General features: G+C 60.7%; 46 protein-coding genes (1 of these 46 running past the window's edge). 26 read left to right on the top strand and 20 right to left on the bottom strand.

Annotated features, from left to right (window positions below; genetic code table 11):
- Positions 1-165: 165 nt before the first annotated feature.
- The 5 genes from AC2A1F_RS15145 to AC2A1F_RS15125 form a co-directional block, all read right to left on the bottom strand.
- Positions 166-1,233 (bottom strand): CaiB/BaiF CoA transferase family protein, encoded by a 1,068-nt coding sequence (locus AC2A1F_RS15145; protein ID WP_484209584.1) that lies wholly within the window; start codon positions 1,231-1,233, stop codon positions 166-168.
- A 90-nt stretch (positions 1,234-1,323) separates the two neighbouring features.
- Positions 1,324-2,838 carry a tetratricopeptide repeat protein gene (locus AC2A1F_RS15140; RefSeq protein WP_484209583.1) on the bottom strand — a complete coding sequence of 505 codons (1,515 nt, stop codon included), beginning with the start codon at positions 2,836-2,838 and terminating at the stop codon, positions 1,324-1,326.
- Positions 2,839-2,884: 46 nt separating this feature from the next.
- Positions 2,885-4,261 carry a PEP-CTERM-box response regulator transcription factor gene (prsR, locus tag AC2A1F_RS15135; protein ID WP_484209582.1) on the bottom strand — a complete coding sequence of 459 codons (1,377 nt, stop codon included), beginning with the start codon at positions 4,259-4,261 and terminating at the stop codon, positions 2,885-2,887.
- Positions 4,261-6,453, bottom strand: coding sequence for an XrtA/PEP-CTERM system histidine kinase PrsK (gene prsK, locus AC2A1F_RS15130; RefSeq protein WP_484209581.1), 2,193 nt, complete (start codon positions 6,451-6,453; stop codon positions 4,261-4,263). The genes prsR and prsK overlap by 1 nt, the downstream gene beginning before the upstream one ends.
- Before the next feature lie 9 nt (positions 6,454-6,462).
- On the bottom strand, positions 6,463-7,848 hold the full coding sequence (locus AC2A1F_RS15125; RefSeq protein WP_484209616.1) for a TIGR03013 family XrtA/PEP-CTERM system glycosyltransferase: 1,386 nt from the start codon (positions 7,846-7,848) through the stop codon (positions 6,463-6,465).
- A gap of 238 nt (positions 7,849-8,086) precedes the next feature.
- Here AC2A1F_RS15125 and AC2A1F_RS15120 point away from each other — a divergent pair, with 238 nt between their 5' ends.
- Complete coding sequence (locus tag AC2A1F_RS15120) at positions 8,087-10,396, top strand: patatin-like protein (RefSeq protein WP_484209580.1); 2,310 nt, start codon at positions 8,087-8,089, stop codon at positions 10,394-10,396.
- Positions 10,397-10,510: 114 nt separating this feature from the next.
- Here AC2A1F_RS15120 and dnaJ read toward each other — a convergent pair whose 3' ends face one another.
- Both dnaJ and dnaK read right to left on the bottom strand, forming a co-directional pair.
- Complete coding sequence (gene dnaJ / locus AC2A1F_RS15115; RefSeq protein ID WP_484209579.1) at positions 10,511-11,641, bottom strand: molecular chaperone DnaJ; 1,131 nt, start codon at positions 11,639-11,641, stop codon at positions 10,511-10,513.
- 70 nt (positions 11,642-11,711) lie between these two features.
- Positions 11,712-13,619, bottom strand: coding sequence for a molecular chaperone DnaK (gene dnaK / locus AC2A1F_RS15110; RefSeq protein WP_484209578.1), 1,908 nt, complete (start codon positions 13,617-13,619; stop codon positions 11,712-11,714).
- A 169-nt stretch (positions 13,620-13,788) separates the two neighbouring features.
- Here dnaK and AC2A1F_RS15105 point away from each other — a divergent pair, with 169 nt between their 5' ends.
- From AC2A1F_RS15105 to AC2A1F_RS15095, 3 genes are read left to right on the top strand one after another with little or no spacing between them, the layout of a single operon-like run.
- Positions 13,789-14,328, top strand: a complete 540-nt coding sequence (locus AC2A1F_RS15105) for a copper chaperone PCu(A)C (protein ID WP_484209577.1) — start codon at positions 13,789-13,791, stop codon at positions 14,326-14,328.
- Positions 14,325-14,819: a vgr related protein gene (locus AC2A1F_RS15100; RefSeq protein ID WP_484209576.1), complete on the top strand. Its 495-nt coding sequence runs from the start codon at positions 14,325-14,327 to the stop codon at positions 14,817-14,819. Before AC2A1F_RS15105 ends, AC2A1F_RS15100 begins: the two co-directional genes overlap by 4 nt.
- A gap of 23 nt (positions 14,820-14,842) precedes the next feature.
- Positions 14,843-15,298: a hypothetical protein gene (locus tag AC2A1F_RS15095; RefSeq protein ID WP_484209575.1), complete on the top strand. Its 456-nt coding sequence runs from the start codon at positions 14,843-14,845 to the stop codon at positions 15,296-15,298.
- On the opposite strand, the gene AC2A1F_RS15090 is transcribed toward AC2A1F_RS15095, so the two are convergent.
- Positions 15,299-15,559: a YMGG-like glycine zipper-containing protein gene (locus AC2A1F_RS15090; RefSeq protein ID WP_484209574.1), complete on the bottom strand. Its 261-nt coding sequence runs from the start codon at positions 15,557-15,559 to the stop codon at positions 15,299-15,301. It lies immediately after the preceding gene.
- A gap of 162 nt (positions 15,560-15,721) precedes the next feature.
- On the opposite strand from AC2A1F_RS15090, the gene AC2A1F_RS15085 reads away from it, so the two are divergent.
- Entirely contained in the window at positions 15,722-16,405 is a 684-nt protein-coding gene (locus AC2A1F_RS15085) for a cysteine hydrolase family protein (protein WP_484209573.1), read from the top strand.
- Positions 16,406-16,587: 182 nt separating this feature from the next.
- Here AC2A1F_RS15085 and AC2A1F_RS15080 read toward each other — a convergent pair whose 3' ends face one another.
- Together AC2A1F_RS15080 and hrcA are read right to left on the bottom strand one after the other, a co-directional pair.
- The gene (locus AC2A1F_RS15080; RefSeq protein WP_484209571.1) at positions 16,588-17,148 is read right to left on the bottom strand and encodes a nucleotide exchange factor GrpE; all 561 of its coding nucleotides are present in this window, start codon (positions 17,146-17,148) and stop codon (positions 16,588-16,590) included.
- A complete protein-coding gene (hrcA, locus tag AC2A1F_RS15075) occupies positions 17,145-18,209 on the bottom strand; it encodes a heat-inducible transcriptional repressor HrcA (RefSeq protein WP_484209570.1) in 1,065 nt (354 codons plus the stop codon). The genes AC2A1F_RS15080 and hrcA overlap by 4 nt, the downstream gene beginning before the upstream one ends.
- An 81-nt stretch (positions 18,210-18,290) precedes the next feature.
- On the opposite strand from hrcA, the gene rph reads away from it, so the two are divergent.
- The 4 genes from rph (at position 18,291) to AC2A1F_RS15055 (ending at position 22,065) form a co-directional block, all read left to right on the top strand.
- The gene (gene rph / locus AC2A1F_RS15070) at positions 18,291-19,007 is read left to right on the top strand and encodes a ribonuclease PH (protein ID WP_484209569.1); all 717 of its coding nucleotides are present in this window, start codon (positions 18,291-18,293) and stop codon (positions 19,005-19,007) included.
- A gap of 162 nt (positions 19,008-19,169) precedes the next feature.
- The gene (rdgB, locus tag AC2A1F_RS15065) at positions 19,170-19,793 is read left to right on the top strand and encodes an RdgB/HAM1 family non-canonical purine NTP pyrophosphatase (protein ID WP_484209568.1); all 624 of its coding nucleotides are present in this window, start codon (positions 19,170-19,172) and stop codon (positions 19,791-19,793) included.
- Between the two features lie 227 nt (positions 19,794-20,020).
- The gene (hemW, locus tag AC2A1F_RS15060) at positions 20,021-21,175 is read left to right on the top strand and encodes a radical SAM family heme chaperone HemW (RefSeq protein ID WP_484209567.1); all 1,155 of its coding nucleotides are present in this window, start codon (positions 20,021-20,023) and stop codon (positions 21,173-21,175) included.
- A complete protein-coding gene (locus AC2A1F_RS15055; protein WP_484209566.1) occupies positions 21,172-22,065 on the top strand; it encodes a tyrosine recombinase XerC in 894 nt (297 codons plus the stop codon). The genes hemW and AC2A1F_RS15055 overlap by 4 nt, the downstream gene beginning before the upstream one ends.
- Positions 22,066-22,067: 2 nt before the next feature.
- Here the strand turns inward: AC2A1F_RS15055 and AC2A1F_RS15050 are convergent, their stop codons facing one another.
- From AC2A1F_RS15050 to AC2A1F_RS15040, 3 genes are all read right to left on the bottom strand, one after another.
- A complete protein-coding gene (locus tag AC2A1F_RS15050; RefSeq protein ID WP_484209615.1) occupies positions 22,068-23,396 on the bottom strand; it encodes a sensor histidine kinase in 1,329 nt (442 codons plus the stop codon).
- A gap of 231 nt (positions 23,397-23,627) precedes the next feature.
- Complete coding sequence (locus AC2A1F_RS15045) at positions 23,628-24,305, bottom strand: response regulator transcription factor (RefSeq protein ID WP_196274488.1); 678 nt, start codon at positions 24,303-24,305, stop codon at positions 23,628-23,630.
- Between the two features lie 223 nt (positions 24,306-24,528).
- A complete protein-coding gene (locus AC2A1F_RS15040; RefSeq protein WP_484209565.1) occupies positions 24,529-27,447 on the bottom strand; it encodes a TonB-dependent receptor in 2,919 nt (972 codons plus the stop codon).
- 366 nt (positions 27,448-27,813) lie between these two features.
- On the opposite strand from AC2A1F_RS15040, the gene ribH reads away from it, so the two are divergent.
- The 3 genes from ribH (at position 27,814) to AC2A1F_RS15025 (ending at position 29,735) form a co-directional block, all read left to right on the top strand.
- A complete protein-coding gene (ribH, locus tag AC2A1F_RS15035; protein WP_484209564.1) occupies positions 27,814-28,233 on the top strand; it encodes a 6,7-dimethyl-8-ribityllumazine synthase in 420 nt (139 codons plus the stop codon).
- 495 nt (positions 28,234-28,728) lie between these two features.
- Positions 28,729-28,992 carry a hypothetical protein gene (locus AC2A1F_RS15030; protein WP_484209563.1) on the top strand — a complete coding sequence of 88 codons (264 nt, stop codon included), beginning with the start codon at positions 28,729-28,731 and terminating at the stop codon, positions 28,990-28,992.
- Between the two features lie 215 nt (positions 28,993-29,207).
- A complete protein-coding gene (locus AC2A1F_RS15025) occupies positions 29,208-29,735 on the top strand; it encodes a MarR family transcriptional regulator (RefSeq protein ID WP_484209562.1) in 528 nt (175 codons plus the stop codon).
- 89 nt (positions 29,736-29,824) lie between these two features.
- On the opposite strand, the gene eno is transcribed toward AC2A1F_RS15025, so the two are convergent.
- A complete protein-coding gene (gene eno / locus AC2A1F_RS15020) occupies positions 29,825-31,111 on the bottom strand; it encodes a phosphopyruvate hydratase (protein WP_484209561.1) in 1,287 nt (428 codons plus the stop codon).
- Between the two features lie 255 nt (positions 31,112-31,366).
- Here eno and AC2A1F_RS15015 point away from each other — a divergent pair, with 255 nt between their 5' ends.
- From AC2A1F_RS15015 to AC2A1F_RS14990, 6 genes are all read left to right on the top strand, one after another.
- Entirely contained in the window at positions 31,367-31,960 is a 594-nt protein-coding gene (locus AC2A1F_RS15015) for a hypothetical protein (RefSeq protein ID WP_484209560.1), read from the top strand.
- 33 nt (positions 31,961-31,993) lie between these two features.
- Positions 31,994-32,398 (top strand): phage holin family protein, encoded by a 405-nt coding sequence (locus tag AC2A1F_RS15010; protein WP_484209558.1) that lies wholly within the window; start codon positions 31,994-31,996, stop codon positions 32,396-32,398.
- Entirely contained in the window at positions 32,395-32,679 is a 285-nt protein-coding gene (locus tag AC2A1F_RS15005; protein WP_484209557.1) for a hypothetical protein, read from the top strand. The genes AC2A1F_RS15010 and AC2A1F_RS15005 overlap by 4 nt, the downstream gene beginning before the upstream one ends.
- 1 nt (position 32,680) lies before the next feature.
- On the top strand, positions 32,681-33,175 hold the full coding sequence (locus AC2A1F_RS15000; protein ID WP_484209556.1) for a hypothetical protein: 495 nt from the start codon (positions 32,681-32,683) through the stop codon (positions 33,173-33,175).
- A 109-nt stretch (positions 33,176-33,284) separates the two neighbouring features.
- Positions 33,285-33,506 carry a DUF4170 domain-containing protein gene (locus AC2A1F_RS14995; RefSeq protein ID WP_484209555.1) on the top strand — a complete coding sequence of 74 codons (222 nt, stop codon included), beginning with the start codon at positions 33,285-33,287 and terminating at the stop codon, positions 33,504-33,506.
- A gap of 108 nt (positions 33,507-33,614) precedes the next feature.
- Positions 33,615-35,117, top strand: coding sequence for a hypothetical protein (locus AC2A1F_RS14990; RefSeq protein ID WP_484209554.1), 1,503 nt, complete (start codon positions 33,615-33,617; stop codon positions 35,115-35,117).
- 28 nt (positions 35,118-35,145) lie between these two features.
- On the opposite strand, the gene greA is transcribed toward AC2A1F_RS14990, so the two are convergent.
- The 4 genes from greA to carA form a co-directional block, all read right to left on the bottom strand.
- On the bottom strand, positions 35,146-35,622 hold the full coding sequence (greA, locus tag AC2A1F_RS14985; RefSeq protein ID WP_484209553.1) for a transcription elongation factor GreA: 477 nt from the start codon (positions 35,620-35,622) through the stop codon (positions 35,146-35,148).
- A gap of 127 nt (positions 35,623-35,749) precedes the next feature.
- Positions 35,750-39,073, bottom strand: coding sequence for a carbamoyl-phosphate synthase large subunit (carB, locus tag AC2A1F_RS14980; protein WP_484209552.1), 3,324 nt, complete (start codon positions 39,071-39,073; stop codon positions 35,750-35,752).
- Positions 39,074-39,076: 3 nt separating this feature from the next.
- A complete protein-coding gene (locus tag AC2A1F_RS14975; protein WP_484209551.1) occupies positions 39,077-39,562 on the bottom strand; it encodes a hypothetical protein in 486 nt (161 codons plus the stop codon).
- The gene (gene carA, locus AC2A1F_RS14970; RefSeq protein WP_484209550.1) at positions 39,562-40,731 is read right to left on the bottom strand and encodes a glutamine-hydrolyzing carbamoyl-phosphate synthase small subunit; all 1,170 of its coding nucleotides are present in this window, start codon (positions 40,729-40,731) and stop codon (positions 39,562-39,564) included. Before carA ends, AC2A1F_RS14975 begins: the two co-directional genes overlap by 1 nt.
- Before the next feature lie 161 nt (positions 40,732-40,892).
- On the opposite strand from carA, the gene AC2A1F_RS14965 reads away from it, so the two are divergent.
- The 4 genes from AC2A1F_RS14965 to AC2A1F_RS14950 all read left to right on the top strand — a co-directional run bounded on the left by AC2A1F_RS14965 (position 40,893) and on the right by AC2A1F_RS14950 (position 45,903).
- Entirely contained in the window at positions 40,893-41,348 is a 456-nt protein-coding gene (locus AC2A1F_RS14965) for a GatB/YqeY domain-containing protein (RefSeq protein WP_484209549.1), read from the top strand.
- A gap of 7 nt (positions 41,349-41,355) precedes the next feature.
- On the top strand, positions 41,356-43,221 hold the full coding sequence (dnaG, locus tag AC2A1F_RS14960) for a DNA primase (RefSeq protein WP_484209548.1): 1,866 nt from the start codon (positions 41,356-41,358) through the stop codon (positions 43,219-43,221).
- A gap of 64 nt (positions 43,222-43,285) precedes the next feature.
- Entirely contained in the window at positions 43,286-45,292 is a 2,007-nt protein-coding gene (gene rpoD / locus AC2A1F_RS14955; RefSeq protein WP_484209547.1) for an RNA polymerase sigma factor RpoD, read from the top strand.
- Positions 45,289-45,903 (top strand): DUF2059 domain-containing protein, encoded by a 615-nt coding sequence (locus AC2A1F_RS14950; protein ID WP_484209546.1) that lies wholly within the window; start codon positions 45,289-45,291, stop codon positions 45,901-45,903. The genes rpoD and AC2A1F_RS14950 overlap by 4 nt, the downstream gene beginning before the upstream one ends.
- 13 nt (positions 45,904-45,916) lie before the next feature.
- Here AC2A1F_RS14950 and AC2A1F_RS14945 read toward each other — a convergent pair whose 3' ends face one another.
- Together AC2A1F_RS14945 and AC2A1F_RS14940 are read right to left on the bottom strand one after the other, a co-directional pair.
- A complete protein-coding gene (locus tag AC2A1F_RS14945) occupies positions 45,917-46,372 on the bottom strand; it encodes a DUF3237 domain-containing protein (RefSeq protein ID WP_484209545.1) in 456 nt (151 codons plus the stop codon).
- Complete coding sequence (locus tag AC2A1F_RS14940; protein WP_484209544.1) at positions 46,369-47,661, bottom strand: flavin-dependent oxidoreductase; 1,293 nt, start codon at positions 47,659-47,661, stop codon at positions 46,369-46,371. Before AC2A1F_RS14940 ends, AC2A1F_RS14945 begins: the two co-directional genes overlap by 4 nt.
- 200 nt (positions 47,662-47,861) lie before the next feature.
- Here AC2A1F_RS14940 and rpiB point away from each other — a divergent pair, with 200 nt between their 5' ends.
- The 4 genes in view from rpiB to AC2A1F_RS14920 are tightly spaced (at most 14 nt apart) and all read left to right on the top strand, a layout consistent with a single transcriptional unit that may run on beyond the window.
- The gene (gene rpiB / locus AC2A1F_RS14935) at positions 47,862-48,299 is read left to right on the top strand and encodes a ribose 5-phosphate isomerase B (RefSeq protein ID WP_484209614.1); all 438 of its coding nucleotides are present in this window, start codon (positions 47,862-47,864) and stop codon (positions 48,297-48,299) included.
- 14 nt (positions 48,300-48,313) lie between these two features.
- Positions 48,314-49,624 (top strand): serine hydroxymethyltransferase, encoded by a 1,311-nt coding sequence (gene glyA, locus AC2A1F_RS14930; RefSeq protein ID WP_484209543.1) that lies wholly within the window; start codon positions 48,314-48,316, stop codon positions 49,622-49,624.
- A 3-nt stretch (positions 49,625-49,627) separates the two neighbouring features.
- Complete coding sequence (gene nrdR / locus AC2A1F_RS14925; protein WP_484209542.1) at positions 49,628-50,089, top strand: transcriptional regulator NrdR; 462 nt, start codon at positions 49,628-49,630, stop codon at positions 50,087-50,089.
- A protein-coding gene (locus AC2A1F_RS14920) for an RNA methyltransferase (RefSeq protein ID WP_484209541.1) crosses the window boundary here: on the top strand, positions 50,086-50,825 show its 5' portion. It continues 16 nt past the right edge of the window; the window shows 740 of its 756 coding nt (coding positions 1-740); the start codon lies at positions 50,086-50,088; its stop codon lies beyond the right edge, outside the window. Before nrdR ends, AC2A1F_RS14920 begins: the two co-directional genes overlap by 4 nt.

Raw genomic sequence — 50,825 nt, 5'->3', positions numbered from 1 at the left:
TGATACGGCGACCACCGAGATCTACACTCCTGACCGTTCGTCGGCAGCGTCATCTGACTATCCCCTGCGAGATGTGTATAAGAGACAGGTCGAGACACCAGTGCACGGTGTCTCGACTTCGCTCGACACGAACGGGTGATTAGGTTTGCGACCACCTTTTCGAAATTAGTCTAGCACGCGCCCAGCTAGTGAAGGCTTGGGCGCTGGCGTTCCCAGGAAGCGCGGCGCGGGCGCGGGCATGACCATGCCCTGATCCTCAACGAAAGTGCCCCGTGCCGCGTTGTGCGGATGGTTCGGAGCTTCGCGCAAGCTCAGCACCGGGGCAAAGCAGATGTCGGTGCCATCCATGATCGCGCACCATTCATCGCGGGTTTTGGTGTGGAACAGCGCGGTCAGTCGCTCCTTGAGTTTTGGCCAGACACGCGGGTCCATTTGCGGAGCGAAATCGGGGTCATCGGCAAGGCCGGTCTTCTCCAGCAGCAGAGCATAGAACTGCGGTTCGATGGAGCCGATGGAGACGTATTTTCCATCGAGCGTCTGATACGTATCGTAGAAATGCGCGCCGCCATCGAGCAGGTTGACCCCGCGCTCGTCGCGCCAGCGACCGTTGCCAAGGAAGGTGTAGGTCATGGCCGAAAGGATCGCCGCACCATCGACCATCGCGCAATCGACGACCTGCCCCTTGCCAGTGCGCTGTGCGGAAAACACCGCCGCTATCACGCCAAACGCCATCAGCATGCCCCCACCGCCAAAATCACCGACAAGGTTGACCGGAAACTGCGGCTTTCCTCCCGCCTGTCCAAAGCTGTGCAGCGCGCCCGCCAGCGCGATATAATTGATATCGTGCCCGGCCAGCGGGGCCATCGGGCCATCCTGTCCCCAGCCAGTCATACGTCCGAAAACCAGCTTCGGATTATCGGCCAGCAGCACATCAGGGCCAAGGCCGAGCCGCTCCATCACACCGGGGCGATAGCCTTCGATGATCGCGTCAGCCTGCTTTACCATGGCACGAATCTGCGCGATGGCGGCGCGGTCTTTCAGATCCAGTTCGATGCGTTCGCGGTTGCGATTCAGAATGTCGCGCTGACCTTCATCGCCGACCCGCGCGCCTTTGGCTGGGCGGTCTATGCGGATGACATGTGCGCCATGATCGGCCAGCATCATACAGGCAAATGGCCCCGGCCCGATCCCTGCAAATTCGAGTACAGTCAGCCCTTCCAGCGCGCCTGCCATCATTCTCTCCCAATTTAATCGTTCGGTTGAATTGGGAGTAATCCCGCGATCAGGCACTGTCGAGAGCCGAATTCAGGATGGGTTGAACACTCAAGGATTTCTAAGGCCACGGGCAGAAAGCACGGCTTCTATGCGCTGCGCTCCGTCTGTGTCACCAAGGGCTGCGCGCCCGTTGGACAGGAGCTTGAGCGCTTGCGGGCTTCCGGGGTTCTGGCGCAGATAGCGGGCGAGCATGGCATTGGCATCAGCATCGCGGCCCAGCAGGCGCATCGCATGGTCAATCCGCTGAAGCGTGGGCAGATTGAACCGGATCAGCGCCGCACGGCCATATTGGTCCAGCGCGCCCATGGCATCATTGGCGATCAGGCGGGCATCGCCTGCCAGCAGCCAAGCTTCGGCAGTTCCCGGATTGGCCAGCTTCAACCGGTCTGCCACAGCAATGGCTTGCTGGCTCTCTCCCTCTTCAATCAGCGCGCGGATATAGGGCACGGCATTGCTCGCCAGGTTGGGAGCTTCCTGATACCCAATGGCCCAGACACCCAAGGGCTGGCCAGTCGGAAGAAACTCCGATGGCCGCTGGTCTTCATTCTGCGCCCGATCAAGCAAGGCTGCAGCCTCTGCCTTACGGCCCAGACCCTGATAGGCTTCGCCCATCAATTGTAGCAGATAGGGTGGGGCAAGTTCGAGATTGGCCCACACGCCCGCCGCATCCACCGCTTGCCGGTCAAGCTTGCGCGCGCGCAAGGCCCGTACCAACATCATACGCGCCTGCAGATTGTCTGGCTGCATACGCACCAACCGGTCAAAGTATTCGACGGCCAGATTAGCGTTGCCCGCACGATACTCCAGAATGCCGTTCAGCATGATTGTCGAAGGCATGTCGCGCAACGGGGCACCTGCTTTTTGCAGGATCGTGCGTGCCAGCGTAGTCTGCCCGGCGCGCGCTGCCAGAACAGCTTGCAGATAGAGCGCGCGCACATTGCCGGGATCGACCTTGGCAAGCTTGCGGCAAACGATCAGCATGGCTCGATACTGGCCCAGATCGCCCAGCGTAGCGGCGTATTCGCCCAGCAAGCCGACATCGTTGGGCGCAACCTGCAAGCCAGCTTCGAACCAGGGCAATGCAGATTGCAAGCCGAACTGTTCGCGAATCAGCAACCCGCGCAGTTCGAGCGCGCGGGGGTCGTTAGGATCGAGCTTTACCGCGCGTTCTGCTGCTTCGATGGCCTGCGCATGTTCGCCCCCGATAAATCGCAAGCGGCCGATATCAGTCCAGAGCGATGCCTTTTCAGGATCAAACCGATAGGATTGGTCAAAGGCCTGTCCGGCCTGTGCCAGCCGCCCTTCGGCCAGTTCCAGTCGCCCGCGCAACTGCCAGCCGCGCGCCACGCTATCAGCCATGAAATCGCCGCCATAGAGCACTTCGCGCGCTTCACGCCGATTGCCTTGCAGCAGCAACGCCTCCCCCAGTTCTGCTCTTGCAGAATCGGGCGAAAGGCCATTGCGCAGGGCCAGCCTCAACGGGACTTCGGCTGCAATGCCATCGCCTTTGGCAAGGGCCGCGCGCGCTCTTGCCACCGCATCGGGCGGCGCATCACCACGCACCGGCCCAGCCGCCAGTAAGGCAAGGGCGCAAATCGCGGTAAAGGCCTTAAGTCTGGAGATCGTACTGCTTGAGCAGGTCATAGAGCGTTGGGCGGCTGATGCCGAGCAGGCGGGCGGTGCTGGAGATATTTCCTTCACTGCGGGCAAGTGCATGGCGGATGACCTTGCGGTCGGTCACCTCGCGTGCGGTCTTGAGGTTCAGCGGCGCGCTGTCCTCGCTATCACCGCCCGGCAGATCAAGATCGGCGGCTGTCACCAGCTTGCCATCGGCCATGATCACGGCGCGCTTCACGCGATTTTCCAACTCACGCACATTGCCCGGCCAGTTCCAGCCATCAATGGCTGCCAGCGCATCGGGCGCAAGGCCTTTGACATGCGGGTTCATCTCCTTGGCAAAGCGCATCAGGAATGTCTTGGCGAGCAGCGTGGCATCGCCCGGACGTTCGGCCAGACTGGGAATGCGCACGACGATTTCGGCCAGACGATAATAGAGGTCTTCGCGGAAGCGCCCGTCGCCGATCATCGCTTCAAGGTTCTGGTGCGTGGCGCAGACGATACGCGTATCGACCGAGATCGACTTGCGGCCGCCGATGCGTTCGATCGTGCGCTCCTGCAGAAAGCGCAGTAGCTTAACCTGCAGTTGCAGCGGAATGTCACCCACTTCATCAAGGAACAGCGTGCCGCCGCTGGCCAATTCGATCTTGCCCTCGATGGTCTTTACCGCGCCGGTAAACGCGCCTTTTTCATGACCAAACAGTTCGCTTTCCAAGAGGTTTTCAGGGATCGCAGCACAGTTGATCGCGATGAACGATCCACCTGCGCGCCCTGATGCATCGTGCAAGCCCCGCGCCAGCAATTCCTTGCCCGTGCCGCTGGCCCCCAGCAGCATGACCGAAACGTTGGTATTGGCCACACGCTCGATCGTGCGCGCCACTTTGATCATCTCGGGCGCGGCAGTGATCATCCGGCCGAGCACTTTGTTGTCGGTCGACGCGCGCGTGGCTAGATTGCGGTTTTCGGCTTCGATCCGCGACAAGTGCAACGCGCGCCGCACGATCAGGCCCAGCGCATCGATATCCACCGGCTTCTGGTAGAAATCATAGGCGCCCTTCTCAATGGCCTTCAGCGCAGATTCGCGCGCGCCGTGGCCACTGGCAACAATCACTTTGGTCTGCGGACGCAGCGCCATGATTTCGTCCAGCACGGCAAAGCCTTCGGTCGTGCCATCGGGATCAGGCGGCAGCCCTAGATCAAGCGTGACAACCGCAGGCTCTTCCGCACGCAAAAGCGTGAGCGCGCTCGCCCTGTCACCGGCAATCACCACGTCGAAATCTTCGTAGGCCCACTTCAGCTGCGCCTGCAATCCGGGATCATCCTCGACAATCAGCAGCACAGGTCGCTGTCCGGGCTTCAACTCACTCATCATGCCACCTTCTTGCCTTGGGGCTTGCTTTCGGACGGAGACGGTGTCGTGGCCGTCCGTTCCATCGCTTCAATCAGGGGTTGTGCTGCGGCAAGCGGCAGCCGCACGGTAAAGCGGCTGCCCAGCCCTTCACGGCTTTCAACTTCAAGCTTGCCACGCATCGCCCGCACAAGTTCGCGCGCCTCGAATGCCCCAATGCCGAAGCCTCCCGGCTTGGTCGAAACGAACGGCTTAAACAGGCGATTGCGTATGAACTCGGCGCTCATGCCGCACCCTGTATCGATCACTTCGATTGAGCCGGTGATACCCTCCACGTTGCATTGAACGAACACCGCCATGCCTTCTGGACTGGCATCGATGGCGTTTTGAACAAGATGCAGCAGCACTTGCTCCAAAGCCTCGCGGTTAGCCAGCACCCGACACGGCGCATCGTGGGTAACATGCACGCGGATCACGCCTGGACCGTTGTAGCGATCGGCCACTGCCCGGATCACTTGGGCTGCATCAACATCATCGACCTGTTCACGGTTGCTTCCGCCATAGCGCGAAAGCCGCGCCAACAGGGCATTTAGCTTTTCTGCCGAATTGCGCAGTGTGATCAGCATATCGGCCCTGAACGCAGGGTTCTCGGCATGCTTTTCCGCATTGCGGGACAGCAGGCTGAGCTGGCTCGCCAGATTTTTGATATCGTGCATGACAAACGCCATACGCCGGTTGAATTCGTCAAAGCGGCTCGCTTCGAGCAGGGCTGTCTGTCCCGCATGCTCTGCCAGATAACTGGCAAGCTGCATGCCGACGACACGCAAAAGGTCAAAGTCCTCCCAATCGAGCTTGCGCGCCAAAGGCGGACGACCGAGCACAACCAGACCCACCAACCGATCAAAATGCAGCAGCGGAACCAGAGCCCAGGCGGCCTGTTCATCGCGCAGCCATTCCGGCACGACGGCCCGTTCGCCCTGAAAATCAATCCCGGCGCGCACTTCGTCCAGATCAACGATAAAGCTGCGCTGTTCGAAAAATGGCACCTGCTCTCCGGTAATCGCCACCGCCGGAACATCAGCTGTTGGCCACTGCCAGCGCGAGGCCAGTACCAGATCACCTGTTTCAGTAGGGACCAACAGCAGCCCGGCTGCACTGTCGGTAATGTCGGCAAGTGCTTGGACGACCCGCTCATGCAGGGGCGGTGTCTGCGCACCAGCGCGTCCGATCGTGCGGGTAAACCGCAGCCATTCTGCGCGATAATCGTAGCGGTGCTGGAAAAAGTGCTTGGCCAGCATGACCTTGAGCCAGCCTCGCACCCGGCTTGATGGCATAATCGCCACGATCAGCACACTGGTGACGAACACAAAGCCCAATTGCGCCAGTTGGCTGGCATTGCCACCCAGCCACGCCAGCGATTGCGCCGCGCCCACCATAATGAGCATGTAAGCCCCGATCACCAGCAGCGAGAGCGACTGAAAAGCGACTGCACGCGATGGTGAAAAGCGCAGCGCCGATCTTCCGCGCACGGCTCCGATCACCATCAACCCTGCTGCCGCGATAAGCGCGACACCTCGCAAAGCAGCAAGTTCTTGTGGCACGCTGCGCGCCAAGTAGGCAATGGTATAGAGATTGAGATCGTAACCCCAGATCATTGCCATCGCCGCGCAGGTCCAGCGCAGAGCAACGCGCTGTTGCGTCATCGCACCGGCATAGAGGTTGTGCACGAGGACCAGTGCCCCGGTAGCCACCAATAGGCGGAACATCACCGTGGTGTGCAAGACCATGCCCGGTACCGCAGGGCCAGGATTGTTGGCCGCCACCAGCAACAGCACTGGCTGCAGCAATTCAACAAAGACCAGCGCCGCCAGCACAGGCCGGATTGGCCCGACGCTGGAATGCCTGCCATCGCGTGAAAACAGCACGAACACCAGCCCGAGCCAAACCAGACTGCGCAGCGTTTCGAACAACTGCCCAATCGGCGTCTGCAATCCGGTGCCCGCCACCACCAGCGCCCATGCTGCTGTGGCCACATAGGCTGCTATCTCGGCCTTACCGGTTCCAGCGCTCGTTCCCGATCCGGCAATGGCACCCGTATCCGCAAGCTCACGCCGCCGCCTGTCCCAGCGCCAGCCGACGAGCAGCATGAACGCCACCGCTGATGCAGCGAACGCCCATTGCCCAAAGCCGGCCCAGGTGAAGGGGTTCAGCATCGCGCGCGTCTACCTCGCCCCTTCCGACCAAAGCACCACGCGAAGCGTCTGGAGCAGGATCAGCAGGTCAAGGAACGGGGTGTAATTCTTGGCATAGTAAAGATCGTATTCCAGCTTCTGGCGGGAATCGTCGAGCGACGCGCCATAGGGATAGTTGATTTGTGCCCAGCCGGTAATGCCGGGCTTTACCATGTGGCGCTCGGCATAATAGGGCAGCAATTCTTCAAGCTCAGCCACGAATTCGGGCCGCTCGGGACGCGGGCCTACAAAGCTCATTTCGCCCTTCAGCACACTCCACGTCTGCGGCAATTCGTCGATCCGCACTTTGCGGATGAAGCGGCCGATGCGCGTGACGCGGGGATCGTTTTCCTGCGCAAACTGTGCCCCACCCACTTCGGCATCGGTTCGCATCGACCGTAGCTTGATCACGTTGAACGTCTGGCCATAGAGGCCCACGCGGCGCTGGCGATAAAAAGCCGGTCCCTTGCTGTCCAGCTTCACCAGCAGCGCAAACAATACGACCACCGGCAATGTCAGCGAAAGTAAAAGCAGGCTCGCCGCAATATCGAAAATCCGCTTTGCCGCGCTCGACAGAGCACGTCCCGAGGAGAATCCATCGGAAAAGATAAGCCAGCTGGGGTTGACCGTATCGAGATCCACCCTGCCAGTTTCGCGTTCAAGGAACGTCGAGAAATCGTTAACGTGGACTCCGGTGGTCTTGATCCGCAGCAGATCTTTAAGCGGCAGCGCATTGCGCCGCTCTTCAAGCGCCAATACCACTTCGCTTACGCCAAGGTTTTCGACATAGCGGGTCATATTGTTGATCGCATCGCGGTGGATCGCTTCGACCACCACCGGCGCGGCGCTGCTCATCCCGATATAGCCCACGATGGCAAAGCCTGCCTCTGGCCGCTCGCCCAACTGGCGCAGCCGCTCTGCCCGCGCACCGGCGCCGAGCACCAGAACACGCCGCCGGAATGCTGCCGTCCCCAGCAATCCGCCCAGCAACAGGCGGATCATCACCAGCAACCCCATGCCAAAGAACATCGCGTAGAGCAGATTGGAGCGCCACAACGTTCGCCCCGGTAGCAGGAAATAGACCACCGATAGCGCAATGATGCCAAGGCTGACCGCGACCAGCAGTCGCGCTGTGGCATAACGCATTGATCGCAGCGCATCCGAACCATAGACGCCAACCGCGATCATCGCCATCTGCACCATCCCGGCAAACAGCAGCAATGGCGTGGTCCGCAATGCGACTGCACCCGGGTCCATGCCAATCTGATGCGCGCGCACCTGCCAGCTGATCTCGCCCGCAACAATCAGCAGCACGAAATCCAGCAGGCCCAGAAGCAGGACCGAATGCGGGATATAGTGTTTGAACAGGCGGATCATCAGATCGGCGCTCGTCACCCTTTTGGGGCACGGACTGGCCCCTTCCCGCTCAGCCTTACATCGCAAAGGGTAAAGCGTCGGTTACCCTGACAAGTCCAGACACAGGTCTGCACCCAGAATTTTCATTATTTTTCATATGCTTTTTGGCAGATGGGAAAATCTTCTGTCGGCAGTATTTACAACCAGCTCGCCAAAGTTGGGACTGGCATGGGGCAAACAAGCCTGCCATTGTGCACCCATGCGGCAAAAAGAACTGCGCATTGCCCTGGTCTGTTATGGTGGCATCAGCCTTGCGGTTTACATGCATGGCGTCACCAAAGAGCTGTGGCACGCCACCCGCGCCAGCCGCGCTTTCCATTGTCCCGACGACACCGCGCTGCAGGGCGTCGAGGCGGTTTACCTGCGGTTGCTGGAAACCATTGCCGCCACTTGTGAACTGCGGTTGCGCATTTTGCCCGATATCATCTCCGGTGCCAGCGCCGGGGGCATCAATGGCGTATTTCTGGCTCAGGCGATCTCCACCGGTCAAAGCCTTGAACCGCTAACGGCAATGTGGCTCGATCGGGCCGATATCGATGCCCTGCTCGATCCCGATGCCCAACCGTGGAGCCGCTTTGCCAAGTTCTGGGCGCAGCCACTGGTGTGGTTTGTGCTGAAACGGCCCGGGAATGTGGTCAGCAGCACGGTCGCGCCCGAAACGCGCTCAGAGGTGCGGCGCAAAGTCTCGCGCCTGATCCGGGCACGCTGGTTTGCTCCGCCGTTCAGCGGCATCGGCTTTTCACGCATGATCGCCGACGCGCTTGATGCGATGGCCAAAACGCCGATGGGTGATCCGCTCCTGCCCGAAGGCCATCCGCTGGACCTGCTGGTTACCGCCACCGATTTCAACGGCCATCTGGAAGAACTGCGCCTGAACAGCCCTGAAGTGGTGGTCGAGAGCGAACATCGCCTGTCCATCGGCTTTCGTCGCGCCACAACCCGGCTGGGTGATCGCGATCTGGCCCTCTGCCCTGAACTGGTGCTTGCCGCGCGCTCCACCGCCAGCTTTCCCGGCGCTTTTCCGCCATTGGTGCTGGACGAGATCGACCAGCTTGTGGCCGAGCGCGGCACGGCATGGCCCACCCGCCAGCGCTTTATCGAACGGGTCATGCCCACCCATGCGCGGCGCGGCACGACCGAGAGCGTCGCGTTGGTCGATGGGGCGGTGCTGGTGAACCGGCCCTTTGCCCAAGCGATTGACGTGCTGCGTGATCGCCCGGCCCGGCGCGAGGTGGACCGGCGCTTTGTCTATATCGATCCCAGCCCCGATCACATGCGCATCGCGCCAAAAGGTGGCCGCACGGTAGGCTTCTTTTCGGCCATCTTCGGCTCGCTGTCCTCGATCCCGCGCGAACAGCCGATCCGTGACAATCTGGAAGCGCTCGAACGGCAATCCCGGCAACGCGCGCGTCTACGAGTGATTGTCGATGCCCTGCGGCCAGAGATCGAAGAGACGGTCGAAACCCTGTTTGGCCGCACGCTGTTTTTCGATTGGCCCAACCAGCGCCGCCTCACCGCGTGGCGCAACAAGGCGCAGCAGGCCGCTGCCGAGCGCGCAGGCTTTGCCTTCCATGGCTATGCCCAGACCAAACTCTCAGGCATCGTGGCGGACCTTGCCTGCCTGATCCATCAGGCCGCGCCCCAATCTGCCACCGAAGTAGAGGTCGAGGCGGCCTTGTGGCGGCATCTGGCCGCCAACGGGCTGGACCGGCTGTCTGCCCTGCGCGGGGGTGCAACGCCCGAGGCTGTGGCGTTCTTCCGCACGCATGACCTGTCCTTCCGCATCCGCCGGTTGAAGCTGCTCGCCCGCCGGTTAACGCGCGATTGGGACGAAGGCGAAGTTGTCGATCCCGCCTCGCGCGAACTGGCCCGCGATGCGGTCTATCGTGCACAGGCGCTCTATCAGGGGCGCGAGACTGCCGAAGGCCTCGGCCCCGGCTTTGCCTCTGCTGCAGCACTGGCCACGGTCGATCCCGGCGCAGTGCTCAATGCCATTGCTGCGCGGCGCGACCTGATTACGCTGGACCTGCAAGTGGATGCACTGCTCGTCGCTGCACTGGAGGCCATGGACAAGCCACTGCGCCGCCGCTTCCTCCACGCTTACCTGGGCTTTCCATTTTATGACACGGCCACGCTGCCCTTGCTGCAGGGCGAAGGCATGGGCGAGTTTGATCCGGTAAAAGTGGATCGTATTTCACCCGATGACGCGACGTCGATCCGCAAAGGTGGGACGTTCGCCTGCCTGCGCGGCGTGGAATTCTTCAACTTCGGCGCCTTTTTCAGCCGCGCCTATCGGGAGAATGATTACCTCTGGGGAAGGCTTCATGGTGCCGAACGGACAATCGATCTGATCGCCTCAACCGTGGAAGAGCAGTTGGATGCATGCGTGATCGCCGCATTCAAGCGCGATGCGTTTTTGGCGATTCTGGACGAAGAACAGGGCCGATTGGTTGCCGAACCGGGGTTGATCGACAGGCTGCGGGCTGAAATCTTAGCCGCGTTTGCCTGAAATCTCTACCTCAATGCGTCCCCGCGAAGGCGGGGACCTCAGGAGGTTTACACAACTGTCCCGTAAAACGCATGAGGCCCCCGCCTTCGCGGGGGCGCACACAAGCGCTAACGACTACTCCGTCAAATCCGTCCAAGCATCCTTGATCCGATCAAAGAAGCCCTTCGACTGCGGAGATTCATCGCCCGTTTCGGTCGCTTGAAACTCCCGCAGCAGCTCCTTCTGTCGGGCCGAAAGCTTGGTCGGCGTTTCCACGTGGATTTCCACCACCAGATCACCAATCCCACGCCCTTGCAGCACCGGCATGCCAGCGCCGCGCTTGCGCAATTGCTTGCCCGACTGGATGCCAGCAGGGATTTCGATCACGTGCACTGCACCGTCCAGCCCCGGAATCTCGATTTCGCCGCCCAATGCAGCGGTGGTGAAACTGATCGGGCAGCGCGTCAGCAGCGTCGTGCCTTCGCGCTCAAAAACGCTGTGCCGCTGGATATGCAGGAACAGATACAAATCACCGGCAGGGGAACCAAACGGCCCCGCCTCACCCTTGCCCGCCAGCCTAATGCGTGTGCCGGTATCAACGCCCGCTGGAATATTGACCTGCAGCCGCTGTTCGGCATCGACGCGGCCTTCGCCCCGGCAATGCTTGCAGGGGCTTTCGATCACCTCACCCCGGCCATGGCAGGTTGGGCAGGCCCGCTCCACCATGAAGAAGCCCTGCTGCGCACGAACCTTGCCGTGGCCCTTGCACATATTGCAACGCCGCGCCGAAGTGCCTGGTGTAGCGCCCGATCCGCCGCATGGGCTGCAGGTTTGCGACACCTCGACCGCGATTTCGGTTTCCTTGCCATGGAACGCATCTTCCAGCGTGATTTCCATGTCGTAGCGCAAGTCTGCGCCGCGCCGGGCTTGGCTACGACCGCCGCCAAAGGCACCGCCAAAGATCGTCTCGAAAATATCGCCAATGTCGCCAAAGTCGCCACCGCCAAAGCCGCCCCCGGCATTGCCGCCGCCGCCCTGCTGAAAAGCGGCGTGGCCAAAGCGATCATAAGCGGCCCGCTTCTGTGGGTCAGACAGGCAGGCGTAGGCCTCGTTAATCTGCTTGAACTTCGCCTCGCTATCGGCGCAGCCCGGATTCTTGTCCGGGTGAAACTTCATGGCAAGTTTGCGATATGCAGACTTGAGGACTTTCTCGTCCGCAGTCCGCTCAACTTCGAGCAGTTCGTAAAAATCGATTTCGGCCGACATTGCGCTTCCCTAACGCGAAAGCCCGCCGCCAGCGCATTCACGCAAGCGGCGGGCCAGTTTCATCGCAACATCACTTGGTATCGTCGACTTCCGAAAACTCGGCGTCGACCACATCATCATCAGCTTTTGGAGCCTGCGCATCAGGCGAAGCGGCAGTAGCCTGCTCCTTCTCATAGATCGCCTGGCCCATCTTCATGGCCTTGTCGGTCAGGGCCTGCGTCTTGGCGGTCATGTCATCAACATTACCGCTTTCAACAGCCGTCTTTGCTTCGGCGATGGCTTCTTCGATCTCGGCCTTCAGTGCGGCGTCGATCTTGTCACCGTTTTCTTCAAGCTGACGCTCGGTCGCGTGGATCAGGCTTTCTGCGTTGTTCTTGGCTTCCGCCTCGGCACGACGCTTCTTGTCATCTTCGGCAAACTTCTCGGCATCGCGCACCATCTGGTCGATGTCGGCATCCGAAAGACCACCAGATGCCTGGATGCGGATCTGCTGTTCCTTGCCGGTTCCCTTGTCCTTGGCAGAAACGTTCACGATGCCGTTGGCGTCGATGTCGAACGTCACCTCAATCTGCGGCACACCACGGCGTGCAGGCGGAATGCCCACCAGATCGAACTGGCCCAGCATCTTGTTGTCCTGCGCCATTTCGCGCTCGCCCTGAAACACCCGGATCGTCACCGCCTGCTGATTGTCTTCGGCAGTCGAATAGACCTGGCTCTTCTTGGTCGGGATCGTGGTGTTGCGATCGATCATGCGCGTCATGATGCCGCCCAGCGTTTCGATACCCAGCGAAAGCGGGGTCACGTCAAGCAGCAGCACATCCTTCACATCGCCCTGCAGCACGCCTGCCTGAATGGCCGCGCCCATGGCCACCACTTCGTCAGGGTTCACACCGGTGTGCGGTTCCTTGCCGAAGAAGTCCTTCACCACTTCGCGCACGCGCGGCATGCGGGTCATGCCGCCCACCAGCACGACTTCGTCGATGTCCTTGGCCGAAACGCCAGCATCGGCCAGCGCCTTCTTGCAAGGCTCAAGCGTGCGCTGGATCAGACCGGCAACCAGCTTTTCAAGGTCAGCACGCGTGATCGTTTCCACCAGATGCAGCGGGGTAGTGCTGCCACCTTCCATGCGGGCGGTGATGAACGGCAGGTTGATCTCGGTGGTCTGGGCCGAAGACAGCTCGATCTTCGCCTTTTCCGCCGCTTCCTTCAGACGCTGCAGGGCAAGCTTGTCGCCGCGCAGGTCCATGTTTTCCTTGGCCTTGAACTTGTCGGCCAGATATTCGACCACGACGGTGTCAAAGTCTTCACCGCCAAGGAACGTGTCCCCGTTGGTGGACTTCACTTCAAACACACCGTCACCGATTTCCAGCACGGAAATGTCGAACGTGCCGCCGCCAAGGTCATAGACCGCAATCGTCTTGCCGTCCTGCTTGTCAAGGCCATAGGCCAGCGCTGCTGCGGTCGGTTCGTTGATGATGCGCAGCACTTCAAGTCCGGCAATCTGCCCAGCGTCCTTGGTCGCCTGGCGTTGCGCGTCGTTGAAGTAAGCCGGAACCGTGATGACGGCCTGCGTGACCGTCTCACCAAGATAAGCCTCGGCGGTTTCCTTCATCTTCTGGAGCGTGAATGCCGAGATCTGCGAGGGGCTGTAATCCTGCCCGCCAGCCGAAACCCAGGCATCGCCATTCTTGCCCTTCACGATGGTGTAGGGGACCAGTTCGGTGTCCTTCTTGGTCACCGGGTCATCGAAGCGGCGCCCGATCAGGCGCTTGACGGCAAAGATGGTGTTATCACCGTTGGTAACAGCCTGACGCTTGGCCGGCTGGCCGATCAGACGCTCACCATCCTTGGTAAACGCGACGATCGACGGCGTGGTGCGCGCACCTTCCGAATTTTCAATGACCTTGGGTGTGCCCCCATCCATCACTGCAACGCAGCTGTTGGTCGTGCCAAGGTCGATACCGATAACTTTAGCCATGAGTTCCCCAGTTCCTTCCAATCAAGACACCGCGCGAGGTCAGCGATCCCCCTGCCGGGCAGACCGCAATATGCGGCTCGATTGAGGGCGATATAGGTGTGGTTCTGCTTGGCACAAGGCCTGCGGATGCTTACCCGATGCCACATTGTTCCATCTGGAGTCGCGGTTAATGCGCAACATTGTTCTTACGGGTCTGTCGGCCCTCGTCCTTTCCCTCACAGCTTGTGGGCAAGCCAGCGATGACACATCGCCCACTGCTGCAGCTTCCAGCGACGCCGCGCCACAAAATGCCCCCGGCGTTAATGTGACCGACGCGATGATCCGCCTGCCCGCCGCTCCCGGCCGTCCGGGCGTCGCCTACTTCACCGTCACGCAGGGCGATGGCACGCCAAAAAACATCGCAGCCGCCTATGTCGAAGGCGTTGGCCGCACGGAAATGCACGAAACCGTGATGGAAAATGGCGTTTCCAAGATGCAGCCGGTCAAAGCCGTGCCGATTGAAGCGGGCAAATCGGTTCAGTTCAAGGCAGGCGGCCTGCACGTGATGCTGTTCGATGTGGCCGATACGCTCAAGGCAGGTGAGACGACCGAAATCACCCTCACGCTCGACAATGGCGACAAGATCAGCGCCCCTGCAAAGATCGAAGCTGTCGGCGGCGGAATGAGCGGGGGCATGGACCACTCCGGCCATGACATGAGCGAGATGTGAGCGAATCTGGCGCAACCTGCCCCGTGGGTGGGGAGCGCCCGCTAACCGGCGGAGAGCGCGCGCTGGTGATGGAGGTGTTCTGCAACAGCATAGACACAGGTCCTGTGCGCCTGCGCCGCCGTCGCTGGTTTCCGTTCCAACCAACCAATGTGGTGATGGCCCCAATGGGCCACCTGCACTTCGCGCCTGCCAGTCCACACTGGTGCGAGGATTTTTCCTGCGCCAGCCTTAGCGCCCAAGGCCTGTTTATCCACGAAATGGTCCACGTCTGGCAAACCCAGCACCGCGGAAAATGGTGGCTCCCGCTGATGCGCCACCCGTTCTGTCGCTACACTTACACATACCATCACGGCCGCCCGTTCAACCGTTATGGCATCGAGCAGCAGGCCGAACTGGTGCGCCACCTGTTCATGGCAAAGCGCGGCATTCCACACCCGGATGCCCCGCCTTTGACAGCGCTCGAAGCGTTGGTGCCGTTTACGAATACTTGAGAGTTGCGGGCCAGAGTGCGTGAATGACTGCTATTTCTCTCGACCTGCAGCTCCATCTAGAGCGGAGCCATTGCATCAATGCTTTCGTGGAAATTGAAAAGGCGCTGATGGCGGTCGCTGTCAAGCTGACGTGCGAAAACGAAAACGAGCTGCAAGCGCAAAGGATCAAGCGCCTTAGAGATATTCCCGCAAGTTCAAGTTTTTCGAAAGAACAACGAAAGCAATTGCATGCCGCGCTGAACGAGGTTGAGACGCTTGGCGCGGTCCGCAACGATATTGTTCATGGGGCCATGTCGGTACTGAACGATGGGTCCAAACCAATCGCCGCCTTTGTGAACGTACGGCAGGCGGACTGCTTTGCGCCCGTCGCCCGCCTGCTGACATCTGTCCAGTTGAAAGAGATTTCGAAAAAGGCGCAGGAATTGGCCACGCGGCTTGAAACAATCCTGCTCAAGCCGCGCCCTCAAACGCCGGACTGATCAGCAGCGCACTTCGTATTCGCGCCCGCGATTGTCCACGCGATAGCAGCGGTTGTCGCGCTTGCGGATCTGCGAGCCACCTGCTGCACCCACGGCACCACCGATGGCAGCACCCGTAGCAATATCACCACCGGTTGCCGCGCCAATGCCTGCGCCAACTGCTGCACCCAACGCACCGCCTTCAGCCGTATAGTTGCGCGCGCAGCCACCCAGCGTGACTGCCGAACCCATGATGAGCGTAGCAATAATCATCTTGCGCATAGTCTGATCTCCGTTTGTGCGGAGATGACGATTCACCAGACACGCCGTTCCCCATGATGCGATGAGCCGTTAGGTTTCTCCTGCCGAAAAGCACGCCGTTGCGCTGACGACACCAGCGCACTTTGCAGGCATTGTTTTGGCTCGGATTTTCGGAGCAACTCCATGCCGCACAATGTCGATCACCATGCCATCCTTGCCCGCTTTGCCGACGCGCGCGGCGGTACTGGCAACATCTTCAAGGACATCGATCCCACGCGTCTGGCGCATCTCGTGGTCGATATGCAGAACGGATTCATGGAACCGGGCGCGCCTGTAGAAGTGCCGATGGCGCGCAGCATCGTCGGCAATATCAATGCGATTTCCGATTCTGTCCGCGCCAGCGGCGGGCACAACATCTTCCTGCGCTTCACCACGCCGCCCGAAGGCGGACCAAGCTGGTCAAACTTCATGGCCCGCATGGGCCGCGAGGCAGATGGCCACCGCGAAGCCTTCACGCCTCGCGCGCATCTCTGGCAATTCTGGCCCACGCTGGACGTGCGCGATGGCGATAGCGTGATCGACAAGCACCGCTTCAGCGGCTTTACACCGGGCACCTGCCGCCTCCACGACGAACTGCAGGCACGCAACATTGACACAGTGCTGATCACCGGCACGCTGACCAACTGCTGCTGCGAAAGCACAGCCCGCGATGCCATGCAGCACAATTATCGCGTGCTGATGGTGAACGACGCCAATGCGGCGCTGAGCGATGAGGAACACGCTGCCACGCTGCACATCATGGCAATGGTCTTTGCCGATCTGTATTCAACGGACGAGGTAGTGAAACTGCTCGCAAAGGCCGGCTAAACAGCACCCCAGCTAAACCGCACTGAGCATTACTGCTCCCCCGCGAAGGCGGGGGCCTCAGGCGTTTTACGGAACGCTGGCGTAAACGGCCCGAGGTCCCCGCCTGCCCCATGGGCAGTTTATCCTGAGCGGCCGGCCTGCCGGCCAGCCGAAGGGCGGGGACGCCGAGTGCAGGAAGCAGATCAATCCGGCTTCTTGGCCACCACCACCATCGCAGGCCGCAGCAGACGGTCCTTGATCATGTACCCCGCCTGCATTTCCGAGATAACCGTGCCCGGCTCTGCATCGGCTGAAGGCATTTCGATCATCGCCTGATGCTGGTGCGGATCGAGCGGCAGGCCGACAGCGGCAATGCGCGTGATGCCGTGATTGCCGAAGATCTTCTCAACCTCGCGCCCCGTGGCCTCAAGCCCGGCAACAAGGTTCTTGAACTTGTCGTCCTCGCGCAAGTCAGCCGGAATCGTTTCCAGCGCGCGCGAAAGATTGTCGGCCACCGATAGAATATCGCGGGCAAAGCCGGTCGCGGCATAGGCGCGGGCGTCGGCGATGTCCTTCTCCATCCGGCGACGCACGTTCTGCGTCTCGGCCTTCGCATAGAGCACGTCCTGCTTGGCCGTTTCCAGCTGTTCACGCAGCAGAGCCGCTTCATCAGTTGCAGAAGGCTGATCAATCATGTCTTCGGGCACACCCTTCAGTTCCGCTTCGATTTCTGCATCCGTGGGGCGTGTGTCGTTATCGCTCATTTTCTCGAAAACCCGTCTTGTCCGATGAATCTACCCAATGTCTGGGCAGTAAAATCAACCATGGGGACAACGCGGGCATAATTCAACCGCGTCGGCCCTATAACACCCACTACGCCCACCACGCGTCCCTCGCTATCGCGCCAGGGCGAAGCGATCACCGACGAGCCGGACAGCGAAAACAGCCGGTTCTCACTACCGATGAAAATGCGCGTCGCCTGTGCCTCGCGCGCGGCGTCCAGCACGCGGGCAATCGCCTCGGCGCCTTCCAGTTCTTCCAGCAACTGCCGGACCCGCTCGATATCACCAAGCGCCGCTTCATCGAGCAGATTGGCCTGCCCGCGCACCACCAGCACAGGCCGCGCCGCCGCATCCTGCGTCCACACCACCAACCCGCGCTGCACCAGATCGGTGCTGGCAGCATCAAGGGCCGAACGCCCTCCAGCAATCTCCGCCCGCACCAGCCCCGCCGCTTCGCCCAGCGTGCGCCCGTAAAGCCTGCTCGTCAGATAATTCCCCGCCTGCTCCAGCGCGCTGGCACCCACCGGTTCGGGCAGATCGATGATGCGGTTTTCAATCCCTCCATCCTCGCTCACCAGCACCGCCAGCGCACGAACCGGTGACAGCGGCACGAAATTGATCTGCACCAACCGCGGCTCGCGCTTGGGCACCATGACCACCGCTGCCCCTGCCGAAAGCTCGGACAGGGCAGAGCTGGCTGCAGCCAAAGCGTTCTCGATGGTCCCGCCCTGCGCCAGCCCACGCTCGATCTGCGCACGATCTGCCGCAGAAGGCTCAGCCACCTGCATAATACCGTCCACGAACAACCGCAGGCCAAAATCAGTCGGCATCCGCCCCGCGCTGGTATGCGGCGCAGCCAGCAATCCGGCATCCTGCAATTCCTGCAGGACCGAACGGATCGATGCGGGCGACAAGTTCACGCCCCCCGGCCCGGCGAGCGTCTTGGAACCCACCGGCTGCCCGTTGGCGATGTACCCTTCCACCACGAGCCGGAAAATCTCCCGTGCGCGGTCGGTCAGGTCAATTAGGGTAGGTCCGGTCATCATCATCACCAATCTACGCATCGCTCTTGCAGGCTCAAGGGCAATGCGCCAGAGGCGATCCAAACTTGCGAGGGAAATTCCATGAGACCTTCTGGCCGTGCGCCCGATGAAATGCGCGCCATCACGATTGAAACCGGTTACACCAAGCACGCCGAAGGCTCCGTCCTGATCGGCTTTGGCGATACCAAGGTGCTCGTCACAGCCTCCATCGAAGAGCGCGTCCCGCCGTTCCTGCGCGGCAAGGGTGAAGGCTGGGTCACCGCCGAATACTCGATGCTCCCCCGCGCCACGCACACGCGCGGCAGCCGTGAAGCGGCCAAGGGCAAGCAATCGGGCCGCACGCAGGAAATCCAGCGCCTGATCGGCCGCTCGCTGCGCTCGGTGACCGACATGAAGAAGCTGGGCGAACGCCAGATCACCTTGGATTGCGACGTGATCCAGGCCGACGGTGGCACCCGCACCGCATCGATCTCCGGCGCATGGATCGCCCTGCGCCTTGCCGTGCAAGGGTTGCTGGCCAGCGGCGCGATCAAGGAAGACCCGCTGACCGAGAAGGTGGCCGCCATCTCCTGCGGCATCGTTAATGGCCAGCCGGTGCTGGACCTTGATTACATCGAGGATTCGTCGGCTGACGCCGATGCCAACTTCGTGTTGATCGAAGGCGGCAAGATCGCCGAAGTGCAAGCCACTGCCGAAGGTGCGACCTATGACGAAGAAGGCCTCCTGCGCCTCCTGCGCCTCGCCCGCATCGGCTGCAACGAAATCTTCGCAGCGCAGGAAAAAGCCGTTCGCGGCTGAGATTGAGGAAGCGCGCCCCCGCGAAGGCGGGGGCCTCCCGCACCCAAGCGCAACCACCTTTGCCCATCACTTCGTCATTCCCGCGCAGGCGGGAATCCAGCTAGCGCACCATCCGACTGGATTCCCGCCTTCGCGGGGATGACGAACTACGAAGGACCAAACATGCCCCGCCTCAGCACCGGCAAACTCGTGATCGCCACGCACAACGCCGGAAAGCTCAAGGAAATTCAGGCCCTGCTTGCCCCCTATGGCATCGAATGCCTGTCTGCGGGCGCACTCGGCCTGCCTGAGCCAGCCGAGACGGGCACAACCTTCGTCGAAAACGCCCTGATCAAGGCGCAGGCCGCTGCCGAAGCAGCACAACTTCCCGCGCTGGCCGACGATTCCGGCCTTTGCGTCGATGCCCTCGGCGGCGCGCCGGGCGTCTACACCGCCGACTGGGCGGAAGCCGATGTGTTCGAAGGCGGACCCGGACGCGACTGGTACATGGCGATGGGCAAAGTAGAAGGCAAACTAGCCGAACTCGGCCCCGATACCTCACGCAACTGCCACTTCGCCTGCGTTCTCGCAATCGCGTGGCCCGATGGCACCCACGCCGTCTACGAAGGCCGCGCGCCCGGCACGCTGACATGGCCCCCGCGCGGCAAGCTGGGCTTCGGCTATGACCCGGTCTTCATTCCAGTGGGCGACACCCGCACCTTCGCGGAACTCGACCCCGCCGAGAAACACGCCATCAGCCACCGCGCCGATGCCTTTGCCAAGCTGGTAGCGGACCAGTTCGCCTAACCCTCATACCCCAAACCGGCGCGCCCCCGCAAAGGCGGGGGGCCTCAGGCGTTTTCCACTACCCTTCCATGACAGCACCAAGATCCCCGCCTTCGCGGGGAAGCAATAAACTCGCAAACTCGCGCCCCCGCGAAGGCGGGGGCCTCAGGCCAGTTACAGAACCTGTGCGTAAACCGCCTGAGACCCCCGCCTTCGCGGGGGAGCAGTTCGGTGCTAGGGGTCACGCCATGCAACCCCTCGCCCTCTACATCCACTGGCCGTTCTGCCTCGCAAAGTGCCCCTACTGCGACTTCAACAGCCATGTGCGCGAGCGGACCGATGTGGCCGCCTGGACCGCCGCCCTGCTCGCCGACATGCGCCATGAAGCGCAGTTGACCTCTGGCCGCCCTCTCACCTCGATCTTCTTCGGCGGCGGCACACCCTCGCTGATGCCGCCCGCGCTGGTCGAAGCCTTGCTGCGCGAGGCCGAGGCGCTGTGGGGCTTTGCGCCGGGCATAGAGATCACGCTGGAGGCCAATCCCAGTTCCGTCGAAGCCGCCAATTTCACCGCGTTGGCCACCGCAGGCATCAACCGCGTCTCGCTCGGGCTGCAGGCGCTTGACGACAAGACATTGAAATTCCTCGGTCGCCTCCATGACGTCAGCGAAAGTCTGGCCGCGCTTGAGCTTGCACAGAAAACTTACGCGCGTGTCAGCTTCGACCTGATCTATGCCCGCCCCGACCAGTCGCCAGAGGTTTGGGAAGCCGAGCTCAAGCGCGCTTTAGGTTTCGGAACCGGGCACCTTTCGCTCTACCAGTTGACCATCGAACCCGGCACCCGCTTCGCCACACTGGTCCGCGAAGGCAAGCTGACCCCGCTCGACGATGACGCGGGCGCGGACCTTTTCGCCCTCACCCGCGAAATGACTGCCGCCGCCGGTTTGCCCGCTTACGAGACCAGCAATCACGCCCGTACCGGCGAGGAAAGCCGCCACAATCTGATCTACTGGCGCTATCAGGACTACATCGGCATCGGCCCCGGCGCGCATGGGCGCAGGTTGGGCGCGGCGACGGTGCGGCACAAGAAGCCGGAGAACTTTCTGCGCGCTGTTTCCGAACAAAATCATGGCATTGCTGAGGAGCGCTTGCTGCCCGTTCGCGAGCAGGCAACCGAGGCTTTGCTGATGGGCTTGCGGCTGACCGAGGGCATTTCTCCTCCCGCCCTTGCCACCCGGTTCGACCTTTCCGAAGACGCGATGATCGACCGCAAGGCCTGTGAACGGCTCGCAACAATGGGGTTTCTGAAGTGCACCAAGATGCACCTAACCGTCACCGAGAAGGGCGCACCGCTGCTTGAAGCGCTGCTGGGCGACATCATTTCGCACCAATTGGTGAGCGCGTGACGGCAGCGGACATTCTTGAGGCATGGCACGCACACCTCACCCTGTCCCGCCGCCGCTCCCCCCACACCGTCCGCGCCTACGCCGCTACCGCCGCCCGAATCCTACACGCAATGGAAGGCGAATTGAGTTGGACTCGCGTGGCGCGGATCGACGCCGCGACCTTGCGCACGCATCTGGCGGAGCGGCGCGCTGATGGGCTGGGGAATGTTTCTGCGGCGCGGGAGTTGTCGGCGCTGAAGACGTTCATTGCCTTTGCCAAGGAGCAGGCGGGCGATCTTGATGCAAGCCGCCCGCGCCTGCGTGGGCCGCGCGTGAAGAAGGGCCTGCCGCGCCCCGTTACGCCGGATGAGGCTGTAAACCTTGCAGAAACTGTGGCGGACGATGCCAGCGCGCCGTGGATCGCCGCGCGTGACCGCGCAGTGCTGCTGCTACTTTATGGCGCCGGGATGCGCATTGCCGAGGCATTGGCGCTACCTGCTTCGGTGCTTCCGCTGGGCGAGAGCGTGGTGATCACCGGCAAGGGCGGGCGGCAGCGCGTGGTGCCACTACTGCCCATCGTGCGCGAAGGCGTGGACGATTACGTGCGCCAGTGTCCTTGGCCGCTGGAGAAGGCCAAGCCCTTGTTTCGCGGCGCAAAAGGTGGACCTTTGGCACAAGGCATGGTGCAACGCGCCGTGGCGCGGGCGCGCACCGTATTGGGCCTGCCCGCCACTGCCACGCCCCATGCGCTGCGGCATTCCTTCGCCACGCACCTGCTGGGTGCGGGGGCGGATTTGCGCAGTTTGCAGGAACTGCTGGGCCACGCCAGCCTGTCATCAACGCAAATCTATACGCAGGTCGATGCGGCCACTTTACTGGACGTCTACCGCAACGCCCACCCGCGCGCCTGACGCTACTTAGCGATTCCGGCGGGCCTTGGCAGCCTGAGGACCGAGAGCAAACCGCCCAAATCCTCACTTTCCTTCAACTCCACATTGCCGCCATAAATCTCCGCCACATCGCGCACGATGGCAAGGCCAAGGCCGGTGCCGGGTTTGCCGGTGTCCAGCCGTGCGCCGCGGTCAAAGATGCGGGTACGGGATTCTTCGGGGATGCCCATGCCGTCGTCCTCGATCCAGATTTCGCAGAATTTGGGGTCGGCGGGGGCCGCGTCGATGGTGATGAAGACCGAGCCGCCGCCGTATTTGGCCGCGTTTTCAATCAGGTTGCCGAGGATTTCGTCCAGGTCCTGCCGCTCTATCGAGACTTCGGCGGTTTGGCTGCCATCCATGTCAAAGCGCACGTTGGGATAGAGCCGCACAACCGCGCGCTCCACCGCTTGCGCGCTCTCCCACACTTGCGCGCGTGACAGGCCGACCGCGCGGCGGCCCACGGCACGGGCGCGGGCGAGGTGGTGATCGACTTGGCGGCGCATGACGGCGGCTTCGCGGATCACCGTGTCAGCCAAGTCATCGGCCTTGGCGGTGGCGGCGTTCATCACGACCGTGAGCGGGGTTTTCAGCGCATGGGCAAGGTTGCCCGCGTGGGTGCGCGCTTCTTCGGCCTGCCGTTCGGAATGTTCGAGCAGCCCGTTGAGTTCGGTCACCAGCGGCTGCACTTCCAGCGGCAGCGGATCGGTAACGCGGCTGGCCTCCCCTTCCCGCATCCGCGCAATGGCGCGGCGAACGCGGCGCAAGGGGCCGAGGCCATAGTAGGTCTGCAGGCCCGCCATGCCGACAAGCCCAGCGCCGAGCGCAAGAAACGACCATATCAGGATCGAGCGGATGCGACGGATTTGCGCGTCAATCTCGCCACGACTGGCCGCAACCTGAAACTCCCACAAGGTATTGCTGCCGGGCAGGATGACCGAGCGTTTGATGATGCGCAGGCGTTCGCCTTCGAACTGGTCGCTGTCATCAATGAATGGCTCGATATGGTTCTGATCGAGCGAGGCGCGCAGCGTGCGGTCCCATAGCGAGCGCGAAGGGAATTCCTCGTGCCCCTGCCCGGAAATCTGCCAGTAGAGGCCGCTGTTGGGTTCAAGGAAGCGCTGGTCGCCCAGTGGGCGGTTGAAATAGACTTCACCGTCAGGATCGACCTCGGCCGAGGCGACCATGGCGGTCAGCATGTATTCCAGCTGCTCGTCGAAATTGCGCGTAATCAGCCCGGTCAGCGTCTGATCGAGCGCGAGGCCTCCGCCAAGCAGCAACACGGTGATCCAGCCCGCCGCAATCAGCAGCATGCGCCGCGCCAGCGAGCCGGTGTGCGGCGCTGGCTGCGGCGATGGGGCGGGTTCAGGCCGTGGCGTGGGCACAGGGTGTCCGTTGCCGGAGAGGTGGGGAAGCCCACCCCGCTGCGGCTAGCTTCGCTTGTCGCTCAGCAAGTCTCGCTCCCCTGCCCCCTTCGACAGGCTCAGGATGAGCGGGAGGGGCTGGGGGTGGGTGTGCGGTATTGGCGTGCAAAGGCGGCCCGCTTACCCGCGGCCCGGCCCAGCCGGATCATCAAGGCTGTAGCCAAGGCCACGGATCGTTGTGATCACATCGGGGCCGAGCTTCTTGCGGATGCGCGTGACGAAGACCTCGATCGTGTTGGAATCACGGTCAAAATCCTGATCGTAGATGTGTTCGATCAGTTCTGTGCGGCTAACGACCTTGCCCTTGTGGTGGAGCAGATAGGACAGGAGCTTGTATTCCTGCGCGGTCAGCTTCACCGGCTCGCCATTCAGCGTGACGCGGCCCGAACGGGTATCCAGCCGCACGTCGCCTGCGGTCAATTCAGAAGAGGAATTGCCCGAGGCGCGCCGGATCAGCGCGCGCAGGCGGGCGATCAGTTCTTCGGTCTGAAACGGTTTGGCAAGGTAATCATCCGCGCCGGCATCAAGGCCCGCCACCTTGTCAGACCATGAATCGCGCGCGGTGAGCACGAGGACAGGGAACTTGCGCCCCTCCTTGCGCCACATGCCCAGCACGGTCAGGCCGTCAATCTCGGGCAGACCCAGATCGAGGATCACCGCGTCATATTCTTCGGTGGAGCCCATGAAGTGCCCGTCTTCACCATCGACCGACAGATCGACGGCATAGCCGTTCTGTTCGAGCGTGTTCTTGAGCTGCTTGCCGAGAGTGGGTTCGTCCTCGACGATCAGAATGCGCATCACTTGCCCCTTGCAGCGCGCCTGTGCGGCGCGGTCACTTGTATGGCTAAATGGGGCGGGAAAGATGAACGGTCAAGGAACAGGGGTGATGGAGTTTGTTCAGGCGATGGAGGCGCGACCAATCTGTGACACATTCAACAGTTACTCATCCAAAAAAGAAGCGCCGGAACCCTGTTGGGTTCCGGCGCGGAGTTTTTCGCGTCTGGTTGACGGCGAAATGCGATTAGAACTTGAACCCTGCGGCCACGCCATAGCGGCGCGGTTCGAGGGTAAAGATGTTCGTGAAATTGCCTGTAGACTGGTCAGTGATATACAGGCCGGTCGTCGGGTTCGAATTGCTCACGTTTTGGATGAAGCCGCGCACGAACCACTTGTTCTCCGGCCCATCGAGTTGAAGTTGCGCGTTCACTTGAGTGTAGCTGGGGATACGGTTGATGTTGCCGTTAAAGATGCTGCCGGTCGACGTGCCGGTCAGGATCACGTCTGCGCGCGGGGTCAGCGTCAGATCACCGAACGGAATCGCATATTCCGCGCCGCCGGCCACCTTGTAGTTCGGTGCGCCGGGCAGCTCGTTGCCCTTGATATTGACAGGGATGCCCGAAGTGAACACCTGGACCCCGCCAAACGGAGCGCCGCCACCGGTGGCAGCTGCAACGCCTTCTAGCGCGGCGCAGATGCTGTAGGCTCCGGTCGAAGCGATGCCGCTGTTGGCCCCGAACGACGTGGTTGGCCGCAAACCTGCCCCGCCAGCAACACCCGGAATGGCCCCGGCGTTGATCTGAGCGTTGACCGTGTTCACGAAAGCATTGACGCCAGCCACACTGCCAGAGGTTGAACCCACGGCGCAGTTTGCCGCGTTCGTGATGTCCTTGATAATCACCGCATCAGCGCGCCCGGCACCGAAATCACGTGGGTTGGCAAGGAACTTGTCCTGCGACACGCGTGAGTTCAGGTAGCTTGCCGCCACATTCACCGTCATCCCGCGAACTGGCCGCATGATGGCTTCAAGTTCAAGGCCCCAGATATTGGCGTTCACGTTATCGTTGACCGAGGTGCGGGCAACGATGCGAGAAAGCTGAAGACCTTTGTACTTATAATAAAACCCGGTGAGGTTGAGAGTCAGCGCACCGAACTGGTTCTTCGACCCGATCTCAAAGGCATCGATGAATTCGGGGTTGAAGTTTTCCGGCACGGTGAAAATAGCTGAGAGCGGTGGGTTGATCCCGCCGGACTTGTACCCGCGTGAATAGGACAAGTAGATCAGGTTGTCCGGTGTAACCTGAAAATCGAGCACCGCGCGGCCAGTGATCTCCTTAAACTTGGCGCTGCGGTTCTGGAACGGCTGATTTCCGGCAAGGCCAGGGTCGGAATCATATGTGCCGAAAAATGGCGAGGTGAACGCATTGGTCGAACCGTGCGGCGTTAGCCAGTTGGCGAAGGTTGTACGGGCACGTATCTGCTTTTGGTCGTTGTTGTAACGCAAGCCGAGCGTGAGCTTCACTCTGTCATCGAACTTGTAGTAGGCTTCACCGAATATGCCGTAGCTCTTGATGTCGAGCTGATCCGAATTGTTGCGGAAGAATGGCGTCGCCAGATAGGACGGGGGAGCGCCTGCCCCCAAAGCAGACAGGGCACCGACGACTCCGGTAAAATAGTCCAACCCAAAAGCGTTAACGTAGTAGCTGTTTTCGCTGAGCGAAAAATCGCTGTATATGCCGCCCAGCAGGAAGTTGAACTTTCCGTCCCAATCAGAGCTGAAAATGGCTTCTGCAGACCAGCTTCGATTTTTCTGGATCGACCGGTCAAAATCAAGCGGGGTCATACCGCAAACACGGTTTCCGCCGAACACGCCAGTGCCGCTTTCTTCGGGCGCTGACGTGCACAATACGCCGGTCGGTCCGTTTGGCATGAGCGCCGCAGCAACCGGGCTCAGGTATTGTTGCAAACCAGGGCCAAGGAGCCCCGCCTGTGCCGCCGCAAGCGTATTGAGCGATGGCTGAAGCAGTGCGCGATTTTGCACCGAGTTGTTGTAATCCTGAGTGGAATCAACCGTTACGTCCTGATAATTGCCGGTCAGTTTCAGATTGAGACCACCACCCAGTTCCTGATCCCATGAGCCGACAATGATCAGCTCCTCTGTAAAGTAGCTTGGCTTGGTGTCGGTATTGACCACACGGGGATCAGCAGGATTGACCACACCTGCATACAGATCAGTACCATATACGCTGCCTGCAGCAAAAGCTGTGGGAAGACCGCGAATGGCAAAGAATTCCCGCGAACCGAGAACCGAAGGCAAAGTGGAGTTGCTGTTGGTGGTGCCGTTCGACAGGTTGTTATTCAGGCATCCAAGAATGCCGGTAGTATCAGTCTGGCACAACTGCTTCTGGATGCGCATGCGGCTGTCACGCTCGCGGAAATACTGGCCCATGATGTCAATCGTGGTGCCGGTGCCAGGTTCGAAACGCACCGAGCCGCGCACACTGTACATGTTGCGATCATCGATGCGCGAATTGTCGAACAGGTTCTTCGTATAGCCATCGCGGTTGAGATAAAATCCGGCAAGACGAACCCCCAGGGAATCCGTCAGCGGCAGGTTGACCATGCCGCGCAGGCGGACCGAGTTATAGTTGCCGTACTCTGCATCGCCCGACGCCCCGAAGGCGCCAAGATCAGGCTTTGCCGTGATCAGATCGACCACGCCCGATGTGGCGTTGCGGCCGAACAGCGTTCCTTGCGGACCGCGCAGCACCTGCACCTGTGCCAGATCGTAGAACTCGCTTTCAAACAGGCGCGTGGCAAACAACGGGGAATCGTTGATGTGAATGGCTGTGGCCTGATCGCAGGTCACGCCGACGCAGAGATCGCCGATGCCACGAATGGTAAAGCTGGAGGACGTGAAGTTTGTCTTGGTGAAAGTGATGTTGGGGAGAGACAGCTGCAGGTCTAGCGAATTGCGGATCTGTTGCTTGTCGAGTGCTTCGGGCGAAAACGCGCTGACGGCAATTGGCACATCCTGCAGACGCTGCGCCTGACGCTGTGCCGTGACGATGATTTCCTCAAGACCGAAATTGTCTTCGGCCGTCTGTGGCGATTCCTGCGAAAATGCAGGGACGGAAACGGCTGCGGCACATACGCCAACCATTAGGGAAAGCTTGCCCCTCATAACTCAGACCTCTCTCTCCAGCGGCGCCCGTCGTTGTCAGCGGGCTGCCTGAACACAAGACATATCGGGCCGGATTCTTTGTCAACCGTATAATTAAAAGTAAGCGTTTCCGTAGGGGAAAGCCGTTGCAATTGATTCCGATCCGGCGCGAATGCAGGGAGAAATTGCGATGTTTCGGTGTGTTAAAATGTTTCTGCACAACATTAAGCTGTGAAAATGGTTGGTTCAGCCCGATCCATCGGGGCGCGACGTTAACCTTGCGCGACTCAATATCATGGCCAAGCGCAGCCCCTCGCGGTACGGCGGCGGCAACGTCGACAACTCGTTTTTCAAGGACCGATTCCCATGGCTAAATTCCTGATCGTTGAAGCCCGCTTCTACGACCACCTCAACGACATGCTGATTGAGGGCGCAAAGGCAGCGCTCAAAGCGGCGGGACACAAGGTGGAAGTCATCACCGTCCCCGGCGCGCTTGAAATTCCCGGAGCCATCGCGCTGGCCGATGAATCGGGCGATTTCGATGGTTACGTCGCAATCGGCGTAGTCATCCGTGGTGAGACCTATCACTTTGAAATCGTTGCTGGTGAAAGCGCCCGTGGCATCATGGCGCTGACTATGGACGGCGTGGCCATCGGCAACGGCATCCTGACCGTGGAGAACGAAGCGCAGGCGTTGGTACGGGCCGATCCTGCGCAAAAAGACAAGGGTGGCGAAGCAGCCAAGGCAGCGATTGCCCTGCTGGTATTGCGCGAACGCTGGAGCTGATCAGTAGCTTTGCCGGCGCTAACCAGCATTGATATATCCGGTCAGCCCCCACGGCGCGTAAAAGTCGATCACAAGTTGCTCGAAACTGCCGATCCCAGTTTTGCCAGCACTGATGATATCGCGCCTGACAATTTGCACGTGCAGATTGTCAGGCGTGGACGCCATGCGATCAAGGTCCGCCAGAAAAAGGGCCCCGCGCTCTGTCACTAGGGGTCCATAGCAGAGGCCCTGATCCCACTTCGGGATAGTGTAGCCAAGTAAATCCGCGCCTCTGAAAGTCCGCGCAGCGGAAAGCGCGGCAGCGGTTCAAAGATCAGTGTCAGCGGACCTTCGGGGCTCTGGAGACCTGCTCAATTGGGAAAACTGTGTCAATCTACCGTTTAAATCTGAGGTGCTGGAACAGTTTGGAATAAATGGGGTTTCTCCTGCACGGTTAGTCAGGCAACGGCAAAGCCGCCGTCAGGGGCAAAACCGCCGTCAGGAGCAACGCGATAAATGGACGGTATGCTTGAATGGTTGGCGGCGCTTGGTACGATTGCGGCTGCGACGCTCGTCGCGATGGATCTGGGTCGGCGAACCACCGGCTGGGGCTTTGTCCTGTTCGTGCTTGTTTCGGTTTTCTGGATAATCTCTGGGATCATCAATGACACAGGTTCTATCGTATTGCAGAACGCAGCGCTGGTTCTGATAAATGTCTGGGGCGTGTGGCGATATCTGTTAAATCCAGAACGGAGACAACTTGACGAAAAAGCAGGATAAGTACTGCCAATATGGTTCAAACAGCTTTGTCAAAACAGGCCATTTTTCAGTTCAAAATGTTGATTTTCTTTATTTATATTCGCTCAGTTGATAGCAAGATAAGGCACTTTACTTAGTCTTCTCCCGAATGGCCCACAGGCGGCTGTTGATTGATCCCGTATTCCCGGGCTGAAATCAACGGCAGCCCTTGATACCGCAACAGGGGGTTGCACAGGATGGGCAAGGATCAACTTCGCACCAAAGCGCGGCGACTTATCGCGGCGGCCAATGAATTGCTGGCCATAGCGCATGAACTCGAAGCTGCAGACGGGGGCTTGCGCATTGATGACTTTGCCGCAAACCACAGTGCAAAGGACAGCCCGGTCTGGGCTGAAATTGCCCGCAGCACTTATCGGGACCGCAGGCGCAGAGCCGATATTTTCGCAGATCCAGCCCTGTTTGGTGAACCCGCCTGGGACATTTTGCTTGATCTGTTCATCGCAGCGAAAGAGCGCAAGCGTCTGCCTGTCACCAGCGCATGTATCGGCGCAGCGGTCCCTGCAACCACGGCATTGCGCTGGTTGACGGTGCTTGAGGAAAAAGGGCTGATCATGCGCGAAAACGACTCGAACGATGCGCGCAGGGTCTTTGTCCGCCTTTCAGCAGAAGGGTATGAAAAGATGGTCGCCTACTTCTCCGACGTGGCGGGCGACATGCGCAGCGACGAGGGTATAGACACCCCTGCTCTACGTATGGCCCAATAAGAACAGTCAGTTGGCGCAAACAGCATCAGAAAAGAAAACGGTGCCACTCCTTTAAGGCGCAGCACCTTGTTTTCCTTGCATTGTCAGCTTCAGTTACTGAGCCGTCCAAACGCCGAAACGCCGGCATAACGCGCCGACATGCCCAGCTCTTCTTCAATGCGGATAAGCTGATTGTATTTTGCAAGCCGGTCTGACCTTGCGAGTGAACCGGTCTTGATCTGGCCGCAGTTAGTGGCGACCGCAAGATCGGCAATGGTGGCATCCTCGGTCTCACCCGACCGGTGCGACATGACGGCGGTGTAGCCGTTGCGCTGCGCAATGCTGACTGCTTCCAGCGTTTCGGTAAGCGTGCCGATCTGGTTGACCTTTACCAGCAGCGAGTTGGCCAGACCCTTGCCAATGCCCATTTCCAGACGGCGCGGATTGGTGACGAACAAGTCATCACCCACCAGTTGAACGCGCTTGCCGACCTTGGCAGTGATCGCGGCCCAACCTTCGAAATCGTCTTCGCTCATACCATCTTCAATCGAGATGATCGGGTAAGCATCGCACAGGGCAGCGAGATAGTCGGCCATGGCTTCGGGCGAGAGCGAGAGCCCTTCGCCGCTGATTTCGTACTTGCCGCCCTTGAAGAATTCGGTCGCAGCGCAATCGAGCGCGAGCTGAATGTCGGTGCCCGGCTTGAAGCCTGCCTTTTCCACCGAGGCCATGATGAAATCGAGCGCATCGCGCGTGCTGGCAAGGTTGGGCGCAAAGCCGCCTTCATCACCCACCGCGGTGTTAAGCCCCTTTTCCTGCAGGCCCTTCTTCAGCGTGTGAAAAATCTCGGCCCCCCAACGCACGGCTTCGGCCAGCGATGGCGCGCCGACCGGCATGATCATGAATTCCTGGAAATCGATCGGATTGTCAGCATGTTCGCCGCCGTTGATGATGTTCATCATCGGCACCGGCAACACATGAGCGGAAACGCCACCGATGTAGCTGTAGAGTGGCATCCCGCGTGCATCAGCAGCGGCCTTGGCCACGGCGAGGCTGACGCCGAGGATGGCATTGGCGCCAAGACGGCTCTTGTTGTCGGTGCCATCCAGTTCGATCATGGCAAGATCGATATCGCGCTGGTCTTCGGCATCAAGGCCAAGGATACATTCGGAAATGTCGGAGTTTACCGCCGTAACCGCCTTGGTCACGCCCTTGCCAAGATACCGCGCCTTGTCGCCATCGCGCAGTTCCACCGCTTCGTGCGCGCCGGTCGATGCGCCTGATGGCACGGCGGCCCGGCCAAAGCTGCCGTCCTCCAGCAGAACATCGACTTCGACCGTGGGATTGCCACGGCTGTCGAGGATTTCACGCGCATGGATATCGATGATCGCAGTCATGGTCTGCTCCCTGCTGGTCGGCGGCAAAAGGTGCGCCGGGATATGGGCCCCAAATTCGGGCTACGCTTTGGCGCGGCTCCTATCGGGTGGAACCATGGCAGGCAAGCCGCGTTTGCAGTGCAGCATACCTATCCGGGCCGATCTATCGGCGCTTGCCTCTTGCAAACCGTCATACAGGTCTAGCAAGATGCAACGTAAAGCCCATATCTGGATAACAACAGAACACACGCGCGAACTGCCGAAGGGAAACGAGACATGGCCGATACTCCGATGACCCCCGCCGACGCTCCAATTGATGCGCCCAAGAAGCGCGCTGCCAAGAAGAAGATTGAAGAGGCTGTAGCCTCGATTGGTCCTGCGGTTGATGAAGCAACCGAAACCGCGAAGGGCCGCTTCAACAAGGCGATCGAGGAAGCCAAGGCTGGCGCCGAGGCTTTGAAGGGCGAAGCTTTGGAAAAGGGCGCAGCCTACAAGGCGAAAGTCGCTGGCACCACGTCCGATTGGGTTGGCGAGGCGAAGGTCTATGCCGGACAGGCCAAAGAAAAGGGCGCAGAGCTTGCTGTGGAAGGCAAAGCCCGCGCCAGCGATGCTCTGGCAACATTGGGCAAGACGATTTCCGACACCGCGCCGACTATCGATGAAAAGCTGGGCGCACAGTACGGGGATTATGCCCGCACCGCTGCTCGGACCATTCAGGAAACGGCGGCAAAGCTGGAAGCCAAGGATCTGGCCGAACTGGGCGATGATGTGAAGGAATTCGTGCGCAAAAGCCCGGGCGTGGCCATCGGTGTGGCCGCAGTGGCGGGGTTCGCCATCGCCAAGCTGCTTTCGGGCCGTTCGGACGATTGAGGCCCCTCCTGTTACGGGGGCGACAGCAGCCTGATGAACGAAACTGAAAACAACAGGATGGTCGATGAAGCGCCAGCCGATGAAGGTATCGGCGGCGCGATCAAGGCGTTGATCGAAGACGGCCAGACCCTGCTCGAAGCAGAAATCGCCTATCGCAAAGCCCAAGCCGGTTATGGCTTGGGCGAAGCGAAGGTGATCGGTCTGCTGCTAGTGCTGGGCCTGACCTTTGGCTTTTTCATGCTGCTGGCGCTGGTTGTAGGATTGCTTCTGGCAGTAGCAACGGTGGCGGGGGTTTGGGGTGCGCTGGCGATTGTCGGGGGTGTGCTGGCCGTTCTTTCCATCCTGTGCCTGTGGCTCGCCGCAAAGCGCATGGGTCGGGCCAGATCGGCGTTGAGCAGCGATATTGGCAAAAGCGCAAATGCCGGAGGTGCATCGTGAACGACGCCAACACCCTTTCCGGCGCGCGCGCGCTGCGTGATGAAGCCCTCGCCGTGGTCAAGGGCGATCTCGAAATCGTCAAAAAGGAGATTTCTCCCGGACGAATGAAGGAACGCGCGCTCGACGAAGCCGTTGAGATGATCGACAGCGCGCGAGATATCGCGCGCGAAAACAAGACCGTGATTGGCGCGGTGCTGGCGGCTTTGGTTGCATGGCTTCTGCGCAAGCCGCTGCAGCGGCTAGGGCGCCGTGCTCTGAACATGGTCCGACACGGAGATTGAAATGGAAGATGAATTGAACCCTACCGAACAGGCAACACTGCGCGAAAAGGTGGATGCTGCGAGGAATCGTCTGGTTGAGCGTACCGCTGCAGCCAAACCCGTTCAGACCGTCAAGGGTCTGATCGAAGAGCATCCGGTGGCCTCTGTCGCCGCTGGCATCCTGCTTGGCGCACTGATTGCCAAGGCACTGCCATCAGGCAACCGTTCTTCGCCAAAAGTCGAAGAAGCAACGAAGTCTTTGCGCAAGAGCGCCGCTGGCCTTGCCACAATCGCCGGGAAGATGGCGCTAGATTATGCCACGCGCGCCCGCGATCTTGGCCGTGAAGGGCTGCACAAGGCAGAAGACGTGGGCAGCACTGTTGGCGGGAAACTGGCCGATGGCGGCGACGAAGCCCGGCGCAAGGCCATCGACTTCGCTGACATCGCGCGCAATGCCATTATCGAAGCCAGCGAAGCCGCGCTGCACAAGATCAATGACCTGAAGACCCGCAAGTAAGGCGGCATGATGCGCGCAATTATGCGTGAATACGCGCATCGCTGACTTGCGCAAAAGGCTGCTTTTTGTCACTGGCGACGGACCATTCCTCCCCAATGGAAAGTCGCCAATGCAAAAGCTGCACCTCGTTATGGGCGGGCGGGTCAAAGACCCGCAGGGCCTTGAATTCGTAGACCTCAAAGCCATCGATCTTGTGGGCGTGTTCCCAGATTATGCCAGCGCCGAAGAAGCATGGCGTGGCGCAGCGCAACGCACGGTGGACGATGCCGAGATGCGCTATGTGATTGTGCACATGCACCGGCTTCTGGAACCCGAACTGCCACCAGCTTAGATCAGGCAAGATATCGCCCCCGGACTGCAACACGCCGGGGGCGATTGATTCCAGCAGACCTGCATACTCAACGTAATCTTTAAGCCTTTGCCATTACTGGTGCGGCTGATGCCACACACCAGCACGACTTCGGCGCTTTACGTTGAATCAGGAACAAGCTTCCTGACCCGCAAGTGGTCGATTGAATTGGCCTGTTTTGCAACGTTTGCGCTGCTCACTCGCATCACTGCTTTTGGTGATGCAGGGTATACCAACGACGAAGCCTTCTATTGGCTGGTTGGACAGCAAGGCCATAGCGGTCTTCTGCCCTATGTCGACATATGGGATCGCAAGGGTCCTGCTCTCTTCGCCCTGACATATGCCATTTCGGCGATTTCATCATCAATCATCGCCCTGCAAATGGCAGGCTGGCTTTTTGCCACATTGACCGCTCTGGTCATTGCGCAATGCGTTGCCAGATTGGCAAACCAAACGGGCGCGCTTTTCGCAGGCCTTCTCTACCTCGCTTTTTTGCCACTTTATGGTGGTGGCGCGGCACAATCCCCTGTGTTCTACAACCTGCTCATGGCGCTTGCGGCGCTGATGGTAATCTGGGGAGCGCAGACGACCAATAGCACTTGGCGGCGACTGGCCTTTCCTGTTGCGATGGCCAGCGCGGGCCTGGCGATAGCGATCAAGCTGTCGGCTGTGCTGGAAGGCGTGTTTTTCGGATGCTTTTGCATCTGGCACTTGCGCAGATCAGGAGCGAATTGCGCTTGCCTCCTTCGGCATACGCTTGTGCTGGCCCTGTGCGGAGCCGCGCCGCTACTGGGCTTTGCCATAGCCTATGCCTTGATCGGTCACGGCGACGTTTTCTGGAGCGCGATGATCGATTCAAATACCCATCGCACCTTCTACAGCCCAAGCGAAACCCTTACCCGAGCGTTGTGGTTTACGCTCAATGCATCCCCGGTACTTTTGCTATGCGGCATCGGTTTGCGCGGGTGGTCTGCCAACGGATGGCGCCTTGGCTTCATTGCTGGCTGGCTTGGCGCAGCAGTGCTGGGCATCACTGCCATGGGAAACTTTTTCGAGCATTACACCCTGCCCTTGCTGGTTCCGGCCAGCATCGCGGCAAGCCAGGCATTTTCAAGCGGGCAACTACGGCGAAGCACGGCTACGTGGTTGCTGATTGGCATCGTTGTGATCGGTCCGGCAGTACGGATAGACCATCGTATCGTGTCGCACAAAGGTCTTGCCGCGATGGTTGACGCAATCAAGCAAAGCAATCCAAGCCCAAGAATGCTTGTCTACGAAGGTCCGATAGCGCTTTATTCATTAGCCGATGCGCAGTTGCCACCCAGCCCGCTGCTTTTCACCACACATCTTTACCATCGGTTCGAGCATAACGCCTCCCCTTATGAAACTGGTGCGGAAATGCAGCGGATCCTGGCGTGGAAACCTGAAGTTATCGTGATTTATGATGACTTGGAGCGAGCCAGCGAAAACCCTGCAACGTCTGGCCTTGTACGCGGCTACCTGAAAAACTGCCGCCGACTGGTAAAGGCACCTGTGCAGCAGGTCTTCGCCAGTGCGGCAGTTTCAGTCTACGGCGATTGTCGAACCGGATGACGCCTGTAGATCCAGCCCTTCAACGCCTTCAGATGAATTCAATCTTCTTGACCAGATAGAACTTGTCACCCGCAGGCACGGTCACTTCGATCTCTTCGTCAACCTTGCGGCCGATCAGTGCCTTGCCCAGTGGCGAGTTGTAGCTGATCATGCCCTTTTTGGCGTCTGCCTCATAAGGGCCGACGATCTGGTACTTTACCGGCTTCTCGTCTTCGTCGAGCAGCGAAACGGTTGCTCCGAAGATAATCTTGTCGCCCGACAGCGTGGTAGGATCAATGATCTGCGCACGGCTAATCCGGTCTTCAAGATCGGCAATCGTCGCCTCAACCTGGCCCTGACGCTCCTTCGCCGCATGATATTCGGCGTTTTCAGACAGATCGCCATGGGCGCGCGCTTCCTCGATCGCATCCACGATCAGCGGACGCTCATCGCGCAGCGCCTTCAGCTCGGCCGTCAGGCGTTCATAGCCTGCTGCAAGCATCGGCAGCTTTTCCACACTCGCCATCCGTTACTCTCTTTCCTGTCATGCCCCGGTTGCCGTTGCGGCCACCGAAGGAAAACCTACCCCCACCGACCGACGCCGTGTGCGCCGAGCCGGACCATCTTGGTAACGATGCCGGGAATTAAAAGGTTCAGCTATAATAGTCCTGCAATGAACGCACTTCAAGTTCGGCAGTCCGCAATGCCGCAATTGCCTCCACTGCGGCGACAGATGCGGCTGCGGTGGTGAAGTATGGCACGCGCGATGCCAATGCCGATGCACGGATCGAGGCGGAGTCCTTGTGGCTCTGCCAACCTTCGGTGGTGTTGAAGATCAAGGCAATTTCACCATCGATGATGCGATCCACAATGTGCGGACGCCCTTCGGCCACTTTGTTCACGCGTTCGACATTTACGCCAGCATCAGCCAGATAACGCGCCGTGCCGCCTGTGGCGATGATTTTGAAACCCAGTCCGTCCAGCTTGGTGACAGCAGGCAGAATGATCGCCTTGTCGCTGTCCTTGACCGATACGAACACCGTGCCACCCTGTGGCAGCTTGGTCCCTGCACCCAACTGCGATTTGGCGAAGGCTACCGCAAAGGTGCTGTCGATGCCCATGACTTCGCCGGTGGACTTCATCTCGGGCGACAGCACCGGATCGACGCCGGGGAAGCGGGCAAACGGGAACACAGCTTCCTTGACCGCCATGTAATCAATCTCGCGCTTGATCGGCGGCAGGTCAGCCAGCTTCTCCCCCGCCATGATCCGCGCGGCGAACTTGGCGATGGGCGTGCCTACGGCCTTGGCCACAAAGGGCACGGTGCGGCTGGCGCGCGGGTTCACCTCGATCAGGTAGACTTCGCCGTCCTTGATCGCGAACTGGATGTTCATCAGTCCGCGCACGTTGAGGCCTCGCGCCAGCAGCACGGCCTGCCGCTCCATCTCGGCGATGATTTCGGGCGAGAGGCTGTAGGGCGGCAGCGTGCAGGCGCTGTCGCCCGAATGGATGCCCGCTTCCTCGATATGCTGCATCACGCCCGCAACGGTCACGTCGGTACCATCGGCCAGCGCATCGACATCGCATTCGATCGCATCGCGCAGATACTGGTCGATCAGCACCGGGCTGTCGCCTGAAACCTGCACGGCCGTGGCGATATAGTTGTCCAACTGCTCAAGGCTATCGACGATTTCCATTGCGCGGCCACCCAGCACATAGCTGGGGCGGATCAGCACCGGATAGCCGATGCGGGTGGCTACGGCGACAGCTTCATCCCGGCTGCGCGCAATGCCGTTCAGCGGCTGTTTGAGGCCGAGCTTGGCGACCAGCGCGGCAAAGCGCTCACGATCTTCGGCAAGGTCGATGGAGTCAGGCGTGGTGCCCAGGATCGGAATGCCCGCATCCTGCAGCGCCTGCGCCAGCTTCAGCGGGGTCTGCCCGCCGAACTGCACGATCACGCCGACCAGTTCGCCGTTCGACTGCTCCAGTTCAAGGATTTCGAGCACGTCTTCGGCGGTCAGCGGTTCGAAATAGAGGCGGTCAGACGTGTCGTAGTCGGTCGAAACCGTTTCCGGGTTGCAGTTGACCATGATGGTTTCGAACCCGGCATCGCCCAGCGCATAGCAGGCGTGGCAGCAGCAATAGTCGAACTCGATACCCTGCCCGATGCGGTTTGGCCCACCGCCGAGGATGACGATCTTTTTCCGGTCGGTCGGCGCGGATTCGTTCTCCGGCTCGCCAAACAGCGCGCTTTCATAGGTGGAGTACATGTAGGGCGTGACCGCCTCGAACTCGGCTGCGCAGCTGTCGATACGCTTGAATACCGGACGCACGCCCAGCTTGTGGCGCAGCGCGCGGACTTCGGCCTCGCTGGTGGCCCCGGCCATCGCCGAAAGCACATCGTGCAGGAGGCCCGATCGCTTGGCCTGTGTTTCCCCCATGCCGCCTGCAACACCGATGCCGCGCACGGCCAGTGTGGCGAGGCGCTTGTCGGAAAAGCCCATGGCCTTCAACCGGCGCAGGCCAGCAGCGTCGTTGGGCAAGCCGTCCTTCTGGATGGTCTGCTCTTCGGCGATGATTTCGGCGATCTGGCGCAGGAACCACGGTTCGTATTTGGTGATCGCGTTGACTTCATCCACCGTGAAGCCCTCGCGGAAGGCCTGTGCGATGGCGAGGATGCGGTCTGGCGTCGCCTTGCTCAGCGCAGCGGTGATCTGGTCGCGGCTGGCGCCTTCCAGTTCAACCACGCGGTTGAAGCCGTCGAGGCCGGTTTCCAGCCCGCGTAGGGCCTTCTGCATCGATTCCTTGAAGTTGCGGCCAATCGCCATCACTTCGCCGACAGACTTCATCGCCGTGCCAAGGTTGTTGTCCGCGCCCTTGAACTTTTCAAAGGCAAAGCGCGGGATCTTGGTCACGACGTAGTCCAGCGTCGGCTCGAACGCCGCAGGCGTTGCCCCGGTAATGTCGTTCATGATCTCGTCGAGCGTGTAACCCACGGCGAGCTTCGCCGCGACCTTGGCAATCGGGAAGCCGGTGGCCTTCGATGCAAGGGCCGATGAACGCGACACGCGCGGGTTCATCTCGATCACGATCATGCGGCCATCGGCGGGGTTCACCGCGAACTGCACGTTCGAACCGCCGGTTTCCACGCCGATCTCGCGCAGCACAGCGATGCTGGCGTTGCGCATGATCTGGTATTCCTTGTCGGTCAGCGTCAGCGCCGGGGCGACCGTGATCGAATCCCCGGTGTGGACGCCCATCGGATCGACGTTTTCAATCGAGCAGACGATGATGCAGTTGTCGTTTTTATCGCGGACAACCTCCATCTCGTACTCTTTCCACCCCAGCAGCGATTCATCGATCAGCACTTCGGTGGTGGGGCTGGCTTCAAGGCCGCCCTTCACGATCTTGACGAATTCGTCCTTGTTATAGGCAATGCCTCCGCCGGTGCCGCCCATGGTGAAGCTGGGACGGATGATCGAAGGCAGGCCGGTGCGCTCCAGCACGGCCAGCGCTTCTTCGACCGTATGGGCAATGCCCGAGCGCGCCGATTCGAGCCCGATCTTGTCCATCGCCTCGCGGAAGCGCTGGCGATCTTCGGCCTTGTCGATCGCATCGGCATCGGCACCGATCATCTGCACGCCGTACTTCTCCAGCGTACCATCGTTGAACAGCGCCAGCGCAGTGTTCAGCGCGGTCTGCCCGCCCATCGTCGGCAGCAGCGCATCGGGCCGCTCCTTCTCGATGATCTTGGCGACGATTTCCGGCGTGATCGGCTCGACATACGTCGCGTGCGCCATGTCCGGATCGGTCATGATCGTCGCGGGGTTCGAATTGACCAGGATGATGCGATAGCCCTCTTCCTTGAGAGCTTTCACCGCCTGCGTGCCCGAATAATCGAACTCGCAAGCCTGGCCAATGATGATCGGCCCGGCGCCAATGATCAGGATCGAGGAGATGTCAGTGCGTTTGGGCATAAGTCAGTCCTGCGAAATCTGCTGTATAACAAGTCCGTAGTTGGATCTCTTCGCTCTGCCAGCGGGAACCAACTTCGCGAGTGGCCATGGATCTAGTGGAGTTGGGTTTTCGGTAATTGCAACCCAATGGTCCGCTTTATGATCGTAAGTTATTGCGACGCGTTTTTTCTTAAGCTCTCCACTGAGGGCGCTGAAGAAGTCCGTGCCAATTGCTGAACTGCGCCGAAGGTTTACGGCCTGCAGGTCATATCCAAACCGTTCGGCCACCCAGTTGAAAATCTCGATTAACTCGAAAGCCTCAAAGCCGACCACAACATGATGATGGTCAAGATATCCAAGTCGGTCTGCTGCCATGATCAACTGGCTAAAAATCTCACGCTGCCTCAAGACATCGTCGTTCGGTACAGCTTCTATGTGGCAAATGGCGTTCAGTAGAGAGTACACGCCACACAGACTGTCGCCATAACCCTGCTTGGCACAGTCGCCCATCACCCCAACATCCCCACAAACTTTTCGAACAGATAGAAGCTATCCTGAGGTCCCGGCGATGCCTCTGGGTGATACTGCACCCCGAACGCCCGCTTGCCCTTTACCGCGATGCCGCAGTTCGAACCGTCGAACAGCGAGACGTGGGTTTCCTCAACGGTGTCGGGCAGCGCGGTGTTATCCACCGCGAAGCCGTGGTTCATCGAGGTGATCTCGACCACGCCGTCTTCCATGCGCTTGACCGGGTGGTTTGCGCCACGGTGGCCCTGATGCATCTTGGTGGTGCGCGCACCCGCAGCAAGGCCCAGCATCTGGTGGCCGAGGCAGATGCCGAAGACCGGCAGGTCCATCTCCAGCAGCTTCTGGATCACCGGCACGGCATAGGCCCCCGTCGCCGCCGGATCGCCCGGACCGTTCGACAGGAACACGCCATCGGGCTTGAGTTCGAGGATTGTTTCCAGCGGCGTCTGCGCCGGAACCACCGTCACGCTCGCGCCTGCCTTCACCAGATTGCGGAAGATATTGTCCTTCGCGCCGTAATCGATGGCGACGACATGCTTGCGCGTGTCTCGCGGACTGCGGCCAAAGCCCTTGCCCAGATGCCAGACCGATCCTTCCCACGCCTCTTGGCCCTCACGCGAAACCACGCGGGCAAGATCCATGCCTTCCAGCCCCGGCCATTCGCGCGCGCGGGCGACCAGTGCCGGAATATCGAACGCGCCATCGGGATCGTGCGCGATCACCGCATTTGGCGCACCGCTCATGCGGATGCGGCGGGTCAGCGCGCGGGTATCGAGGCCTGCGATGCCGATCTTGCCGTGCTTTTCCATCCACTGCTGGAATGCCCCGGCGGAGCGGAAGTTGGCAGGCACGGTCACATCCTCGCGCACCACACAGCCCACCGCGCCGGGCACGTCATGGCTTTCCATGTCTTCATCGTTGGTGCCGACATTGCCGATGTGCGGGAACGTGAAGGTCACCACCTGCCCGGCATAGGACGGGTCGGTCATCACTTCCTGATAGCCGGTCATCGCGGTGTTGAAGCACACCTCGCCCACCGCCGCGCCCGTTGCGCCGAAACCACGTCCCCACGCCACGGAACCATCCGCAAGAACAAGAACTCCCGTAGCGCCGTCTGGCTTGGGCGCGTGCGAAAGTGCGGGGTCGGCCATGATATGGGGCGCTCCGTAGGCAGGGGTTATGACGATGTCGCTAAGGGGCGGCGGTTAGACCTGCATCGCCGCAGCGTCAACCTAGCGATTCCCGAAAGTTTCGCTTACATGGGGCGTTTCCCGCCTTTACCGGCGGACAACTTCACAGGAAATACGAACCCATGATCCGCGACACCATCAAGGCCGCGCAGATTTCTGCCATGAAATCGGGCGACAAGGCCCGCCTCGCCGCCGTCCGTCTGATCCTTGCCAAGCTGAAGGACAAGGACATCGAACTGCGCACTGCCTCTGCCGTGCCAGAGGACGATGTGCTGGTCACCGACGTGCTGCAGAAAATGGCCAAACAGCGTCGCGAATCGATCACCATGTTCGAACAGGGCGGACGGCAGGAACTGGCTGATGTCGAACACGCCGAACTGGCCGTGATCGAGGAATTCTTGCCGCAGCAGATGGCCGATGACGACGTGAAGGCCGCTATCGTGGCGCTGATCGCAGAGACGGGCGCTGCAGGCATGAAGGATATGGGCAAGGTTGTGGCGGCGTTGAAGGCTAAACACGGCACGCAGCTTGATATGAGCAAAGCCAGCGGGCTGGTGAAGGCAGCGCTGGCGGGGTGAACGCGCCATGTCCCTAACCCCGCAATGGCTCGACGAACTGCGCACCCGCGTCTCCCTTTCCGGGCTGATCGGGCGGTCTGTTCGCGTGACCAAGGCGGGGCGGGAGTTCAAGGCGTGTTGCCCGTTCCATAACGAGAAGACGCCCAGCTTCACGATCAACGATGAAAAGGGCTTCTACCACTGCTTCGGCTGCGGCGCGCATGGCGATGCGATCCGGTGGATGACCGACCATCAGGGCCTGCCCTTCATGGATGCTGTGAAGGAACTGGCGGTGCAGGCGGGCATGGAAGTCCCCGCGCCTGATCCTCGTGCGGCGAAGAAGGCCGAACAGCAGAAGTCCTTGCATGACGTCATGGCAGCAGCGCAGGACTTCTTTGTGCGCTCTCTGGCCGAAGAGCGCGGCGAACAGGCGCGGCGCTATCTCGCCTCGCGCGGCTTTCCAGCAGGCGTGGTGCGCGAATTCGGCTTCGGCTTTGCGCCCGACAGCCGCACCGCGCTGAAAGAGGCGCTGTCCGCGTTTCCTGACGAAATGCTGATCGAAGCCGGCCTGCGCATCGTGGTCGAAGGGAAAGAGCCATACGACCGCTTCCGGGGCCGCCTGATGCTCCCAATCCTCGACCCACGCGGACGGGTGATAGCGTTCGGTGGCCGCATCCTCAGCGTCGAAAAGACCGATGCGCCGAAATACCTGAACTCGCCCGACACCCCGCTGTTCGACAAGGGCCGCACCGTTTACAACCTGCACCGCGCAGGTCCTGCCTCGCGCCAGAGCGGACGCGTGGTGGTGGTCGAAGGCTACATGGACGTCGTCGCGCTGGCCGCAGCCGGCATAGGCGAGGCCGTCGCCCCGCTCGGCACCGCGCTGACCGAACACCAGATCGAACGGTTGTGGCGGCTAGTGGAAACGCCCACGCTGTGTTTCGATGGCGATGCGGCGGGCCAGCGCGCCGCCATGCGCGCCATCACCCGCGCCCTGCCCCTGCTCCGCCCCGGCCATTCCTTGCGCATCGCCACCCTGCCTGCGGGCATGGACCCTGATGATGTGGTGAAGGCGCAAGGCCCCGCCGCGATGGAAGCCCTGCTCGATGATGCGCGCAGCCTTGTCGATGTGCTGTGGCAGGTAGAACGCGATTCGGCGCCGCTTGCCACGCCCGAAGACAAGGCAGGCCTGAAGGCGCGGTTGTTGCAGCATTGCGAAACGATCCAGCACCCCGATATCAAGTCGCTCTACCGCCGCGAATTGACCGAGCGTTTTGGCGAGCTTGCCTTTGCGCGCAAGGAACGCGTGCCGTTTCAGCCCAGACCGGGCGGCGCTGGCCTGCGCGGCAAAGGGCAACCATGGAAGCCCGCCCCGCCGCCGCTGGCTGAGGAAGACAAGGCCAGAATGCTGCGCATCGGCATCGGACCAAGCACGAACCTGCTGGCCGCAGTGCTCTCAGGCCTGATCCTCTATCCGCAGCATATCGTCCGCCACGCCAATGCTCTGGCGCGCCTGCACCCTGAAGACGCCGGGATGTCGGCGCTAGTTGATGCCCTGCTGGTCGAGTCTGACAGCGTGCAAGCGCTTGAAAGCGAGGCTTTGCGCACCATATTGCTGGAACGTGGGCTTCGGCTCCCGACGGCGCAGGATTACGCCGGAATGCGATTCGGCTTTCTTGCCGGAAGCGGTGATTCGGCGGGCGATGAACTTGCCGAGGCAGTTGCCCTTCTGGTCGAGCTGCCGGCCGTGGAAGAGGCGCTGGAACACGCAACAAAGCGCCACGAAACGGAGTTTTCCGACGAAACTTTCGCTGAACAGCAACGTTTGCGCAAACGAAGGGTGGATTTGTTTGCTCGTTTGGAGCAAATGAACCGCGCTCGTGCTGCGTTATAATTATACAACAAGCGCAACCCGGGTCGCCCAAGGCCCGGCTCTCATATGGTGGTACCGGGGTTAAATGGCTTCGAACGACAAGACCGACAGCGGCGACGCTCCTCTGATCGACCTCAACGATGCATCGGTGAAGAAACTGATCGCCCGCGCCAAACGGCGCGGCATCATCACTTATGACGAATTGAACGAGGCCCTCCCACAGGACCAGATGTCTTCCGAACAGATCGAAGACATCATGGCCGCGATCTCGGAAATGGGCGTCAACATCGTCGAAAGCGATGAAGACGCGGTTGACCCTGAGGAAAAGGCCCAGGACGACGAGCTGGACGAAGCCGAGACGGTCGAAGACCGCCCCGATGTCATCAAGCGCAAGGAAACGATCGAGCGTACCGACGATCCGGTGCGCATGTATCTGCGCGAGATGGGCGCAGTCGAACTGCTCAGCCGCGAAGGCGAAATCGCCATCGCGAAGCGGATCGAAGCCGGGCGCGACACCATGATCATGGGGCTGTGTGAAAGCCCGATCACCTTCCACGCCATCATCCAGTGGTCCGACGCGCTGAACGCCGGTGAAATGCAGCTGCGCGAGATTCTCGATCTCGATGCTATGCTTTCCAAGGAACCGCAGCCCGAAAACCTTTCCGAAGACGGTGAGGAAGCCGGCGAGCCGGAGATCAGCGAAGCCACCGCGGGCCCGACCTTCAAGGAAGAAGAAGACGTCGAGGAGGAAGCTCCGGCCGACGACGAGGATGATGAACTGCGCGAACGCCGCGCCCGTCCAGCCGAGGAAGAGGAAGAGGACAACACCCTCAGCCTCGCCCAGATGGAAGCGCAGCTGAAGCCTGCGGCGCTTGAGCGTTTCGCCGAAATCACCTCGCTGTTCCGGCAGTTTGAAAAAATTCAGGCTGAACGCCTGAATGCGCTTGGTGTGGGCAACGATTTTTCGGTGGCCAAGGAAACGCAGTACCAGAAGCTGCGCGAAGACCTGACGGCGCAAGTGGAATCGGTGCAGTTCCACGCCTCGAAGATCGAATATCTGGTCGATAATCTCTATGCCTTCAACCGCCGCCTGACCACGCTTGGCGGGCAGATGCTGCGCTTGGCAGAGCGTCACAAGGTGCCGCGCAAGGACTTCCTCGACATGTATGTCGGGCACGAGCTTGACGATGGCTGGCTGCAGAGCCTTGCCGCACGCGACAAGAAGTGGGCCGCTTTTGCCGCCAACGAACTGGTGCCGGTTGAACGCATTCGCGCCGAAATCTCGGACATTGCATCGGCCACCGGCATGTCGCTGGGCGAATTCCGCCGCATCGTCAACATGGTGCAAAAGGGTGAGCGCGAGGCGCGCATTGCCAAGAAGGAAATGGTCGAGGCCAACCTGCGCCTCGTGATCTCCATCGCCAAGAAGTACACGAACCGTGGGCTGCAATTCCTGGATCTCATTCAGGAAGGCAACATCGGTCTGATGAAGGCGGTCGACAAGTTCGAATACCGCCGCGGCTACAAGTTCAGCACTTATGCCACGTGGTGGATCAGGCAGGCAATCACGCGCTCCATCGCGGATCAGGCCCGCACGATCCGCATCCCGGTCCACATGATCGAAACGATCAACAAGCTGGTCCGCACAAGCCGCCAGTTCCTGCACGAGCAGGGCCGCGAACCGACGCCGGAAGAAATGGCCGAGCGCCTTTCGATGCCGCTCGAAAAGGTTCGCAAGGTGATGAAAATCGCCAAGGAGCCGATCTCCCTCGAAACGCCCATCGGCGACGAGGAAGATTCGCACCTGGGCGATTTCATCGAAGACAAGAACGCGATCATTCCGGTGGACGCAGCGATTCAGGCCAATCTCAAGGAAACGGTCACCCGCGTCCTTGCAAGCCTGACCCCGCGCGAAGAACGCGTGCTGCGTATGCGCTTTGGCATCGGCATGAACACCGATCACACGCTCGAAGAAGTCGGCCAGCAGTTCTCGGTTACCCGCGAACGCATCCGCCAGATCGAAGCCAAGGCGCTGCGCAAGCTCAAGCACCCGAGCCGCAGCCGCAAGATGCGCTCGTTCCTCGATCAGTGAGCAAGGCTCTGAGAAACTGGCAAGCCGTCGGCGCTTTGGCGCTGGCGGCTTTGCTGCATGCACCTGCCGCAAATGCGCAAGCCGCCGCTAACGCTCCGAATCAAAGCGCGGTTGCCAGCGTCGATCCGGCAAGGTTGGTGATCGCGCGTGAAATCGTCGGCATCGCCTTCCCCACAGACAAGCGGGAAGCCATCTTCGGCGGTGCGATGGACGCGATGCTTGAACAGATGCGCGCCACGATGTTCAGTTCGATGAAGAACGATCCCGGCGCAGAAAAGATCGTCAACGGCAAGGTTGATGGGTTCGTGGCAGGGAGCAAGGTCATCCTGCGCCGCCACATCCCGTCGATGCTTGATGCCGTGGCCGAGGCTTATACCCGCGAGTTCAGCGAAGCCGAATTGACCGAATTGCGCACTTTCGCCCAAACCGACACCGGGACGCACTTTCTGCAGCGCAGTTCTGCGGTGATGAGCGATCCCAGCTTCCGGGCCAGCAATGAGGCCTATATGCGCGATCTGATGCCTTCGATTGAAAAGATGCGCACCGAACTGCTCGAAGACTTATCGCGCTATTTCATGGAACATCCGCCCAAAGCCAGCACAGACAGCTGATCCTCCGCGCGGCTTAATCCACCCGCCAGACACTCAACCGCACCGTGCTACCCACCTTGCCACCGGTTGCAAGAAACAGCGCGCGGTTGACCCAGTCATAGGATGGATGCCCAGTTTCAAGCCGGATCGATGTGCGCATGTAGTATTCAGCCGGATCGACCTCCTCGCCGCCCGCAATCCGCGCATTGATTTCAAGCGAGGCATGGCGGATGCCTTGGCTGATCACTTCGATCACCGCGCCATCTTCGGTTTCGATCGCATAGCGCGCGTCAAGATCGGCAATTCCCCCCGCAAGCACGGTCTGCCAGTCTGCGCCGATGGGCAGGATCCGGCCCGAAAGCAGTGGCCCTGCCACACTGCCGCCCACTATCGGAATGATCCTGCGCTTGCCCGCCGGGCTCTTCCCCATGTCGTGCGGCCGCGAAAGCTCTACGACAAGGTCTGTGGCGTGAGTCAACGCAATCGTCATGCCGGAACTTTCGCCACGCGCGCGCCCGCCGGGATTGTGGGCGGCGCCGTGTTCAGCTGCTCTTTGGCAAAGCCCGCCGCCTTCTGATAGGCCAGCATTAAGGCCGCGCGTTCCTCTGCCGGGATCACATCGTCGATATCGTCAAACGTGCCGCCGCAGCGCTCGTCCACCATGTTGAGCAGGCCGAACGGCCCTGCCCCCCGGTTGCGCATCGCTACCTGCCCGATGGGCCCGCAGAACGCCGCATCAAATTCGGCCAGCGCCGCCGGGCTTACCCCCCGGTCCAGCATGATCCGCCCAATCTGCCGCGCGTCCATGATGGCCTGCGAAGCGCCGTTCGATCCGGTCGGATACATTGGATGCGCCGCATCACCGATCAGCGCCACCGGCCCGTCCACCCACGTCGGCAGAGGATCGCGATCAATCATCGGGTTTTCATAGGCCAAATCGGATTTCGCCAGCAATTCCGGCAGGTCCAGCCAGTCATAGACGAACCCGTCAAACTCATGCGCAAACTCGGACAGTTCGACCGGACGGAACCAGCCCGACTTCGTCCAGTCGTGGTCGGTGTCGTAAGTCTGTTCGGCAATCCAGTTGATATCGGCCAAGCCATCGGCATCCGGCTGCGAAATCGGATAGATCACCACGCGGTGGCGACTTGTGCCCAGGCCCACGAACGATGATCCGCTGCGGATCGGCACGCCGCGCGCCGTGCCGCGCCACATGATCGTGCCGCCCCAATGGATCGGCGGCTGATCGGGATGCATCTGCGCGCGGATGGCCGAATGGATGCCGTCGGCCCCGAACAATAGTGTCCCTGCCACTTCTTCCACAGCGCCCTGACGGTCCTCGACCAGCGCGGTCACCGTGCCGTCAGCTTCCTTGCGATAGCCGGTTACTTTGCTGCCCAGGCGCACCGCCTCCGGTCCCATACGCTCCACCACCTTGCGGTAGAGCATCATGTGGAATTCGCCGCGATGCACCGCATATTGATGCCAGTTGTAACCCGCCAGCTTGCCGCGCGGCTCGGAATATATCTCGCGCCCGTTCAGCCCCACCAGCGCCCATTCGCGCGCGGCAAGGCCCACCCGGTCCATCTCGTCCTCGCCAATGCCAAGGTCTTCCAACTCGCGCACGGCATTGGGCTGGAGGTTTATCCCCACCCCCAACGGCTTCAATTCGCGCACGGATTCAAACACCGTGCAGGCAACGCCAATCTGGTGCAGCGTCAGGGCCAGCGCCAGCCCGCCAATGCCGCCGCCCGCTATCAGCACGTGTTCCTGCGGCATGCCTTATCCCATCCCTCGCGTTTCAAACCGCGCGCGTCTACGCGGTGCAAGCGTTTACTGCAACCTTGGCAATGATCACACCTGTTATGATGAGCCCCATCGGGCAGGATTCGCGCACCGATTTGCGGTGGCTTGTTGCCGCGCAAGAGCTTAAAGGCCCGCCAACGAGTCAATCAGAACGAGTTCGAGAACAGATCCTCATGCGCATTGCCATCGCCTCTGATCATGCCGCCATCGACCTCAAGGCCGCATTGCGCGAATACCTGATCGAGCTTGGCCATGAAGTGGCAGACCTTGGCCCTGAAACCGCAGACCGCGTGGATTATCCCGATTTCGGCTACAAACTGGCCAGCGTCGTGGCCGAAGGCATTGCTGAACGCGGCGTGGCGCTGTGCGGGTCGGGCATCGGCATTTCCATCGCCGTCAATCGCCACCCCGCCTGCCGCTGCGCGCTGGTGTCAGAACCGCTTTCCGCCGCGCTCGCGCGCGAACACAACGATGCCAATGTCATCGCCATGGGCGCGCGCCTGATCGGTGAGGACATGGCCAAGGCCTGCCTCGATGCTTTCCTTTCCACCGATTTCGGCGAAGGCCGCCACACTGGCCGCGTCGAAAAGCTATCCAACCCTGCCTGCTGAAGGAGCCCAGAAAGATGACCACCGCAACTATGGCGCCGGAAATCCGTAAAGCCGGCTTCTTTACCGAGCATCTGGAAACCGCTGACGCCGAAGTCTTCGCCGCGATCAAGGGCGAACTGCACCGCCAGCAGACCAAGATCGAGCTGATCGCCAGCGAGAACATCACAAGCCGCGCCGTGCTCGAAGCAACGGGCTCGGTCTTCACCAACAAGTACGCCGAAGGCTATCCGGGCAAGCGCTATTACGGCGGCTGCGAATATGCCGACATCGTCGAAAATCTGGCGATTGAGCGCGCCAAGCAGCTGTTCGGCTGCAACTTCGCCAACGTGCAGCCCAATTCGGGCAGCCAGATGAATCAGGCCGTGTTCCTCGCGCTGCTGCAGCCGGGCGACAGCTTCATGGGGCTGGACCTGAACTCGGGCGGCCACCTGACCCACGGCTCGCCCGTGAACATGAGCGGCAAGTGGTTCAACGTGATTCCCTATGGCGTGCGCCCGGACGATCACATGATCGACATGGACGAAGTTGCCCGCCTTGCGCGTGAGCATAAGCCCAAGCTGATCATCGCAGGCGGCACCGCCTATTCGCGCACGTGGGATTGGGCCGCGTTCCGCGCCATTGCTGATGAAATCGGCGCATGGCTGCTGGTCGATATGTCGCACATCTCAGGTCTGGTCGCTGGCGGCGCGCACCCCTCGCCCTTCCCGCATGCCCATGTCGTCACCAGCACCACGCACAAGAGCTTGCGCGGTCCGCGCTCGGGCATCATCCTGACCAATGACGAGGATCTGGCCAAGAAGTTCAACATGGCGGTGTTCCCCGGCATGCAGGGCGGTCCGCTGGTCCATGTGATCGCGGGCAAGGCCGTGGCCTTCGCCGAAGCGCTGCGCCCAGAATTCAAGGCTTATGCCCACCAGATCGTCAGCAACGCCAAGGCATTGGCCGAAAGCGTCAAGGAAGCAGGCCTCGGCATCGTCTCGGGCGGCACCGACAACCACCTGATGCTGGTTGATCTGACCGCCAAGGACGTAACTGGCAAGGCCGCGGAAAAGGGCCTCGATCGCGCATGGCTCACTTGCAACAAGAACGGCGTGCCGTTTGACAAGCGCTCGCCCTTCGTCACCTCGGGCATTCGCCTTGGCACGCCTGCAGGCACCACGCGCGGCTTCCGCGAAGACGAATTCCGCCTGATCGGCAAACTGATCGTCGAAGTCGTCGATGGTCTTGCGCGCAATGGCGATGAAGGTGATGGGCAGGTCGAACAGCGCGTGCGCGATCAGGTTGCCGAACTGTGCACGCGGTTCCCGATCTACCCGGAGCTGTAAGGTTTGCGCTGCCCCTTCTGTGCCCACGATAACAGCCAGGTAAAAGACAGCCGGCCGAGCGAGGACAACACCTCGATCCGCCGGCGTCGGCAGTGCGAAGGCTGCGGGGCACGGTTCACCACATTCGAACGCGTGCAACTGCGCGAAGTGCTGGTGGTAAAAAGCGGCGAAAGGCGAGAGCCTTTTGACCGGCTGAAGATCGAACAATCGGTTGCCCTCGCCTGCCGCAAGCGCCCGGTGTCGCAAGAACGGCTTGACCAGCTTGTATCTGGCATCCAGCGCCAGATTGAGACTATGGGCGATGCCGAAGTGCCGTCAAAGGCCATCGGTGAGATGGTGATGGAAGGCCTGCGCCAGTTGGACAGCGTCGCCTATATCCGCTTCGCCAGCGTCTACCGCGATTTCACCGAGGCTCGCGATTTTGAGGAATTTGCCAGCAGCGTGCGTGAGATTGGCAACCTGTGAGCACGCTTGAAAACCCGCCGACGCAGCCGATCATCGTGCTAGTGCGCCCGCAACTGGGCGAAAACATTGGCAAGGCCGCGCGTGCCATGCTCAATTTCGGGCTGACCGACCTGCGACTGGTCGCCCCGCGCGATGGCTGGCCCAATCCTTCGGCTGGCCCTGCCGCTGCCGGGGCCGATGAAGTGCTGGCCAAGGCGCAAGTGTTCGATACGCTGGCCGAAGCAGTCAGCGAATGCAGCCACGTCTATGCCACCACCGTGCGCAAGCGTGGCGTGACCAAGCCGGTGCTGACGCCCGAACAGGCCGCGCTCGACGTCGTGCGCGCGCCCGCACGCAGCGCGATCATTTTCGGGCCGGAACGCTCAGGGCTGGAAACCGATGACGTGGCGCTGGCCCGCGCGATCATCACCGTGCCGATCAACCCGCAGTTCGGCTCGCTGAACCTCGCGCAGGCGGTCATCCTGTGCGCCTACGAATGGTCCAAACACGCCGATCTGGTGCAGCCCACGGTCGAAGACATACTGCCCCCTGCCCCGCAGGAAGAATTTGAAGGCATGTTCGAACAGTTGTGCGACATGCTGGAGCCGCGCGGCTATTTCGAACCGCATAGCCGTGCGGACGCCACGCGCCGCACCTTGCGCACAATGATGACCAAGCCGGGCTGGAACCACCTCGAACTGCGCACTTTTCGGGGTGTATTGAGTGCGCTGCGTCGCAAGCGCGGCTCAAAACCCGG

The organism is Novosphingobium sp. HNCC26BN242, from assembly GCF_057180525.1.
The sequence above is the reverse complement of the archived record's forward strand: the minus strand, read 5'-3'. Positions and strand labels throughout refer to the sequence as shown.

Excerpts from the sequence above, each read along its gene's own strand:
- rdgB (WP_484209568.1), top strand. The coding sequence starts at position 19,170 with ATGCCCCGCCTCAGCACCGGCAAACTCGTGATCGCCACGCACAACGCC.
- AC2A1F_RS15080 (WP_484209571.1), bottom strand. The coding sequence starts at position 17,148 with ATGAGCGATAACGACACACGCCCCACGGATGCAGAAATCGAAGCGGAA.
- hrcA (WP_484209570.1), bottom strand. The coding sequence starts at position 18,209 with ATGACCGGACCTACCCTAATTGACCTGACCGACCGCGCACGGGAGATT.
- AC2A1F_RS14990 (WP_484209554.1), top strand. The coding sequence starts at position 33,615 with ATGCCACACACCAGCACGACTTCGGCGCTTTACGTTGAATCAGGAACA.
- dnaK (WP_484209578.1), bottom strand. The coding sequence starts at position 13,619 with ATGGCTAAAGTTATCGGTATCGACCTTGGCACGACCAACAGCTGCGTT.
- ribH (WP_484209564.1), top strand. The coding sequence starts at position 27,814 with ATGGCTAAATTCCTGATCGTTGAAGCCCGCTTCTACGACCACCTCAAC.
- AC2A1F_RS15090 (WP_484209574.1), bottom strand. The coding sequence starts at position 15,559 with ATGCGCAAGATGATTATTGCTACGCTCATCATGGGTTCGGCAGTCACG.
- AC2A1F_RS15095 (WP_484209575.1), top strand. The coding sequence starts at position 14,843 with ATGACTGCTATTTCTCTCGACCTGCAGCTCCATCTAGAGCGGAGCCAT.
- carA (WP_484209550.1), bottom strand. The coding sequence starts at position 40,731 with ATGGCCGACCCCGCACTTTCGCACGCGCCCAAGCCAGACGGCGCTACG.
- AC2A1F_RS14945 (WP_484209545.1), bottom strand. The coding sequence starts at position 46,372 with ATGACGATTGCGTTGACTCACGCCACAGACCTTGTCGTAGAGCTTTCG.
- AC2A1F_RS15045 (WP_196274488.1), bottom strand. The coding sequence starts at position 24,305 with ATGCGCATTCTGATCGTCGAGGACGAACCCACTCTCGGCAAGCAGCTC.
- AC2A1F_RS15010 (WP_484209558.1), top strand. The coding sequence starts at position 31,994 with ATGAACGAAACTGAAAACAACAGGATGGTCGATGAAGCGCCAGCCGAT.
- hemW (WP_484209567.1), top strand. The coding sequence starts at position 20,021 with ATGCAACCCCTCGCCCTCTACATCCACTGGCCGTTCTGCCTCGCAAAG.
- AC2A1F_RS15025 (WP_484209562.1), top strand. The coding sequence starts at position 29,208 with ATGGGCAAGGATCAACTTCGCACCAAAGCGCGGCGACTTATCGCGGCG.
- rpiB (WP_484209614.1), top strand. The coding sequence starts at position 47,862 with ATGCGCATTGCCATCGCCTCTGATCATGCCGCCATCGACCTCAAGGCC.
- greA (WP_484209553.1), bottom strand. The coding sequence starts at position 35,622 with ATGGCGAGTGTGGAAAAGCTGCCGATGCTTGCAGCAGGCTATGAACGC.
- carB (WP_484209552.1), bottom strand. The coding sequence starts at position 39,073 with ATGCCCAAACGCACTGACATCTCCTCGATCCTGATCATTGGCGCCGGG.
- dnaJ (WP_484209579.1), bottom strand. The coding sequence starts at position 11,641 with ATGTCGGCCGAAATCGATTTTTACGAACTGCTCGAAGTTGAGCGGACT.
- AC2A1F_RS15120 (WP_484209580.1), top strand. The coding sequence starts at position 8,087 with ATGCGGCAAAAAGAACTGCGCATTGCCCTGGTCTGTTATGGTGGCATC.
- AC2A1F_RS15145 (WP_484209584.1), bottom strand. The coding sequence starts at position 1,233 with ATGGCAGGCGCGCTGGAAGGGCTGACTGTACTCGAATTTGCAGGGATC.
- AC2A1F_RS14975 (WP_484209551.1), bottom strand. The coding sequence starts at position 39,562 with ATGGGCGACTGTGCCAAGCAGGGTTATGGCGACAGTCTGTGTGGCGTG.
- AC2A1F_RS15050 (WP_484209615.1), bottom strand. The coding sequence starts at position 23,396 with ATGCTGCTGATTGCGGCGGGCTGGATCACCGTGTTGCTGCTTGGCGGA.
- AC2A1F_RS15000 (WP_484209556.1), top strand. The coding sequence starts at position 32,681 with ATGGAAGATGAATTGAACCCTACCGAACAGGCAACACTGCGCGAAAAG.
- glyA (WP_484209543.1), top strand. The coding sequence starts at position 48,314 with ATGACCACCGCAACTATGGCGCCGGAAATCCGTAAAGCCGGCTTCTTT.
- AC2A1F_RS14940 (WP_484209544.1), bottom strand. The coding sequence starts at position 47,661 with ATGCCGCAGGAACACGTGCTGATAGCGGGCGGCGGCATTGGCGGGCTG.
- eno (WP_484209561.1), bottom strand. The coding sequence starts at position 31,111 with ATGACTGCGATCATCGATATCCATGCGCGTGAAATCCTCGACAGCCGT.
- dnaG (WP_484209548.1), top strand. The coding sequence starts at position 41,356 with ATGTCCCTAACCCCGCAATGGCTCGACGAACTGCGCACCCGCGTCTCC.
- prsK (WP_484209581.1), bottom strand. The coding sequence starts at position 6,453 with ATGCTGAACCCCTTCACCTGGGCCGGCTTTGGGCAATGGGCGTTCGCT.
- AC2A1F_RS15030 (WP_484209563.1), top strand. The coding sequence starts at position 28,729 with ATGGACGGTATGCTTGAATGGTTGGCGGCGCTTGGTACGATTGCGGCT.
- rpoD (WP_484209547.1), top strand. The coding sequence starts at position 43,286 with ATGGCTTCGAACGACAAGACCGACAGCGGCGACGCTCCTCTGATCGAC.
- prsR (WP_484209582.1), bottom strand. The coding sequence starts at position 4,261 with ATGAGTGAGTTGAAGCCCGGACAGCGACCTGTGCTGCTGATTGTCGAG.
- AC2A1F_RS15125 (WP_484209616.1), bottom strand. The coding sequence starts at position 7,848 with ATGATCCGCCTGTTCAAACACTATATCCCGCATTCGGTCCTGCTTCTG.
- AC2A1F_RS14965 (WP_484209549.1), top strand. The coding sequence starts at position 40,893 with ATGATCCGCGACACCATCAAGGCCGCGCAGATTTCTGCCATGAAATCG.
- AC2A1F_RS15015 (WP_484209560.1), top strand. The coding sequence starts at position 31,367 with ATGGCCGATACTCCGATGACCCCCGCCGACGCTCCAATTGATGCGCCC.
- AC2A1F_RS15085 (WP_484209573.1), top strand. The coding sequence starts at position 15,722 with ATGCCGCACAATGTCGATCACCATGCCATCCTTGCCCGCTTTGCCGAC.
- AC2A1F_RS15040 (WP_484209565.1), bottom strand. The coding sequence starts at position 27,447 with ATGGTTGGCGTATGTGCCGCAGCCGTTTCCGTCCCTGCATTTTCGCAG.
- rph (WP_484209569.1), top strand. The coding sequence starts at position 18,291 with ATGAGACCTTCTGGCCGTGCGCCCGATGAAATGCGCGCCATCACGATT.
- AC2A1F_RS15105 (WP_484209577.1), top strand. The coding sequence starts at position 13,789 with ATGCGCAACATTGTTCTTACGGGTCTGTCGGCCCTCGTCCTTTCCCTC.
- AC2A1F_RS14995 (WP_484209555.1), top strand. The coding sequence starts at position 33,285 with ATGCAAAAGCTGCACCTCGTTATGGGCGGGCGGGTCAAAGACCCGCAG.